Source organism: Rhodococcus sp. 320_ES (genome assembly GCF_059691855.1).
This window is the reverse complement of record NZ_JCAWAG010000004.1, coordinates 341702-399372: the sequence shown is the minus strand read 5'-3', so window position 1 is coordinate 399372 and position 57671 is coordinate 341702. Positions and strand designations below refer to the sequence as shown.

The following is a 57671-nucleotide window of genomic DNA, read 5'->3' as shown; positions in this document are numbered from 1 at the left end:
CGTGCAGGTGGCACCGTCGGTGGTCGCAGACCGGTACGTCCAGCTCGCCCCGGCGTACACCGGCGGAGAGAAGATGACCTCCGGGACAACGATTCCGCTCGAGAACACGGCCACGCCGGTCGAGGTCGATCAGCTCTACTCGAGCATCGATCAGCTCTCGGAAGCGTTGGGCCCCAACGGCGCCAACAAGAACGGTGCGGTGTCCGACCTCGTCACCACCGGTGCGGACAACCTCGCGGGCAACGGCGAGGCGCTCAACAACTCGATCACGCAGCTCTCCGGTGCGGTCGACACACTGAACTCCTACCGAGGCGACCTGTTCGACACGGTCAAGAACCTGCAGACCTTCGTGACCGCACTGGCTCAGAACGACGCACAGGTGCGTCAGTTCAACACTCAGCTGGCCGACCTCACGAGTTTCCTCGCCGGTGAGCGAGAAGACTTGAACCAGGCCGTCTCTCAGCTGTCGGTGACCTTGGGTGACGTCGCGACGTTCGTGCGTGACAATCGCGAGAAGCTGACGAGCGATCTCGACAATCTCGTCCCGACGAGCCAGACGCTCGCGGACAACAAGCAGAACCTCGTCGACACGTTGACGCTTCTTCCGTTGGCCATCTCCAACGTCGTCAACTCCTACAACGCCGAGACGGGCACCTTGGACTCGCGCGTCAACTTCAAGGAGTTCCAGGATCCGTCCCAGATCTTCTGCAGCTTGATCGACCTGCAGAAGCTGCGGCCGGGTGACCCGCAGTTCGAGGCGCTCGGGCGGCAGATGCAGCCCATCGTCGACAACTGCAAGTCCATCGTCGACCAGGCTGTCGCGGGCGTGAAGACGCCGACCCTCATCCTCCCGTTCGGTCTGCTGACTGCGGACAACGAGCAGCGCAACGTCGAGCCCGGAACGGTGCCCGGTGTTCCGTCCCCGCGGATCGACGGTGCGAATCTGCCCGGCCTCGAGCTGGGTCAGGGAGGCCAGTGATGAAGAAGAAAGCGATCGTCGCCGGCGCGGGCGCGTGTGTCGTGGCCCTGACCTTGACCTCGTGCGGCTCGCAGGGCATCTACGCGATTCCACTGCCGGGTGGTGCCAACGTCGGTGACAACCCCATGACGTTGACAATCCAGTTCGACGACGTGCTGGACCTGGTCCCGCAGTCGACGGTCAAGGTCGACGGCGTGCCGGTCGGTCGCGTCACCTCGGTGTCCGTCCCGCGGGACGGGTGGACCGCGGACGTGAACGTGACGGTCAACTCCGACGTCGACCTCCCCGCGAACGCGACCGCGTCGGTGGAACAGACCAACCTGCTCGGCGAGAAGTTCGTCTCGCTGGCCGCGCCGAAGGACAACCCGGATTCGGCTCGCCTGCAGAGCGGTGACACCGTCCCGCTCGAGCGGACGCGGCACGCTACCGACATCGAGCAGGTCCTCGGCGCACTGTCGATGCTGCTCAACGGCGGCGGAATCGCGCAGCTCGCACCGATCGTGAAGGAACTGAACACCGCGTTCTCCGGACGTGAGGACAAGGTGCGAAGCCTGCTCGACAACGCCAACACGCTGATCGCCGGTCTCGACGATCAGAAGAACGACATCACGCGCGCGCTGGACGGTCTCGACGTGCTCACCGGGACGGTGAACCAGCAGAACCAGCAGATCGAGCGCATCCTGAAGGACCTCCCCGTCGCGACGGGCGTCCTCGAGGAGCAGCGCCCGCAGCTGACCGCGCTGCTCGGACAGGTCGACCGGCTCGGTGCGGTGGGAACGGACGTGCTCAACCGGTCCCGCGACGACATCATCGCCGACCTCCGTGCGCTGCGCCCGACGCTGCAGGAACTGGCCAAGTCCGGTGACGACCTGATCACCGACCTCAAGTTCGTCCCGACGTTCCCGTTCCCGGACGGCGTCGAGAAGATCACCCAGGGCGGGTCCGTGAACCTCTTCCTGAGCGTGGACCTTCAGATCGGAAACCAGTTGTCCGCGTTCGGTGTCGGCGAAGGTGATCCGATTTACAGCCCGCCGAAGTACGGCACGCCGTTGCCGAAGGTCGATCCCGCCAATCCGTACTACAACGGAAACGGTGCTCGACCGGGTTGGCCCACGGTCTCGCTGCTGCCGCTGCCGCCGATCATCCCGAATCCCAATCCGGCTCCGGGCGTTCCCGGCAACGTGGCGGTTCCCGCCCCCGCCAACCCGCTCGACGGGATCCTCCAGCAGTTCGGTATCACCGCTCCTGCGCCCTCCGCACCGCAGAACGGAGGCTGACCATGAGATCGAAACTCGTTCGCACACAGCTGATCGCGTTCGTCGTCATTGCGATTCTCGGCCTGGTCTACGTCGGCGGAAAGTACGTCCGTCTCGACCAACTGCTCGGGTTCGGGCAGTACACGGTCAAGGCGAACTTCACCGACTCCGGCGGCATCTTCACCAACGCCGAGGTGACGTACCGCGGTGTGTCCGTCGGCCGCGTCGGCTCCCTGAACCTGACCGATCAGGGCGTCGAGGTCGACCTCCTGCTCACCAGCGGCGGCATCGACATCCCGGCTCAGGCCAAGGCCGTCGTGGCCAACCGGTCCGCGATCGGTGAGCAGTACGTCGACATTCAGCCGACCACCGATCAAGGCCCGTACCTGCAGGACGGTTCGGTCATCAGTGCCGACGACACCTCGATTCCGACCCCGGTCGAGAACCTGCTCGCCAACGTCGACACACTGGCGAAGTCGGTTCCGATCGACAAGCTCAACACCCTGGTGACCGAGCTCGGTACCGGGTTCGACGGCAAGGGTGACGATCTGCAGACCCTCGTGAAGTCCCTCGGCACCTTCTCCGAGGCCGGCCTCGAGGCACTGCCGCAGACGCTGACGTTGATCCGGGACAGCCGAACGGTTCTGGACACCCAGAGCGAGCAGTCGTCGTCGATTCAGCAGTTCAGCAACGATCTGAACCTGGTGACCGCGCAGATCCGTGCCAACGACCCCGACATCCGTCGTCTCATCGACAACGGAACGCCCGCGAGCAACGAGGTGGGCGCGTTGGTCGAACAGGCCGGTCCGTCGCTCACGTCCAACCTCACCAACCTCGCTGATCTGGGTCGCACCCTGAGTCCACGCGCGTTCGCTCTGCGGCCGCTGCTGCAGTTCCTTCCCGCCCTCGCATCGGGAGCCAAGTCGGTGTCGCCGGGCGACGGGACGATCCACCAGGGCATCCTCCTCGAGGTCAACAACCCGCCGCCGTGCACCATCGGCTACGAGGGAACGCAGGCGATCCTGGCCGAGGAGAAGGCCAAGAACCCGGACTTCGACGACACACAGCAGGATTTCCCGCTGAACCTCGACGCCAACTGCACCGTGCCGCACGGCTCCACCACGGGTGTTCGCGACGCGAACAGCGTCGCCTTCGCGGACCCCAACGTGCCGCAGCCGTGGGACGGCAAGCCGAAGGTTGCTCCGGAACCGTTGAACCTCAACCCGATTGCGACGCAGCTCGCGACGCTGCTGGGTGTGACCCCGAAGCGGTGATCGATCGTCGGGGTAGGGTCGCGGGCGTGACGACAACCACTCAGGGAGACGACAAGAGTGCGCGGCTCGCGATCGTGGGGCTGATCGTCTCGGTCGTCGCTCTCGTGGTCGCCCTCGTGTTCGCGATCGTGCTCGGTACGGGGTGGGCTCACGCCCGGACCGAATCGGCCACCGCGACCACTCGCGACGACGCACTGGCCGGGTCCCGGCAGGCAGCGATCAATCTGAACTCGGTCGACTCGAACAACCTCGATCAGACGTTCGCCGACATTCAGTCGTCCATCACGGGAGACGAACTTGTCAACGGGCTCAACGACACCAAAGACCAGTTCCGCGAGCAGTTCCAGTCCTCGAACGTCGTGACCACCGCGACGGTCGAGCACGCCGCACTGGTGTCGTTCGATCAGGACGAGAACACCGCGTCGTCGCTCATCGTGCTGAAGACCGACACCAAGCGGCCCGACGCGGCGGAGCAGCTGTTCCTGTCGACCCTGCGTCTGGACATGACGGTCGACGGCGGAGTGTGGAAGGCGACGAAGATCCAGCCGATCGGCCAGCGCATCCCGCTTTCCGGCCCGACGGACACGCAGGCGCCCACGGATACACCGGCGCCCACGGACACAGCGGCGCCCACGGACACACCGGCACCTGCCACACCTGCCCCCGCGACCGGCGGCCAGTAATTCTTTCGAAGGAGTAGGACCAGTGCCCCCACCCCGCCGCCAGAACCCGACCGGACCGTCGCGGCGCCCCCGCGTCGCCGGCCGTACCGGTGGGCCGGTGGGCGACGCGCCTGCCGCCGGCAAGAAGGCCCCCGAGAAGAAGGTGCCGGAGAAGAAGGTGCCGGAGAAGAAGGCGCCCGAGAAGAAGGTGCCTGAAAGCAAGGTCTCGGAAAAGAAGGTTTCTGAGAAGAAGGCGCCGGAGAAGGCGAAGTCGGCCGCGCCGGTGGACCTCGCGAAGCCTAAAGCCAAGCCTGTCGAGCCGAACAAGCCTGTCGAGCCGAACAAGCCTGTCGAGGCGAAGAAGAAGACCCCGGCGCCCTACCGGCTGTCCAAAACTCAGACGGATCGGCCGGAACCGGAGACGACAACTCCCGTCGATCGCCCGCACCGCCGCCGGATGAGGCGCGTCACCGCCGTGGTCGGAGGCCTCGCGGTGATTCTCGCGATCGTCGCCGTGGTGGCCGGACTGAAGCCCGGGACGACCGACGTGAGCAACCAGGCGTGGATCGACGACGCCGCCACGAACGAGGTCACCGCGGCGGCCACGACCGCGTTGCAGACGGTCTTCAGCTACAAGGCCGACACCATCGACCAGGACCAGGACGCGGCGCGTGCGGTTCTCGACGGCGACCGTCTGAAGGAATACAACGATACCGCCGAGGCCACCAAAGACGGTGTGCTGCAGACGAAGACGACGTCGGTCGCCGTCGTCACCGACATCGGTGTGTCGGTGCTTCAGGACGACAAGGCGGAGATCGTCGCGAGCCTGGACATCTCCGCGAACCAGGACGGCGTCGACCAGGGAACGGTCCAGACACCCGTCGTCGTCACGATGACGCGGGTGGACGGAAAGTGGCTGATCGCGCAGATCGACAACCGCTGACGGCAAATCGGGTAGCGAAACGCCGCGGCTCGGTCTTGACGCGGGGCGGTGCAAGGGTCCAATCTGTTCCTGCACGATCGAACGCTCGACGAGTGGAACGATCGGCAAGACGAAACGACGACGGCGCAAATGGAGGCACCGAAGTTGTCGAACTTGCCGGCGTGAACCGCGAGTAAGTAGTAGGTTGCATCTTTCCCCGTCTGGGGGTACTTTTGGACGTTGCGCTGGGTGCCTCCTGTCCACTTCCAGATCTCGAACCGTCTTCCGTGCTGAAGACTGTTCGCTGCCGAGGTCTTGTTCGGGCTGCTACCAGCGGCTTTGCCCCTAAGAACAGATTCAGCGACGGTCGCACCGTGTCCATCAGGCGCAGCTAGCGACCCGCGTGAGGTGCTGGAAGGAATGCATCTTGGCAGTCTCCACCCAGACCAAGGAAAACACCGGTACTCCCGGAGCCCCCAAGAGGGTGTCGTTCGCGAAAATTCGCGAGCCGCTCGAAGTACCGGGGCTACTTGATCTACAGACGGATTCGTTCGAGTGGCTCGTGGGCGCCCAGAGCTGGAAGGACCGTGCGGAAGCGCGCGGCGACAGCTCCGCGAGCGGAGGTCTGGAAGACATCCTGACCGAGCTCTCGCCCATCGAGGACTTCTCCGGTTCCATGTCCCTGTCGTTCTCCGACCCACGCTTCGACGAGGTCAAGGCCTCGATCGACGAGTGCAAGGACAAGGACATGACCTACGCGGCGCCGTTGTTCGTCACCGCGGAGTTCATCAACAACAACACCGGTGAAATCAAGAGCCAGACGGTCTTCATGGGTGATTTCCCCATGATGACCGACAAGGGCACCTTCATCATCAACGGCACCGAGCGCGTCGTCGTCTCGCAGCTCGTTCGTTCGCCGGGCGTCTACTTCGACCATTCGGTCGACAAGACCACCGAGAAGGACCTGCACAGCGTCAAGGTCATCCCGGGTCGCGGTGCGTGGCTCGAGTTCGACGTCGACAAGCGCGACACCGTCGGTGTGCGCATCGACCGCAAGCGTCGTCAGCCCGTCACCGTGCTGCTCAAGGCACTCGGCTGGACCACCGAGCAGATCACCGAGCGCTTCGGCTTCTCGGAGATCCTCATGGCCACGCTGGAGAAGGACAACACGGCCGGCACCGACGAGGCGCTGCTCGACATCTACCGCAAGCTCCGTCCGGGCGAGCCGCCCACCAAGGAGTCCGCGCAGACCCTGCTGGAGAACCTGTTCTTCAAGGAGAAGCGCTACGACCTCGCACGCGTGGGTCGCTACAAGATCAACAAGAAGCTCGGCCTGAACCTGGGCCAGCCGATCGTGGCCTCGACGCTGAGCGAAGAGGACATCGTCGCGACCATCGAGTACCTGGTGCGCCTGCACGCCGGTGAGACGGTCATGACCGCCCCCGGCGGCGAGGAAGTTCCCGTCGAGGTCGACGACATCGACCACTTCGGTAACCGTCGTCTGCGTACCGTCGGCGAGCTCATCCAGAACCAGATCCGCGTGGGCCTGTCCCGCATGGAGCGTGTGGTTCGCGAGCGCATGACGACTCAGGACGTCGAGGCCATCACGCCGCAGACGCTGATCAACATTCGTCCCGTGGTCGCCGCGATCAAGGAGTTCTTCGGAACGTCGCAGCTCTCGCAGTTCATGGACCAGAACAACCCGCTGTCGGGTCTGACGCACAAGCGTCGCCTCTCGGCACTGGGACCCGGCGGTCTCTCCCGTGAGCGCGCCGGCCTCGAGGTTCGTGACGTCCACCCGTCGCACTACGGCCGCATGTGCCCGATCGAGACCCCGGAAGGCCCGAACATCGGCCTGATCGGATCGCTGTCGGTGTACGCCCGCGTGAACCCGTTCGGGTTCATCGAGACGCCGTACCGCAAGGTCGTCGACGGCAAGGTCACCGACGAGGTCGACTACCTGACCGCCGACGAGGAGGACCGCCACGTCGTGGCGCAGGCCAACTCGTCCATCGACACCGCGGGCAAGTTCGTCGACGAGAAGATCCTCGTTCGCCGTAAGGGTGGCGAGGTCGAGTTCGTGTCGTCGATGGATGTCGACTACATGGACGTCTCGCCTCGTCAGATGGTCTCCGTCGCCACGGCGATGATTCCGTTCCTCGAGCACGACGACGCCAACCGTGCCCTCATGGGCGCGAACATGCAGCGTCAGGCCGTTCCCCTCGTGCGCAGCGAAGCTCCGCTCGTCGGCACCGGCATGGAGTTGCGTGCCGCGGTCGACGCGGGCGACGTCATCATCAACGAGAAGACCGGCGTGATCGAAGAGGTCTCGGCCGACTACGTCACCGTGATGGCCGACGACGGCTCGCGCAAGACCTACCGGATGCGCAAGTTCGCGCGCTCGAACCAGGGCACCTGCGCCAACCAGCGCCCGATCGTCGACGAGGGTGACCGCGTCGAGGCCGGCCAGGTTCTGGCGGACGGACCCTGCACCGAGAACGGTGAGATGGCGCTGGGCAAGAACTTGCTCCTCGCGATCATGCCGTGGGAGGGCCACAACTACGAGGACGCGATCATCCTGTCGCAGCGCCTCGTGGAAGAGGACGTCCTGACCTCGATCCACATCGAGGAGCACGAGATCGATGCTCGCGACACCAAGCTCGGTGCCGAGGAGATCACGCGTGACATCCCGAACGTCTCCGACGAGGTCCTCGCAGACCTCGACGAGCGCGGCATCATCCGTATCGGTGCCGAGGTTCGTGACGGCGACGTCCTCGTCGGAAAGGTCACGCCGAAGGGCGAGACCGAGCTGACCCCCGAAGAGCGCCTGCTGCGCGCCATCTTCGGTGAGAAGGCCCGCGAGGTTCGCGACACGTCTCTCAAGGTTCCGCACGGCGAGAACGGAAAGGTCATCGGCATTCGCGTGTTCTCGCGCGAGGACGACGACGATCTGCCTCCCGGCGTCAACGAGCTGGTCCGCGTCTACGTGGCTCAGAAGCGCAAGATCCAGGACGGCGACAAGCTCGCCGGCCGCCACGGCAACAAGGGCGTCATCGGCAAGATCCTTCCCGCCGAAGACATGCCCTTCCTGTCCGACGGCACCCCGGTCGACATCATCCTGAACACCCACGGTGTTCCGCGTCGTATGAACATCGGTCAGGTCCTCGAGACCCACCTCGGGTGGATCGGAAAGACCGGCTGGAACGTTCAGGTCGCCAGCGACGGGACGCGACCCGATTGGGCCGCAACCCTTCCCGAGGAGATGCTGGCGGCGGACGCCGACACCAACATCGCCACCCCGGTGTTCGACGGTGCGAAGGAGGACGAGCTCGCCGGCCTGCTGTCGAGCACGATCCCGAACCGCGACGGCGAGCAGATGGTGGGCGCCGACGGAAAGGCCACGTTGTTCGACGGCCGTTCCGGCGAGCCGTTCCCGTACCCGGTGTCGGTGGGCTATATGTACATCATCAAGCTGCACCACTTGGTCGACGACAAGATCCACGCTCGTTCGACCGGGCCGTACTCGATGATCACGCAGCAGCCTCTCGGCGGTAAGGCGCAGTTCGGTGGACAGCGTTTCGGCGAGATGGAGTGCTGGGCCATGCAGGCTTACGGCGCTGCGTACACGCTGCAGGAGCTTCTCACCATCAAGTCGGACGACGTCGTCGGCCGCGTGAAGGTGTACGAGGCAATCGTCAAGGGCGAGAACATCCCCGAGCCCGGCATCCCCGAGTCCTTCAAGGTGCTCCTCAAGGAGCTCCAGTCGCTGTGCCTCAACGTGGAGGTGCTGTCCTCGGACGGTGCAGCCATCGAGATGCGCGACGGTGACGACGAAGACCTCGAGCGCGCCGCGGCGAACCTGGGAATCAACCTCTCGCGCAACGAGTCCGCAACCGTCGACGATTTGGCTCAGTAGTTCGAAGGCAACACCTTCGAACCTGCAGTTCTCGAGAAAACTAACCCTGAGAAGGGGAAAGGAAGTAAGACGTGCTGGACGTCAACTTCTTCGATGAACTCCGTATCGGTCTCGCGACCGCGGACGACATCCGCAACTGGTCCTTCGGTGAAGTCAAGAAGCCGGAGACCATCAACTACCGCACGCTCAAGCCCGAGAAGGACGGCCTGTTCTGCGAGAAGATCTTCGGACCTACTCGCGACTGGGAGTGCTACTGCGGCAAGTACAAGCGTGTGCGCTTCAAGGGCATCATCTGTGAGCGCTGCGGCGTCGAGGTCACTCGCGCCAAGGTGCGTCGTGAGCGCATGGGTCACATCGAGCTCGCAGCTCCCGTGACGCACATCTGGTACTTCAAGGGCGTTCCGTCGCGCTTGGGCTACCTGCTGGACCTGGCGCCGAAGGATCTCGAGAAGATCATCTACTTCGCCGCCTACGTCATCACCTCGGTCGACGAGGAGCTGCGTCACAACGAGCTCTCCACGCTCGAAGCCGAGATGGAGGTCGAGAAGAAGGCCGTCGCCGATCAACGCGACGCCGACCTCGAGGCCCGTGCGCAGAAGCTCGAAGCCGACATCGCCGAGCTCGAGGCGGAGGGCGCCAAGTCCGACGTGCGTCGAAAGGTCAAGGACGGCGGCGAGCGCGAGATGCGTCAGCTGCGTGACCGCGCACAGCGTGAGCTCGATCGTCTCGAAGAGATCTGGACCACCTTCACCAAGCTCGCCAAGAAGCAGCTCATCGTCGACGAGCTGATCTACCGCGAGCTGGTCGACCGCTACGGCGAATACTTCACCGGCGCAATGGGTGCGGAGAGCATCCAGAAGCTGATGGAGACCTTCGACATCGAGGCCGAGGCCGAGAGCCTGCGCGAGACCATCCGCAGTGGCAAGGGCCAGAAGAAGCTTCGCGCGCTGAAGCGTCTGAAGGTCGTCGCCGCGTTCCAGTCCACCGGCAACTCGCCGATGGGCATGGTTCTCGACGCCGTCCCGGTCATCCCGCCGGAGCTTCGTCCCATGGTGCAGCTCGACGGCGGACGTTTCGCGACGTCCGACCTCAACGATCTGTACCGCCGCGTCATCAACCGCAACAACCGCCTCAAGCGACTGATCGACCTCGGTGCTCCCGAGATCATCGTCAACAACGAGAAGCGGATGCTGCAGGAGTCGGTCGACGCCCTGTTCGACAACGGTCGTCGTGGACGCCCCGTCACCGGACCGGGCAACCGCCCGCTGAAGTCGCTGTCCGACTTGCTCAAGGGCAAGCAGGGCCGCTTCCGTCAGAACCTCCTCGGCAAGCGCGTCGACTACTCGGGTCGTTCCGTGATCGTCGTCGGTCCTCAGCTCAAGCTGCACCAGTGCGGTCTGCCGAAGCTGATGGCACTCGAGCTGTTCAAGCCGTTCGTGATGAAGCGCCTGGTCGATCTCAACCACGCGCAGAACATCAAGTCGGCCAAGCGCATGGTCGAGCGCCAGCGCGCACAGGTGTGGGACGTCCTCGAAGAGGTCATCGCCGAGCACCCCGTGCTGCTGAACCGCGCACCCACCCTGCACCGCTTGGGCATCCAGGCATTCGAGCCGCAGCTGGTGGAGGGCAAGGCAATTCAGCTGCACCCGCTCGTGTGTGAGGCGTTCAACGCCGACTTCGACGGTGACCAGATGGCCGTGCACCTTCCGCTGTCCGCGGAGGCGCAGGCCGAGGCGCGCGTGCTGATGCTGAGCTCGAACAACATCCTGTCGCCGGCGTCGGGCCGCCCGCTCGCCATGCCGCGTCTGGACATGGTCACGGGTCTGTTCCACCTGACCCGTCTCGACGAGAACGCACTCGGTGAGCACGAAGCCGCGAGCAAGGACACCGCGGAGCTGGGCATCTACGCCAGCCCGGCCGAGGCTCAGATGGCCGTCGATCGTGGCGTCCTGACGGTCCAGTCCAAGATCAAGGTGCGTCTCACGCAGCAGCGCCCGTCCAAGGACGTCGAGGACGCACTGTTCCCCGACGGCTGGTCGTACGGGGATGCGTGGACCGCCGAGACGACTCTCGGCCGCGTGCTCTTCAACGAGCTGCTCCCGGCGAACTACCCGTTCGTCAACGAGCAGATGCCGAAGAAGCGGCAGGCGACCATCATCAACGATCTCGCCGAGCGGTACCCGATGATCGTGGTGGCGCAGACCGTCGACAAGCTCAAGGACGCCGGCTTCTACTGGGCCACGCGTTCGGGTGTCACGATCTCCATCTCCGACGTCCTCGTGCCGCCGGAGAAGCCGCAGATCATGGAAGAGTTCGAGGCGCAGGCCGACCGGATCGAAAAGCAGTACCAGCGTGGCGCTCTCGACCACACCGAGCGCAACTCGGCACTGGTCAAGATCTGGCAGGAAGCCACCGAAATGGTCGGTAAGGCCATGGAGGCGCACTTCCCCGACGACAACCCCATCCCGATGATCGTGAAGTCCGGCGCCGCCGGAAACATGACTCAGGTGCGGTCGCTCGCCGGCATGAAGGGCTTGGTGACCAACCCGAAGGGTGAGTTCATCCCGCGTCCCATCAAGTCCTCCTTCAAGGAGGGCCTGACGGTTCTCGAGTACTTCATCAACACGCACGGCGCTCGTAAGGGTCTGGCCGACACCGCACTTCGTACCGCGGACTCGGGCTACCTGACTCGTCGTCTGGTGGACGTCTCGCAGGACGTCATCGTTCGGGAAACCGACTGTGGCACCGAGCGCGGCATCACGACCACCATCGCCGAGAAGCTGGCCGACGGCACGCTCATCCGTGACGCGCACGTCGAGACCAGCACGTACGCACGCACGTTGGCGTCGGATGCGATCGACGCGGACGGCAACGTCATCGTCGAGCGCGGCCACGACCTCGGTGACCCGGCCATCGACGCACTGCTCGAAGCCGGCATCACCAAGGTCAAGGTGCGCTCCGTGCTCACCTGCACCACGGGCACCGGCGTCTGCGCCACCTGCTACGGCCGTTCCATGGCCACCGGCAAGCTCGTCGACATCGGCGAGGCCGTCGGTATCGTCGCGGCGCAGTCGATCGGTGAGCCCGGCACGCAGCTGACCATGCGTACCTTCCACCAGGGCGGTGTTGCCGGAGACGACATCACCGGCGGTCTGCCTCGCGTGCAGGAGCTGTTCGAGGCACGTGTGCCGAAGGGCATGGCTCCGATCGCGGACGTGTCGGGACGTATCCAGCTCGAGGACGGCGATCGTTTCTACAAGATCACCATCGTGCCGGACGACGGCGGCGAAGAGGTTGTCTACGACAAGCTCTCGAAGCGTCAGCGTCTGCGCGTCTTCAAGCACGACGACGGTTCCGAGCGTCTTCTGGCGGACGGTGACCACGTCGAGGTCGGCCAGCAGCTCATGGAAGGTGCAGCCAACCCGCACGAGGTCCTGCGCGTCATGGGACCCCGTCAGGTGCAGATCCACCTCGTCAACGAGGTTCAGGAGGTGTACCGGAGCCAGGGTGTGTCGATCCACGACAAGCACATCGAGACGATCGTTCGTCAGATGCTGCGCCGCGTGACGATCATCGACTCGGGTTCGACGGAATTCCTGCCCGGTTCCTTGACCGAGCGCAGCGAGTTCGAGTCGAGCAACCGTCGCGTCGTGTCCGAAGGTGGCGAGCCTGCCGCCGGACGTCCGGTGCTGATGGGTATCACGAAGGCGTCGCTCGCGACCGACTCGTGGCTCTCGGCAGCGTCGTTCCAGGAGACCACTCGTGTCCTGACCGACGCGGCGATCAACTGCCGCTCGGACAAGCTGATCGGTCTGAAGGAAAACGTGATCATCGGAAAGCTGATCCCCGCCGGAACCGGCATCAACCGGTACCGGAACATCACGGTTCAGCCCACCGAAGAGGCACGTGCTGCGGCTTACGCAGTGCCGTCGTACGACGACCAGTACTACAGCCCGGACGGCTTCGGCCAGAACACCGGTGCTGCGGTTCCGCTGGACGACTACGGCTTCACGGGCGAGTACCGCTAGCAAGGCGTGAAGGGCCCCGCATCTCCTTCGGGAGGTGCGGGGCCCTTTCGCTGTCCGCGATGAGTTTCCGCCCCTGCCCGAGTCGAACCGTCATGACCGAGCAGAAGAGCACCATCACGAACATCGGCGTCGCCATGTTCACCGTCACCGACCAGGACGCAGCACTCGACTTCTACACGCGCGTACTCGGATTCGAGGTGCGCGGCGACACCCGCTTCGGGCCCGAGCAGGAGTACCGCTGGCTGGAGGTGGCGCCTCCGGGATCGACGGCGCGACTGGCCCTGAACCCGCCGATGTTCGACGAGCCGGGCGGCGGCTCGATCGGCGTCGAGACCACCGACGTGCGCGCCGAACATGCACGTCTCACGGCCATCGGAGGATTCGAGATCGATCCGCTGGGGGACGACAACGACCCGAACGTCCCGCCGATGTTCATGATGCGCGACCCGGATCGCAACGTCATCACGGTCGTCCAGGTCTGACGGGTCACGAACCGTCGGCAATGACCTTCGCAATGTTGCGCTCCGCGAGCGCCGCGATGGTGAGCGACGGATTGGCCGCACCGGTGCTGCCGGGGATCAGCGCACCGTCCATCACGTACAGGCCGGGGTGGCCCTTCACGCGGCCGTAGTTGTCGGTGACGTCGCCGAGCACCGCGCCGCCGAGCGGGTGGGCGGTGAAGGTGTCGTCGACGTCGCGGGTGAACGGCTCGGCCGACGGCATCGTGCGGCCTGCCTGAGCCATCTTCGCCTGCACGGCGCGCAGCGCCTCGACGGTGTCGCGTGAACCGCCCTTGGGCCAGTTCAGCGTCAATTTGTTTGTCGCGCTGTCGAATCCGAAGCTGCCGCGCAGTGGGTCGATGGTCATGCCGAGCGAGCCGAGGAACCCGAGGTCCGTGGGTACACCCGGGACGTACCAGTTCTCGACGGTGAGCGGCAGGCCAGAGTCGTCGACGATCTTCGACGCGCAGGGCGCGCCTTGCGGTCCGGACGACATGGGTCCGAGCGAGCGGGTCATCGTCGCGTCGCCGTTGGTTCCCCACCCGGTGCCGACGAACTCGTTGAGGTTCGGCAGGGCGCCGGTGGACCGCGCGCGCATCAGCAGTTCGGTCGTTCCGATGGACCCGGCACCGAGGACCAGTCGGTCGCAGGTGAGTGTGCGTGATTCCAGTGCTGCGCCCTCGGGGCTGAGCCGGACGATCTCGACGCGGTAGCGGCCGCCCGGTTCCGCGCCGATGGCCGACACCTGGTGGCTGTGACAGACGACAGCGTTGCCGGTGGCTTCTGCTTGCGGAATGTAGTTCTGCGTCAGGTCGTGCTTGGCGCCGTTGGAGTTGCCGAAGGTGCTGGCGCCCACGGTGGCCGACGGCCGCGATCGGCCGGACAGCTCGTCGCGCAGGACGTCCCAGTTCCAGTTGCCGTCGACGCGCTGCGGGTCGTATCCCGCCTTGCGGGCGTGGTCGTCCCACGTGCGGGAGTGTGCGAATCCCGGGCTGTTGTAGATGTCGTCCGGCATCGTCGACGGGCGCAGCATGGACCGCACCTTCGGGTACCAGGTGGATGCCATGTCGTCGTACGAGAGCCGGCCGCCGAACGACAGGTCGAAGAACCGCTTCTCCGGCGCGATGGTGACGCCGGTGTAGACGATCGACCCGCCTCCGACGGCGGCGCCGCGCCAGACGGAGAGGTTGTCGAACCGGGTGGTGTCGAGGACGCCGCCGAAGTAGTCGACCGGGCCGACGGGAAGGCCGGTCAGGTTGGTGAAGGACTGCTGATGCCACAGTCCACGGCCGTCGGCGGTCATGTCGGCAGTGAAGATCTCCCGCCACGGGTCACGGGGCCAGCGCAGGCCGCGCTCGAGCACGGTGACTTGGCTGCCGGCCTGTGCGAGCCGTAGGGCGGCGGCGCTTGCGCCGAAGCCCGATCCGACGACGATGACCGACGAATGGTCGGGTGGACGAGGCGGTTCGGCGAACAGTTCGGGAACCATTCCACGTATGGAAGGGGTGCCGATCGGAATGGCGCCGGCCGTGCCGGCCCTCAGAAGCGGTTGGGCGGCCAGGCCGACGAGCCCGGCCCCTGCCAGTCGAAGCAGTTGCCTGCGGTCCACGTGCTGCACCTCGGAGTTCGAATCGATGAGTTGTCATTCTCCCGTCCCGACCGGTCCTGAAACTACCAAACACCCTTTTTCCGTGACCAATCCCAACATTTGGTCTGTTCATTCGTCTGTTACCTCGGCGAAGGGCTCCGGCCACCAGGCGCCAGCACAGTGGTCCGATGCCTACACCGCATATCGGCTCCGACATCTCCCTGCGCGCCGGCACGACGCGTCGCCAGTTCCTGACGTGGAGCGCGCTGGTCGGCGCGCTCGCGTTCACCCCGGAACTGGCTGTTGCAGGCTCGGCCCGCGCACAGTCATCGGCGCCTCGGGACTACCCGTTCACACTCGGCGTGGCATCGGGTGACCCTCTGCCCGACTCGGTGATCCTGTGGACCCGTCTGGCCGTCGACCCGCTGGCGCCGCTCGGCGGGATGCTGCCGGGCGTCGTCCCGGTCGGATGGGAGATCGCCACCGACGATCGCTTCGGCACCGTCGTGCAGCGCGGCGCCACGATCGCGACCGAGCCCGACGGGTTCTCCGTCCATGTCGACGTTCGCGGCCTCGCCCCGGCCCGCGACTACTTCTACCGCTTCCTCGTCGGGCCCCACGCGAGTCCGGTCGGTCGTACCCGGACCGCGCCTGCGTACGGAAGTCCGGTGAGCGAGGTGAGCTTCGCGTGGGCGTCGTGCCAGAAATGGGAAGACGGCTTCTACCCCGCGTACGCCGACATGGCGGCCGCTCGGCACGACGTGATCTTCTTCCTCGGCGACTACATCTACGAATACGCGCTGCCCACCGCCGGGGTGCGCGGCAGCACCCCGTACCCGGAGTCGATGAAGCACGAGGCGGGGGTGCTCGCCGACTATCGCGACCGGTACGCGCTGTACAAGTCCGACCCGAATCTCGCTGCGGCACATGCCAGTGCGCCGTGGATCTCCACGTTCGACGATCACGAGGTCGACAACAACTGGGCGAGCGCGATCAGCCAGGACGACGACGATCCCCGGCAGTTCCTGCTGCGCCGAGCGGACGCGTTCAAGGCGTGGTGGGAGAACACCCCGGTGCGCGGCGATCTGCGCCCGACGGGCCCGGACATGAAGGTGTACCGCCGCTTCACCTTCGGTGATCTGGTGGACTTCTCGGTCCTCGACACGCGGCAGTACCGGAGCGATCAGGCGAACGGTGACGGCGAACATCCGCAAGACGCTGCTACCGCCGATCCGAGCCGCACGATCACCGGCGCGGAGCAGGAGCGGTGGATTCTCGACGGTTTCGACCGTCCTCAGAAATGGAAGTTCCTGGCGCACCAGACGGTGATTGCTGATCTGGCGCAGATCGAGGACGGCCAACGCAAGGTCGGCATGGATCCGTGGAGCGGCTACGAGGCGTCCCGTCACCGAATTCTCGACGGCGCCCGCGACCGAGGAACCCAGAATCTGGTGTCCATCGTGGGAGACATCCACCGCAGCATCGTCTCCGAGCTGCGACGCGACTATCGAGACCCGTCGACGCCGGTGGTCGGGGTCGAGTTCGCGGGCACGTCCATCGCGTCGGGCAAGAACGGTGCGGCGGTCGACGACACGGGGCGCGGCATCCTCGCGGCGTCGCCGCACGTGAAGTACGGCAACGCTTTACGAGGTCATGTCCGCGGGCGGCTGACGCACGACGAGTGGACGGCGGAACTGCGCACGGTCGAGAGGGTGTCGGAGCCCGGTGGAGCTTCGAAAACTGCTGTGACGGTGACGGTTCCGAGCGGTCGCCCGGACATTCAGCTGTAGTAACCCTCCAGCTGCTGGACGGCCCACTTGTTGCCGTCCGGGTCGGCGAAGTAGGTGAACCAGCCCCACCCCTCGTCCTTGACCTCGGTGGCGTCGACACCGGCGTCGATCAGCTGTGCTCGGGCGGCTTCGGCGTCCGGGACCACCATTTGCATGCCGACGACCGACCCCGGCTCGGCCGGGGTGATGCCGGTGCCGATGGCAATGGAGCAGCCCGATCCGGGCGGGGTGAGTTGGACATATCGAATGCCGTCGTACGGGCTGGCGTCGTGGTCGGCGTTGAACCCGATCTTCTCGTAGAACGCCTTCGCGCGGTCGACGTCGGTGACGGGGATGGTGACGAGTTCGATTTTCCAGTCCATGGCACTGCCTTTCGGTTGGGTGCGATCACCGTCTCAGCCAATGCGGACATCTACAGTCCGCAATTGGCGGGCTCGCAGCAAACTCTCGAGGTTCACGCAGGGTGTGCACATGCCGGCCGTTCACTGTGGCAGTCGTGACCACGCTTCTGACGTCCGAGCCGACGCCCACGCCCGCCGCACCCAAGACCCGCCCGAGGCTGTTGCTGGTTCTTCTCCTCGTGGGCACCGCAGCGGTGTATCTGACGAACCTCAGCTCCCAGAAGTGGGGCAACGCCTTCTACGCAGCGGCGGTGCAGGCGGGATCGGTCAGTTGGAAAGCCTTCCTGTTCGGGTCGTCGGACGCCGCGAACTCCATCACGGTCGACAAGCCGCCGGCCTCCCTGTGGGTCATGGAGATCTCGGTCCGCATCTTCGGCCTCAATTCGTGGTCGGTGCTGGCTCCGCAGGTGTTGCTCGGTGTGCTGAGCGTGGGGATCCTGTACGCGACGGTGGCGCGCAAGTTCGGCTACGGCGCAGGACTTCTCGCCGGACTGGTGCTGGCGCTGACGCCCACGGTCGCCCTGATGTTCCGGTACGACAACCCCGACGCGTTGCTGACCCTTCTGATGGTGTGTGCCGCGTGGTCGATGGTCCGCGCCTTGGACGACGGCCGGACGCGCTGGCTGGTGCTCACGGGAGTGTTCGTGGGATTCGGGTTCATCGCCAAGCAGCTCGAGGTGTTCCTCCCGCTACCCGGTATCGCCGTGGCGTACCTGTTGTTCGGACCGCCCAGGTTCGGCCGACGCATCGTGCAGCTGCTCGCTGCGCTGGCCGCTCTCGTCGTGTCGGCGGGGTGGTGGGTGGCGATCGTGCAGTTCACGCCGGCGGCGGACCGACCCTGGGTCGGCGGCTCGAAGACGAACAGCATTCTGGATCTGACGCTGGGCTACAACGGTTTCGGACGCCTGACCGGCAACGAGGGCCGCGGCGGCGGGCGGCAGATGCCGTCCCAGCAGGACCTCGAGAAGATGTTCCCCGAGGGTCTCCCTGGCGGATTCTCCGGATTCGGCGGCAAGACGGGCATCACCCGGTTGTTCGCCGACGCTCAGGGCGGTCAGATCGCGTGGCTGATTCCCGCCGCGCTGGTTCTCGCCGTGGTCGGAATCGTGTTGCGCGGCAGAGCGCCCCGCTCCGATTTCCGTCGAGCCTGGTACGTGATGTGGGGAGTGTGGCTGGTCGGCGCGGGCGTCGTCTTCAGCTTCATGTCGGGGACGTTCCACCCGTACTACACGATGACGCTCGCCCCGGCGATCGCCGCGATCGTCGCGGCGGGATGCGTCGACCTGTGGGATCGCCGCGGCACGCGCGGGCCTCGAATCGTTCTCGCTGTCACGCTGTTGCTCACGGCAGCAACGTCGTTCGCCTTCCTGAACCGGACGCCGGACTTCGCGCCGTGGCTTCGGTGGGCAGTGGTGGTCGCCGGTGTCGTCGCCGCTCTCGGTCTCGTGGTAAAACCCACGAAAATCGTTGCGACACTTGCGATTGCGGCGGCACTGGGCGGACCCGTCGCGTACGTCGCCCAGACCGTCGCCACGTCGCACACCGGCGGCGGACCTACTGCGGGACCGTCGATCCACCGTGAGCAGAGCCAGCCGCGAGGCGGCGGCCAGCCTTCCGGGTCGAACACCCCGAGTTCGAACTTCTCCGGCTTCCAGGCGGCCGAGCCCACCGCGGACGTGACGAACCTGCTCGAGAAGAACGCGTCGTCGTACACGTGGGTGGCGGCGACCGTCGGGTCGAACGCAGCGGCGGGTTATCAGCTGGCGACGCAGGATCCGGTCATGCCGATCGGCGGGTTCTCGGGCGGTGACCCGTCGCCGACGCTCGCGCAGTTCCAGGACTTCGTGCGCGACGGGCGAATCCACTACTTCATCGGCGGCACGCAGGGTTCGAAGGGCAGGCCGTCGGACATCGCCACGTGGGTCGACCAGACCTACAACTCCACCACCGTCGGAGGCGTCACGCTGTACGACCTGACAGCTGCGCCGAAGTAGTCTCGCGGTGTGAGCGCATCGGAGAACGGACGATTCGAGCCGCCGTACGACTGTGACGAAACCACGATGCTCGTCGGATGGCTCGACTATCACCGGGCGACCCTGTTGTGGAAATGTGCCGATCTCACCGAGCAGCAGCTGAAAGAGCGGTCGGTGGGGCCGTCGTCCATGTCGCTGCTGGGTCTCGTGCGGCACATGACCGATGTGGAACGCAGTTGGTTCGGTCGCACCTTCTCCGGTCGTGACCGTCCGCCGCTGTACTGGTCCGATGCGGACCCGGACGGCGACTTCGACTCCCTCGACGACGATTCGGTAGCGGAGGTGTTCGCGGCTTTCGACCGCGAGGTCGCGGAGAGCCGCGCCGCCGTCGACGGGAAGACGCCGGACGATCTGTCGGTGGCGGAGCATCACGGTGGAGGCCGCCCGTCTCTGCGCTGGATCTACACGCACATGATCGAGGAGTACGCCCGCCACAACGGGCACGCGGACTTTCTTCGCGAGCGAATCGACGGAGCAACGGGGGACTGAAACAGCCGCCCCTCGTCAGCGCTCGATCGACGGGGGTGTGGTGGTCGCGAGGAAGTCGGAGACGATCTCGACGACCTGATCTGGAGCCTCGGCGTGCGGGTAGTGGCCGACGCGCGGGATCACCGTGAGCCGGCTGTGCGGCATCGCCTCGTGCGCCGAGCGGCCGTGAGCGACCGGGATGATCTTGTCGTCCTCGCCCCAGATGAGTTGCGTGGGCAGGCCGGCGTTGACGTACAGGCGGCTGACCGCGCTGACGGCCTGCCCGCGGTAGTCGACGACCGACCGCAGCGTGCGGAGGAACGCCTCGCGCGTGGCTCCGTCGGACAGCGAGGCGTACGCGTGCCACGACTGCTCGGCACGGGCCGATTCGTATCCCGTCGTCGCCAACAGCCGCCGGACCCGGCCACCGATCGCCACCGCCCACCGCGGTGCGATGAGGGGAAGCAGCAGTTCTCCGCCCGGCGCGGCGAGCAGGCGCAGCGTCCAGTTGACCTCGCTGCCGAGGCCGCCGCTGCCGATCAGGATCAGGCGGGAGCAGCGCTCGGGGTGTTGGTAGGTGAACTGCATGGCGATGCCGCCGCCGAGGGACTGACCGACGATGGTCGCGCGGTCGATGTCGAGATGGTTCAGCAGGTCACGAAGAAAAGCCGCGAACGCACCCAGCGAGTAATCGCCCCGCGGCTTCGACGAGGCGCCGTGTCCGGGGAGGTCCGGTGCGACGACGCGATGCTCGCGCGACAACGGCCCGATCACCGCGTCCCACGTCTTGGAACTGCCGGCTATTCCGTGGATGAGAAGGAGGGCGGGGCCCGTGCCCTCGTCGCGGTAGGCGATGTCCTCGCCGTGCAGTTCGGTGTGCAGCATGGCTGTCACCCGTTCACCTTGCCGATCACCCCGTCGGCGAACGCGCGGAGGTTGTCGACCTTGGTCTTCGGCGGCTCGGTGTCGTTGCCCATGATGTACGGGATGCGGAAGCCGACGATCACGTCGGTGACACCCTTGTCCTCGAGGCGCTTGCAACCGTCCGGGGTGTAGGCGTCGAGCGAGATCACGTGGACCTCGAAGGGCTTGTCCTGCAGACCTTCTGCCTTCTTGATCTCGTCGATGCGTGCGAGCAGTGCGTCGAGCTCCTCCGGCTGCCCACCGCCGTGCATCCACCCGTCGCCGCGGATCACGGCGCGCTTCAGGGCGGCGTCGGCGTGACCGCCGACGAGCAGAGGGACGGGCTCGGTCGGTGCGGGGGTCATCTTGATCTTCGCGATGTCGTAGAACTCGCCGTGGAACTCGAAGTACTCGCCGGTGGTGAGTCCGCGGATGATGTCCATGCACTCGTTCATGCGACGACCGCGGCGGGCGAAGTCGACGCCCATGATGTCGTAGTCCTCCGGCCACGGACTGCTGCCGACGCCGAGGGCGAGGCGATTGTCGGTGAGGTAGGCGACCGAACTTGCCTGCTTGGCGACGAGCACCGGCGGCCGGATCGGCAGTTTCAGCACGAACGGCGTGAGGCGGATCCGGCTGGTGACCGCACCCATCGCCATCGCTTGGACGAACGTCTCGATGAACGGCTTGCCGTCGAGGAACTCGCGGTTGCCGTCCTCGGTGTACGGATAGGTCGAGTCGGACTCCTCCGGGTACGCGATCGAGTCCGGGATGGTGAACCCGTCGTAGCCCGCCTCTTCCGCTGCGACCGCGAGGCCGCTGTAGTACCGCGGGTCGGTCATCGCCTCGGCGTAGGTGAATCGCATGGGTTCTCCCTCGTCCGGTTGCCCATGAAGTAGAACACGTTACCGTTTCGAGGGGCGGTTCGGCATCCTTAGGTAACATCCGCCCATGACGAACTCTCTGAACGGATCGGTCGCGTTCATCCAGGCGACGTGGCACCGCAGCATCGTCGACCGCGCCCGAGAGGGCTTCCTCGCCGAGTTCTCGTCACTCGGCTACGACCCGGCAGCGGTCGACCAGTTCGAGGTTCCGGGCGCATTCGAGATCCCGCTGCACGCCCAGCGACTGGCTCGCACCGGCAAGTACGCCGCCATCGTGGCCGCGGCGCTCGTGGTGGACGGCGGCATCTATCGGCACGAGTTCGTCGCGACGGCGGTGATCGACGGATTGATGAAGGTGCAGCTCGACAACGACGTGCCGGTGTTCTCGGTCGTCCTCACCCCGCACCACTTCCACGAGCACTCCGAGCACGTGAAGTACTTCACCGACCACTTCGTGACGAAGGGCGCCGAAGCGGCGCGCGCATTGGCGACGACGACGACGTCACTGAGCAAGATTTCAGGACCGGACAGGATGTCGGGCCAGTCGTGACCCGGCGACGGTCGTCGCCGCAAGGGTGACGAGCGCGCCCAGAACGATCGCCGGTGCCTCACCGGGCGCGAACAGGTTCGATTGCGTTCCCAGGGTGACGGCCGATACCGGTACGCCGAGCTGAGCCGCGGCCAGCACTGCGACGGTCAGCGGCTGACCCGTCACCCGCATGGCGGCGTGCGAGACGACGGCGCCGAGTCCGAGCGCAACGCCGAGTCCGATCATGGCCGGGTGGCTGCCGAGGTCGCGGAGGTCCAGCGACGCACCCAGCCAGACGAAGTACACGGGTCCGAGAAATCCCTCGGTGATCGCGAACATCTGCTTCGTCAGCCGGCGCGGCGGGCCGATGGCTGCGATGGCCAAGCCGAAGCTGAAGCCCGCCAACATGATCGACACGTGCGTGTAGACCGCCACCGCCGCCAGTCCGAACAGGATCGCGAGGTTGATCCGCAGCTCCAATGCGAACTGCCGACGCTCCGAGAGGCGGTGCACCCGCCGCCGGACACCGGATGCCTCCAGGTAGCGGAAGACCAGGAAAAGCGCCACCGCGCAGGCGATCACGACCGCCGAACCGACTGCGGCTCGGAGGGCGCGCGACGGGTCGATCACCAGCGGCAGTGCGACGATGCACGCGGCGTCGGCGATCGCGATCTGCGGAAGCATCTGCAGCACAGCCGGTCCGGTGAGCTTCTCCGAGTTCACGATGGGCATGATGACGGCCGCGGACGACGACGCCATCAACACCGCGTAGAGCCCGAGGTGCCCGGTGTCGAAGACCGTGGTGACGATCCACGCGATACCCGTCGCCACCACACCGATCGCGGCGGCCCGCCCGGCTCCGCGCTTGATCCCGGCCATCAGGTGCGGGTCGCGGATCGGCACGTGGGTGCCGGCCACGAACATCACGAGCGCGAAGCCGATGTCGGCGAGGAACGTCGCTGTCGTGTCGCTCGCATCGAAGATCTGGAAACCGCTGCGGCCGATGACGACGCCGGCGAGGAGCTCGCCGACGACCACCGGTATTCGCAGCTTGGCCGGCAGGGCCAGAAGCGGCCCGATCAATCCGAGCGCTGCGACGAGCGCCAGAACCTCGAAGGTCATCTCATGCAGACGGTTCGGCCCGCAGCGCCGCAGTCAGAGTCGCGCGTCCCGCGGACAGTTCGGCCCAGGTGAACTCCGTCGTCAACACCGCGAGACCCGACGTCGGAAACCGAGACCGTATCCACTGGGCCTCGTCCGACTCGGGGTTGTCGGCCAGTTCCAGTGCCGTCCAGGGTGTTCCGGGAGCGTGGCCGACGACGAGCAGGGTTCCGATCGCCGGATCGGTGAGAGTGATCTCGCCCAGGATGTCCTCGGGCGAACCTCCGTACACGGCACTCTCGAAGCGGACGGGGGCATCGATCCCCGTGGCGTCCAACGTCTCTCGGGTGCGCAAGGCTGTCGAGCAGATCACGGCGTCGACGGTCCCGACGTTGGCCCGTATCCACTCACCGGCGAGACCCGCCTGATACTGCCCGCGGGCGGCCAAGGGGCGCTCGTGGTCGTCGACACCGTCCGGGTAACCGGATTTGCCGTGACGCATCAAAATCAAGGTGCGAGCCATGTAGCCAGTTTATTGCCCGGCCGGCCTCCGGCCTACCCGCTGACGAGCGGGGAGAACCGCGCCACCGTCCGCACCTTCTCGTCGACGACGAACCAGATGGTGATCGTCGATCCCTCCCGACGTTGCCGGATGATCACGTGTTCGCGCGCGAGGATCGGGCTCATGTACTCGATCACCGCGCGGTGGGGGACCGAGGTGATGTCGTCGGCGTCGGCGACCACCTCTTCGACCGCCTGCCAGTACGCGGCGTTGTTGACGTGGTTGAACGCGTCGATGTCCGTGACTCGGAGCGGGAATTCGAAATCAGTGCTCGACGGCGCCGGCAGCGGCTCGGTCAACCACGCCTTCCACTTGAGCCGATGTTCGTCGGTGGTGCGCTGCAGAAATCCGATGCCCTCGTCGCTGATGCGGGTCGGCATACCCGTCGTCGGGCTGATGTTGATCCAGAACGCTTCGGTCTCGATCAAGGCGCCCTTGGGGCTGGAGATGTCCACGCGCATGTTGGACCACCGCGTCGACAGCCCGGAACACCAGCGGTGCAACGCGATTCGGTCCGGCCACACCGCAGGCCGACGGACGTCGATCACCGTTCGGCGCACGATCCACAACGGGTCGGTGCCGTCGAGTCCGGACGCGTCGAGGTTGTCCGATCCGATGTCCTGGAGGTAGCGCGCAACGGAGTCGTACCGCAGCCGATTGTCGGTGTCGACGTCACCGGCACGCAGCGGTCGCTCGGTGCGGAACCCGTCGCCGTCGGCGGGTGGGGCGGACAGCTCGTGTTCGAGCGCGGTGTCCCTCATGCCAGGGTCACTCATGCCAGCGTCACTCATGTCAGGCTGCACAGACGCTCGACGGCATATCCGTATCCCGCGATCCCCAGCCCCGCGATCACGCCCACCGCGACGGGCGAGACGTAGCTGTGATGCCGGAAGTCCTCGCGGGCGTGGACGTTGCTGATGTGGACCTCGATGACCGGAATCTCGGGAATCACCAACGCGTCCCGCAGCGCGACGGACGTGTGCGTCAGTCCGCCCGGGTTGATGACGATTCCCGACGCCGTTCCTCTGGCCTCGTGGATCCAGTCGATCAGCGCACCTTCGTGGTTCGACTGTTCCGCCCGGACCGAGCGTCCGAACTTCGCGGCCGTGTCGGTGCACAACGTCACGACGTCGGCGAGGGTGTCGCGTCCGTAGACCTCGGGCTGGCGCGTGCCCAGCATGTTCAGGTTCGGTCCGTTCAGGACCAGGATGTGACCAGCGGTCGTCATGCGTTTGCACATTACCGGCCCCCTCACGGCACACTGAACGGCGTGCGTGCGTGGGTTGTGTGGATCTCCGGCGTCCTCGCATACATCGTGGGGGTGCTGCACCGTACGTCGTTCGGTGTGTCCGGCCTCGACGCTGCGGACCGCTTCGGCGCCAACCCGAGCCTTCTCTCGTCCTTCGTCGTCCTGCAGGTCGTCGTCTACGCAGCCATGCAGATTCCGGCCGGCGTGTTGCTGGACCGTGTCGGCCCCCGGGTGATGATCGCGACGGGCGCGGCCACCATGGTCGCCGGCCAGCTCACTCTCGCGTTGACGGAATCCCTCCCGCTCGCCATTGCCGCGCGCGCCGTCGTCGGAATCGGCGACGCCATCACCTTCATCTCGGTCCTGCGATTGGTGCCGGCCTGGTTCCCACCCAGGCGGGTGCCGTTGGTGTCGCAGTTGACCGGCATCTGCGGTCAGATCGGACAGGTGCTGTCGGCGGTGCCGTTCCTCGCGATCCTCCACGGTCCCGGTTGGACCGCGGCGTTCGTCTCGGCTGCCGCCCTCGGTGTGGTGGTGTTCGTGCTGTCTCTGACCGTGATTCGTGACGTGCCGCCGGGAACGGAGCGTCAGACGCAGAAGGTGACGCTCGCGGAGTCCGGACGGCAGGTGGTCCGCGTCTGGCGTCGTCCCGGCACCCGGCTGGGGTTCTTCAGCCACATGGGTACGCAGTTCTCCATCACGGTGTTCACGCTCATCTGGGGAGTGCCCTATCTGTCGTCAGCTCAGGGCGTGTCGTCGGGCGTCGTCGGGATCATGCTGACCACGTCGGTGGTGGCGGCGATCGCGTCGGGGATCGTCGTCGGCCTGCTCACCGGGCGCTACCCGAACCGCCGGTCGTGGATGGTGCTGTCCATCATGGTCAGCAACGCGCTCATGTGGGGGATAGTGCTGGCGCTTCCCGGCCGCGCTCCCGTGTGGTTGCTCTTCGTGCTGATCGTCGTCATCTCGGTCGGTGGCCCCGGTTCGGCGATCGGTTTCGACTACGCCCGAACCTTCAATCCGAGCGTCGCCCTGGGAACGGCTCAGGGAATGGTGAACATCGGCGGATTCCTCGCGTCGTTGTTGGTGATGCAGGCGATGGGTCTCATCCTGAACGCCCTCGGCGGGTACACGCTCGACGCCTTCCGGGTCGCGTGGCTCACGCAGTACGTGATCTGGGCGGTGGCGATCACCGGGGTGGTGGTGAGCCGACGCACCGCGCGACGTGATGCGGGTGTGGTCCCTCGAACGATGCGCGAAGTTGTGTATCGGCACCAATCCCGGAAATGACCGGCGACCCGGCTGCTGCGCGGACTAGGTTCGCATCATGAGTGAGTCTGCGGATCAAGCTGCCCGCACCGCGGCGGCGGCCCGGGTGGCGATGAAGGACAAGCGTGACAAGGAGTCCGGTGGGCTGAGCGGGTTCGTCGCCTCCCGCGCCGGCGACTGGGACCTCGAAGACCAGGATTTCGAAAGCATGCGTCGGCAGGAGCGTCTCTGGAATCCGCTCGTGGACAAGTACTTCCGCATGGAGATCGACGGTTGGGACAACATTCCCGACGCCCCGGTGCTGCTCGTCGGAGTCCACACCGGCGCCCCCTTCGTTTGGGATGCGTGGACCGTCGGCGCCCAGTGGTGGCGCCGCTTCGGTGAGTCGCGTCCGCTTCACGGAACCGCGCACGACGCTTTGATGGCGTTCCCGCTCATCGGCCAGGTCTTCCGCTCGATGGGCGTTCTGCCCGCTGCGCCCGATTCGATGGCGACCGCTCTGGCGGAGGGCCGCGACGTCATCGTCTGGCCGGGCGGAGAGAAGGATTCCCTGCGGCCGTGGAAGGAGCGCGACGTCGCGACGCTCGCCGGCCGTACCGGCTTCGTCAAACTCGCGATTCGCGCCGGTGTGCCGATCGTCCCCATCGCCACCGTGGGCGGCGCCGACGCGATGCCGGTACTCATCCGCGGAGACCGACTCTCTCGGGCGCTGCGTCTGGACAAGATCGCGCGGCTCAAGGTGTTCCCGATCGCCGTGTCGCTCCCCTGGGGAATCGCGCCCGCCGCGCTTCCCCAACTTCCGCTGCCGGCCAAGATTCGTACCCGGTTCATGCCCGCCGTGACCGTCGACGCGGATCTCTCCCTCGTCGACGACGACGAGTACGTGCAGGCCAAGTACGACGAGGTGCGCGACGCGATTCAGGTCGGCATGAATCAGCTGGCCCGTAAGCGCAAGTTCCCGGTGTTCGGTTAGCCGACCGGCACCGCGTCGTGCGCCGTATCGGCTGTGAATGCCTTCCGGCTCATGCTCACGACCACGAGGCCGGCGATCATGAGCGCCAGCGCGGTCACCACGAGGGCGGACAGTCCGGCGCTGTCGATGATGCCGCCGCCCAGTAGTGCGCCCGACGCGATTCCGACCTGGAACACGACGACGTAGATCGCCGACGCCCGGTCGGCGTCCTGCGGCGCGCTCCGCATGACGGCGGACTGCAGGCATACCGGAATGGTGGTGAACGCCAGTCCCCAGAGGGCGGTGGCGACGATTGCCGCCACGCCGAGTCCTGGTGCGGGACCTGCGGTCACGCCGATCAGGAGCAGGGCGAGCGCGGTCGAGACGGTCGCGAGCACCACCACCGTCGAGCGCCACGGCCACCGGTCGTAGGTGCGGCCGATGGCCCAGATTCCGACGACTCCGGCGAGGCCGTAGACGAAGAGCATCAGTGACAGCGTCGTCCCACCGCCGCCCATGGTGGCGCCCACTAGAAGCGAGAAGTAGGTGTACCCGGTGAACTGACCGAGGACCACGAGAAAGGTTGCGCCGCACAGCACCAAGAGAATGGGGCCGACGGTGCCCTTCTTCGATTCCCGAGTCGACACGGCGGCCGGAAGCGACGGCAGTGTCTTCATGAGCGCCACCGTCGTCACCACCCCGACCACGCCGAGAGTGGCTGCCGCGGTGCGCCATCCGAGCCACTGGCCGAGCGCAGCGGTCAGCGGGTTGCCCGCCACGAGCGCCAGCGATGTCCCGGCGTAGACGGTGGCGATCGCCTTGCCCTTCTGGCCGGGGAGGGCGAGCGACGCCGCGACCGGCGCGACGACCGCCCAGAACACGCCGTGCGTTGCGGCGCAGACCATTCGGGCCACGACGAGCATCCAGTAGTCGAACGACAACGCCGACACCAATTGCGAGACGGCCAGGGCCGCGGCCGTGATGACCACAACGGTGCGGCGATTCCAGGTGGTGACGGCGCGGATGAGCGGCATCGTGACGATCGCGACGGCGTATGCGTAGAACGTGAGCAGCAGTCCGACGCGTGATTCGCTCACGTCGAGACCGGCCGAGATCTCGGGCAGCAGTCCGACCGGCAGGGTCTCGGCCGTCACGTAGACGAACGCGGTCGCGGCGAGAGTGATCAGCGGAAGCGTGCGGGCACGCAGGTCTGTCGTAGTCACGTTGTGTATCGTTACACGCCGTGTAAGGTTACACAAGTGGCGACGATGGCAGAGGTCGCGAAGGCGGCCGGTGTATCGGTGATGAGCGTGTCCTACGCGTTCGGTCAGCCCGACCGTGTCTCCGAGGCCACCCTGCGCAAGGTCCGCGAGGCGGCTGACACCCTCGGCTATACCGGACCGCACCGCGGCGCGCAGTCTCTGCGCCGCGGCCTGAGCAACAACCTCGGCGTCGTCCTCACCGAGAAGCTGTCGTACGCCTTCGACGACGCCCAGGCCCGTCACTACCTCTCCGGAGTGGCCGACGCGTGCCTCGACACCGACACCGGCCTCGTCCTGCTGCCGAACTCGCGGATCGGACGCGACGTCGAGCGGATCCGTGACGCCCACGTCGACGGATTCGTTCTGTGGACGACGGTGTCCGACGATCCCGTTCTCGACGCCGTCGTCGGCACAGGTAAGCGGGTCTGCATCCAGGGCGGCCCACGTCATCCCGGTACCGCGTTCGTCGGAATCGACGACGAACTCGCCGCCGCCGAGATCGGCGCGATCGGCCTCGTCGGGTCCTCGCGTCCGTCGGTCCTCAGCTTCGCGATGGACCACCGCCGGGAGATCGGCGTCGTCCACGGACCCGATCCGCAGGACGCCACCTTCCCCGTCACCCGTCATCGACTCGCCGGGTATCGGCGCGCCGTCACGGCGGCCGGGTTGTCGTGGGACGACACTCCGGTTGCGTTCGTGCGCAGCAACATCCGAGAGGAAGGTGCCGACGCCGCCCGCAGCATCCTCGGCGACACCGATGCGGTCCTCGCCATGAGCGACGAGTTGGCGTTCGGCGCCACCGACGTCGCCGCCGAACTGTCCCTTCACGTTCCGGTGGACTTCTCCCTCACCGGATGGGACGACTCGGCCGCCGCCTCCGCCGCCGGACTCACCACGGTCTCGCAGTCCCTCTACCAGCAGGGGCAGGCCGCGGCCCGGTTCGTCCTGGGCCTCACCACCGACATCGACGAGGCGGAGTGGACGGTCGAGGTGCGGTCCAGTACGCGCTGAGAAGCTTGGACCATCTGCCCGGGTTGGGACTAGCTTCGGTCGAGCCGCCGCCGGGAGAGTCGTTCGAGACATCACTGTGGGTCATGGGCCTCTCGGGTCGCCAGATCCAGCAGTGGGTAACCGCCAACTTCACCGCGACGACGGTCGGCACGTCGACCGTCTACGACGTGAGCGGCTACGCCGGAGGCCTGAAGTAATCGTGGCCCAGCGAATCTCGTGCGTGGATCGTCCCGTCGGGCAGTACCTCGTAGTCCCAGTGCTTGTCGGTTTTCATGTTGTGGTGCCGTCGGCACAGGGGCCGCAGGTTCGATCCGATCGTCCAGCCGCCCCGATGGGGGTCGGCGTGGTCGAACTCGACGACATGGTCCAGATCGCAGCGCGCCGAAGGGACCCGGCAGCCCGGCTGGACGCAGTTGTGATGGTGCAGGCGAACGTAATCCGCGAGTGCCGCGCCCGGCTTGTACGTCAACGCGCCCGGTGGTGGCGTGACGAAACCACCGTGCCCGTCGGGGTACTCGGCATGGCATGTGTCGGGCTCGGCTCGGAAGCGCCGGGTCCAGTACTCGACGATTCTGTTCGCCGGATCGATCGGCACCGGATCTCGATCGTCGCGAATGCGGGGTAGGTGACCGGGCCGAAGTCGCCGGCTGCGTCCCAGGACGAGTGCGTCGGATTATGCGCGGTTCTCGGCGTCGGTGTTCTCGTGGTCATCCGCGCGGAAGACGATGTCGCGCAAACGCTTTTGATCCTCGCTCATGCAATCGTTCGAATGGGACTCGTCCTGCGCACGGCCGGGATGTTCGCCGTAGTAGGCGTCACCGCCGGTGAGCGTGTCGAGGAATCTGCGGCCGGCAAGGAAGATCGCCTGCCAGGTCCCGTCGCTCATCAGTCGGTCTGCGGTGTCGGGGTCGAGTGGCCCGTATCCATGAAGGTAGGGCTCGGCCGATCCGAGGCCGAGAACCGTATCGAGGTCGACGGTGATGTGGGTCAGGTTGGTCGACTGCGTCGGTGCAACCGAATCGCGATGCGGGCAATCGTCGTCGTCGCACTGGCAGGCAACAGTTTCGCCGCGCATCACGGCGACGAAACTGGCGGACAGCTTCTCTCCGGCGGTTCGCGAATCGGAGTGGCAGAGTGTTGTTCTCGCGTTGGTCATGCGAGTGCCGAGCTCTGCGCCTTCGGCCGCGTCCACGACGGCGATGATCTTATTCAGCCCGTCGTCGATCTCGTCCATGATTGCGGCCGGCACGCCCGTCAGATGGGTGCCGATGACCCGCACTTTGGTCAGTGGAATGTCGCCGGCAAGGAACGCGTCGTGCACGGCCGGCCGCATGCGCCACCGCAGGTTCAGCAGTCCTTCGATGACGGGGCAGGTGGACGCCAGCTGCGCGGAGATCTCGGCAACCACGCTGTTGTGCAGATACGTGGTGTCGGCCGCGTCCACTGTGCGCTCGGGCCACCGGGTGCGGGCTTCGTAGTAGTCGGCAATGGAGTCGATGCGCACTGCGTCGGCGATGTTTGCGGCTCGGACGCTGTCGACAACGTCGGCGAGCATGGCGCGCGCAGATTCGATGCTCACCCCGGTCACCCCCCAATGACGTCATTATCGAACATATGTTCGATACAGGGAGGTTAGCGGAGGGGTCCGACAATTCCTGCTACGTGTTGACGAGCCCGAACCCTGGTATGCCGATGGCCCCGACCGCGCTGACGGAAATGCCCACCGGCCCTCGTCCGGTCGTGACGACGGACGGGTTGGACCCGGCCTCGGTGGTACCGCTCGCTCCGGTCGCAAAGTTGAACCACTGCACGGTAAGGCCGCTGCTGTAGCCCGCGCAGCGCGGACCGAGCTGGTTGCACAGCTCGCCGGCCGTCAGTCGAACCACGCCTGTGCCGTTGGTTGCCACGTCGAGGATCTCGTAGGCGAACGGGAACGGGGAACCGACCAGGTAATTGGTGCGGACGAAGTGCGAGTCGTAGGCCGGTTCTGCCGACGCGGACGCGGAGCCGGCGACGACGGCCGCCGTCAGCGCGCACGCAACGGTCGCGGATCGGAAGACGAGTGTTCGCGTTGGTGTCATGCGGCGCGACGCTATCCGACCGAGTGGACTGTTTCGGCAAACGAACGATCACGATCGGATGACGTCTGGACTCGCTCACGCTGCCTCCACCGGCATCACCAGCATCGTCAGGTCGCCGTCGTCCGCCGACCGCACGACGAGGGGAAGCTGCGGCCCGAGGAAGTCCAGCATGACTTCCGAGCTCACCGCGCTGTGAAGCGCGGCCAGCAACCGAACAGAATCGAACGTCATGTCCACGCCGAGTTCGGCCGTGGAGAATCTCTCGGAGCCTTCGACCTGCGCGACGAGCTCGGTCCGGTCGACCATCTTTCGAGTCCGGACGGGACCGAGGTCGCGCATCATTCCTCCAACGTCGGGGAATGTCTCCTCGATCGTCTCGCAGCGGATGTCGTCGACGAAGAAGCCGTCGCGCACACGGAGGTGCGACCGACTGCCCGCTGAGCCGAGCGCCCGCAACAACGAGCTCGCCTCCACCACGCACGACCACGACGAGTCCGACTCCACCGGCAGGCTGCGGGTCGCCAGTCGGAATCGATCCGAGCCCGTGAGGGTGATCGAGGATTCGCCGACCTCGACGAGCACGCCGTTCAGCACCCGAATGTCGCCGTCGACCGCTGCCGCTGAACACACCTGCTCGGCCGCTCTGGCGAACAACGGGCCCGGCACCACCACGGTGCCGACTCTCAGTGAGTCCACGACTTCGGCCGCTGCAGCCGCTTTGCGACGGAGAGAGTCGACGTGCGAGTCGAGCAGTGCTTCGCCGGCCGCACGGTCACCGTCGAGGATCGAGGACACGACCGCCAGCGGCACGTCGATCTCTCGCAGCCGGCGGATCAGTGACGCTCGCGTGACCTGCGATGCCTCGTAGAACCGGTATCCGGTGGTGGTGTCCACCTCGGCGGGCACCAACAGACCGCAATCGTCGTAGAAGCGCAACGCGCTGGTGGTGAGACCGCACGCGCGGGCCAGGGCGCCGATGGTGATGAGTTCTGCCATGACCCGATCATCGCGGCTGAACCAACATGAAGGTCAAGCGTGCGAGTAGAACTGAAATCATGACTCTCGCAACGCGCACCCTCGGCATTCAGTCCCCGCTGACCGTCTCCGCTCTCGGCCTCGGCTGTATGGGCATGTCCGAGTTCTACGGCGACACCGACCGAGAATCCGGCATCGCCACCATCCGTCGAGCACTCGATCTCGGGGTGTCCTTCCTCGACACGGCGGACATGTACGGACCGTTCGTCAACGAGGAACTGGTCGGCGAGGCAATTCGGGGCCGACGGGACGAGGTCGTTCTCGCCACGAAGTTCGGCAACGAGCGTCTCGCCGACGGCACGCGCCTCGGAATCAACGGCACCCCGGAGTACGTCCGCTCGGCGTGCGACGCGTCGCTGCGTCGGCTCGGTGTCGATCACATCGACCTCTACTACCAGCATCGCGTCGACAAGTCGGTTCCGATCGAGGACACCCTGGGCGCGATGGCCGAACTGGTGCAGGCCGGAAAGGTTCGTCACCTCGGGATGTCGGAGGCGTCGGCGTCGACCATCAGGCGTGCCCATGCGGTGCACCCGATCACGGCGGTGCAGACCGAGTACTCACTGTTCACCCGCGATCTGGAGGAGTCGGTCCTGCCGACCCTGCGCGAGCTGGGGATCGGGCTGGTGCCGTATTCGCCGCTGGGGCGCGGTCTGCTGACGGGTGCCATCACGTCGGAGTCGGCTCTGGCGGAGCAGGATTCGCGCCGCACCGCATACTTCCCGCGTTTCCAGGGCGACGCACTGGAGAACAACCTGGCCCTGGTCGCCAAGATCAAGGACATTGCCGACCGACTCGGCTGCACACCGGGCCAACTCGCCCTGGCCTGGGTTCTTGCTCAGGGCGACGACGTCGCGCCCATTCCGGGAACCAAGCGCGTGCGGTACCTGGAGGAGAACGTCGCGGCCCTCGACGTGGTCGTCTCGCAGAGCGATCTGGACGAACTCGAAGCGGCGGTTCCGTCGACCGCGGTGGCCGGGGCCCGCTACGGAGACATGTCCAGCATCGACGAGTGAGCGTCTAGGACTGGTCCAACCGCACGGCCCGCACGAAGGTGTACAGCAGCGCGGGGATGGCCAGGACGAGCGACATCACCGGCGCCCAGACGACGAGTGCGCCGAGCGGCGGGACGTCCTGGAACAGCATGTTGTAGCCGATGATTCCGGTCACCGATGCGCTGACCAAGGCAACATGTGCGACCAGCATCCAGCGGTCCAGGAAGATGCCGGCGACCAATCCGAGAACGACGAAGAACGACGTCTTTCCGACGGCGTATGCCGGGGGCATGTTCGCGCTGAGGTTGGCCGCGAGGATGCCGACGTCGGCCAGCATGATGAAGACGAACAGGGTGCGCAGTCGGGGCCACGAGATGATCAGCCACCAGAGCGCGGCGGCGAAGGCGAACGCCGCCGCGCCGACCTGGATGCCCAGCCCGATCGTCGACGTCGACCCGAAGCCGAACATGATCTCGAGCGTCGCGCAGACGCCCATCGATGCGGTGAAGAACGCGATGATCCAGCGCACGATGCGTTCGTCGGTGAAGGACGACATCAGGCCGACGATCCACTCGTATCGACCTTCGAGTTCGCCCAGCGGCTCGTCGTCGGGCTCGGGCATCAGGACGTCGTCGACCGCGCGGGTGTCCGGGGTGTATTCCGTGCGCGACTCCGCGCCGGGATCGAATGCCGTGGTGAACGGTCGCGACGCACCGTAGGCCCGTCGCGGCGCCGGAAACCCGTCTTGTGTCACCATCGCGATCACGCTCCCTCCGATGCGGGCGACCGCACACGATCTCGTCTCGTGCAGCGTGTCGCGAATCAATAGTCGGCCGGGTGCGGTATTGGGACTGCACCCATTCGGATCACCGTAAACCAGGGATCGGTTTCGAAAACGGGGATGAATGGCTTTTCCGACTGTTTTGGGAGTTCTCACAAAATCGTTAAACAAGCAAGCGTGCTTGCTTTTTTGTCGCCATGGTGCGACGGTTACCCGCATGGCGCCCCTGACTGCGATCCTGGCGGACCTCCGTGCGGAGGGAGACGCGCTCGACGCGATGGTGTCCGACGCGGACAGCTCCGGCTGGCAGGCCGACACACCCGCTGCCGGATGGACGGTGGCGCACCAGATCGCCCACCTGCACTGGACCGATCACGCGTCCGCGCTGACCGCAGCGGGGGCAGCCGGTGACGAGGACGCCGGTGCGGCATTCGACGCGGTGATCGCCGACGCGATGGCGGCGCCCGACACCTTCGTCGACACGGAGTGCGAGAAGCTCGCCACCGAACCGGTGACAACCCTTCTGGCGATGTGGCGGCTCGGACGCTCACAACTGCTCGACGTTCTGCCGCGCGTACCGGACGGAACGAAGATTCGATGGTTCGGTCCGCCCATGAGCCCGGCGTCCATGGCGACGGCCCGGATCATGGAGACTTGGGCGCACGGGCAGGACGTTGCCGACGCCCTCGGTGTCGAGCGAACCCCGACGGCCAGATTGAAGCACGTCGCGCACATCGGCGTCCGGACCCGCGACTTCGCGTACGCGGTCCACGGGCTGCCCGCGCCGGCCGAGCCGTTCCGCATCGAGCTGACCGCTCCCGACGGCGACCTCTGGACGTGGGGACCCGAGGACGCACCGCAGCGCGTCACCGGACCCGCAGCGGACTTCTGCCTCCTCGTCACCCAGCGCGTCCACCGAGACGACGTCGACATCACCGCAACCGGCGACGACGCGACACACTGGCTCACCATCGCGCAGGCGTTCGCGGGGACGCCCGGTGCCGGACGATCGAAAAGAGAATCATGATCCGCGTCGGCAACTGCTCCGGCTTCTACGGCGACCGGCTCTCCGCCATGCGCGAGATGCTCACCGACGGCGAACTCGACTACCTGACGGGCGACTACCTCGCCGAGCTCACCATGCTCATCCTCGGCCGAGACCGGATGAAGGATCCGGGGCGCGGCTACGCCAAGACGTTCCTGCGCCAGCTCGAGGAGTGCCTCGGTCTCGCGAGCGACAAGAACGTCACGATCGTCGCGAACGCGGGCGGCCTCAACCCGGCCGGCCTGGCCGACGCCATCCGCGAGCTGGCCGAGAAGCTCGGTGTGGCAACCACTGTCGCGCACGTGGAGGGTGACGATCTGCTGCCCCGCGCAGCCGAACTCGATCTCGGATCGCCCCTGACCGCCAACGCCTACCTCGGCGCGTTCGGCATCGCCCGCTGCCTCGACGCCGGTGCGCAGGTGGTGGTCACCGGACGGGTGACCGATGCATCAGTCGTGGTCGCTCCGGCCATCTCCAGGTTCGGTTGGGGCAGAACCGATTACGACAAGCTGGCCGGCGCCGTCGTTGCCGGACACGTCATCGAATGCGGAACGCAGGCGACGGGCGGCAACTACTCGTTCTTCACCGAGATCGCGGACATGTCGCGCCCCGGCTTCCCGATCGCCGAGATCTACGACGACGGCACCTCCGTCATCACAAAGCACGACGGCACGTCCGGCGCCGTGTCCGTCGGCACCGTGACGGCGCAGCTGATGTACGAGATCACCGGTGCCCGCTACCTCGGCCCCGACGTCACCGCCCGCATGGACTCGGTGTCCCTGGCGCAGGAGGGGCCCGATCGCGTGCGTATCTCGGGCGCCGTCGGTGAACCGCCGCCCGCCACACTCAAGGTCTCGCGCAACCTGTTGGGCGGGTTCAGGAACGAGATGACGTTCGTTCTCACCGGTCTCGACATCGAGGCCAAGGCCGATCTCGCGAAGAGCCAGATGATCGCCGCGTTGCAGCCGGCCCCGCGTGAGATCGACTGGACCCTCGCCCGCACCGATCATCCCGACGCCGACAGCGAGGAAGCGGCCAGCGCTCTGCTGCGGGTCGTCGTGCGGGACGACGACGCCAACAAGGTCGGCCGTGTGTTCTCCTCTGCTGCAGTCGAACTCGCGTTGGCGAGTTACCCCGGCTTCCATGTCACGGCTCCACCGTCCGCGGCCAGCCCGTACGGCGTGTTCGAGCCCGGGTACGTCGACCAGAAGGCCCCGGAGCACGTGGCAGTGCTTCCCGACGGGGAGCGAGTCGAGATCGAGCCCCCCGCCGACACGGCCCCGGCTGAATCGGAACCCGAACAGCACCTTCCGGAACCACTCCCGGCCGAGCCGACGGTGCGCGCACCGCTCGGTACCGTCGCCGCGGCGCGAAGCGGCGACAAGGGCGGCAACGCCAACGTGGGGGTGTGGGTTCGCACCGATGTCGAGTGGGCCTGGCTCGCACACGAACTGACCGCCCAGAAGATCACCGAGCTGCTGCCCGAGACGGCCGGGCTGACGGTGTCCCGCTACCTCTTCCCCAACATCAAGGCCGTCAATTTCGTCGTCGACGGCATCCTCGGGCAGGGCGTCGCGTCGCAGGCTCGTTTCGATCCGCAGGCGAAAGGCCTGGGGGAGTGGCTGCGATCGCGGCACGTCGACATCCCCGAATCCGTTGCGTTCTCGAAAGGCGTCGAGTGAACATCTGGACCACATCCGAGCGGGAGCAGCTGCGCAAGACCGTGCGCAGCTTCGTCGAGCAGGACATCGCTCCCCATCTGAACCAGTGGGAGCGCGACGGCGAGATCCCGCGTGAACTGCACGTGCGCGCAGCCTCTCTGGGCCTTCTCGGCGCGGGATTCCCCGAGTGGGCGGGCGGCGAGGGCGGCGATCTGGCCGACGCTCTGACCATCTGCGAGTCGATGCACGAGGCGGGTGCGTCGGGCGGTTTGTTCGCCTCGCTGTTCACCTGCGGAATTGCCCTGCCGCACTTGATCGGTGCGCACGACGCCGAGCAGATCGAACGCTGGGTGGCGCCGACGCTGCGCGGGGAGCTGATCGGGTCGCTGGCCATCACCGAGCCGGGCGGCGGCTCCGACGTCGGCCACCTGCGCACCACCGCGGTCAAGGACGGAGATCACTACGTGGTCAACGGATCCAAGACCTACATCACCTCGGGGTGCCGAGCCGACTTCGTCGTCACCGCCGTCCGCACCGGCGGTGAGGGTGCCGGCGGCGTGTCTCTGCTCGTGATCGAGAAGGGCACACCCGGGTTCGAGGTCTCGCGCAAACTGGACAAGATGGGATGGCGGGCCTCCGACACCGCGGAGTTGTCGTTCCAGGACGCGCGCGTCCCGGTGAAGAACCTGGTCGGTGCGGAGAACACCGGTTTCGCGCAGATCGCGAAAGCGTTCGTCACCGAACGCGCAGCGCTTGCCGCGCAGGCCTATTCGAGCGCCCAGCGCTGCCTCGATCTGGCGGTCCAGTGGACCCGAGACCGGGACACGTTCGGCAAACCGCTGATCGCACGGCAGTCCGTGCAGAACACCCTCACCGAGATGCACCGGAAGATCGACGTCGCCCGCATCTACACCCGCGCCCTCGTCGAACGGGCCATCACCACGGACGACGATTGCATTGCCGAGGTGTGCTTCGCCAAGAACACCGCCGTCGAAGCCGGCGAGTGGGTTGCCTCGCAGGCCGTACAACTGTTCGGCGGCCTCGGCTACATGAGCGAGAGCGAAGTCGAGCGGCAGTACCGCGACATGCGCATCCTCGGTATCGGTGGCGGGACCACCGAAATCCTCACCGGCCTCGCCGCGAAGCGATTGGGGTACATGAAGTGACAACACTGAAGTCCTTGTTGGACAACACCAGTGAACAATTCGCGTCCGCAGCGGAGACCATGACGACCAAGCTCGCCGAGATCGACGCCGAGCACGCCAAGGCCATCGCGGGCGGCGGCGAGAAGTACACCGAGCGACATCACAAGCGCGGCAAACTTCTCGCACGCGAGCGCATCGAACTTCTCGTCGACGAGGATTCGCCCTTCCTCGAACTGTGCCCCCTCGCGGCATGGGGAACCGACTTCCCGGTCGGCGCCAGCACCGTCGTCGGGATCGGCGTGGTCAGCGGCGTCGAATGCCTGATCGTGGCGAACGATCCGACCGTCCGCGGCGGAACCAGCAACCCCTGGACGCTGCGCAAAGGGTTTCGCGCCAACGACATTGCGGTGCAGAACCGTCTCCCGGTGATCTCGCTGGTGGAGTCGGGCGGCGCCGACCTGCCCACGCAGAAGGAAGTGTTCATCCCCGGCGGGCGCATGTTCCGCGATCTGACGCAGTTGTCCGCCCAGGGCATCCCCACCATCGCGTTGGTGTTCGGCAACTCCACCGCCGGCGGTGCGTACATCCCCGGCATGTCGGACCACGTGGTGATGATCAAGGAGCAGTCCAAGGTGTTCCTGGCCGGACCTCCGCTGGTCAAGATGGCCACCGGTGAGGAGTCCGACGACGAATCGCTCGGCGGTGCCGAGATGCACGCTCGCACATCGGGTCTGGCCGACTACTTCGCTGTGGACGAGCGGGACGCCATCCGCATCGGCCGCTCCATCGTCAAGCGGTTGAACTGGAAGAAGAAGGGGCCGGCGCCGCGTGAGACCGTTCTCCCGCCGCTCTACGACGAGGAGGATCTGCTCGGCATCGTCCCGGCCGATTTGAAGACCCCGTTCGATCCGCGCGAGGTGATCGCCCGCATCGTCGACGGCTCCGACTTCGACGAGTTCAAGCCGATGTACGGCGGCAGCCTCGTGACCGGCTGGGCCGAGCTGCACGGCTACCCCATCGGCATTCTGGCGAACGCCCGCGGCGTGCTCTTCAGCGAGGAATCGCAGAAGGCGACGCAATTCATCCAGCTGGCCAACCGCTCGAACACCCCACTGTTGTTCCTGCACAACACGACCGGGTACATGGTCGGCCGAGAGTACGAGGAGGGCGGGATGATCAAGCACGGGTCGATGATGATCAACGCCGTCTCGAACTCCACGGTGCCGCACATCTCGATCCTGCTCGGCGCGTCCTACGGGGCCGGTCACTACGGCATGTGCGGTCGCGCATTCGATCCCCGCTTCCTCTTCGCCTGGCCCAGTGCGAAATCCGCGGTCATGGGCGGCGCGCAACTTGCCGGGGTCATCTCCATCGTCAGCCGGGCGTCCGCCGAGGCGCGCGGCCAGGCCTTCGATCCCGAGGCCGACGCCGGCATGCGCGCGATGATCGAAGGCCAGATCGAGGCCGAGTCGCTACCCATGTTCCTCTCCGGGCGCCTGTACGACGACGGCGTCATCGACCCCCGAGACACCCGCACGGTGGTGGGAATGTGCCTGTCGGCCATCGCCACCGCCCCGATCGAAGGCACCGCCAACTTCGGTGTCTTCCGGATGTGACGCCATGATCACTGGAATTGCAGTCGCCAACCGCGGCGAAATCGCCCGCCGCGTCTTCGCGACGGCCCGGCGAAACGGGCTCGGGACCGTCGCGGTGTTCTCCGACCCCGACGCCGAGAGCCCCCATGTCCGGGAAGCGGACGCGGCCGTGCGGTTGCCCGGCTCCAAGCCCTCGGACACCTATCTGCGCGGCGACCTCGTCATCGCGGCAGCGAAAGCGGCCGGAGCCGACGCCGTTCATCCCGGGTACGGATTCCTTTCGGAGAACGCCGAATTCGCGCAGGCCGTGCAGAACGCCGGCCTCACGTGGATCGGCCCACCCACCAAGTCCATCGAGCTGATGGGCTCGAAGGTCGAGTCGAAGAAGATCATGCGCGACGCCGGTGTCCCGGTGCTCGAGCAGAAGGACCCGGCCGACATCACGCAGAGCGACCTTCCGGTGCTCGTCAAGGCGTCCGCCGGAGGCGGTGGCCGCGGCATGCGCGTGGTCCGCGAGATCGAGCGACTTGCCGACGAGATCGAGGCGGCGCAGCGAGAAGCGCTGTCCGCCTTCGGTGATGCCACCGTCTTCTGCGAGAGGTACCTCGAAACCGGACGGCACATCGAAGTGCAGGTGATGGCCGACAAGTTCGGTACCGTTTGGGCCGTCGGGGAGCGCGAATGCTCCATTCAGCGTCGTCATCAGAAGGTGATCGAAGAGGCGCCGTCGCCTCTGGTCGAGAGAACTCCGGGGATGCGCGAGCGTCTGTTCGAGGCCTCACGGCTTGCGGCGAACGCCATCGGCTACGAGGGCGCCGGCACCGTCGAGTTCCTGAGCGACGAGGACGGCCACTTCTTCTTCCTGGAGATGAACACCCGTCTGCAGGTGGAACATCCGGTCACCGAGTGCACCACCGGGCTGGACCTCGTCGACCTTCAACTTCGCGTCGCCGACGGTGAGCGCCTGCCGGCGGAGCCTCCGGCGGCCCGCGGCCACTCCATCGAGGTGCGCCTGTACGCCGAGGACCCGGCGCAGAACTGGCAGCCGCAGAGCGGGCCGGTACACCGCTTCCACATCCCCGGTGTGCGCGAGGAATTCGACGTCCTCACCGCCCCGGGCATCAGGCTCGACTCCGGAATCGTCGACGGCGGTGTGGTCGGTGTCGACTACGACCCCATGCTCGCCAAGGTCATCTCGTTCGCGGACACCCGGGCGCGCGCAGCACATCTCCTCGCGAAAGCGCTGCACGACGCGGCAATTCACGGTCTGAGGACCAACCGCGATCTGCTCGTCACGGTGTTGCGACACCCGGCGTTCCTGGCGGGGGACACCGACACGGCGTTCTTCGCAACTCACGACCTGCAGGTGCTGAGCGCGCCGGTGGCCGGTGAGCAGACTCAGCGACTGTCCGCGCTCGCCGCCGCGTTGACGGATTCGGCGAACAACCGGGCCGCGACCGGCACTCTGCGGAACGTGGGTGCGGCGTGGCGCAACATGGCGTCGGCCCCGCAGCGCAAGGAGTACGAGGCCGAGTGCGGAACCATCGCCGTCGACTACCTCCGAGTGCGGGGCGCGATCACCGCCCCGGACTTCCCGGAGGTCGTCGTCGAGAACGCCACTCCCAGCGAGGCCGTGCTGGTGGTCGACGGAATCCGCCGCATGTTCCGGGTAGCCCGCTACGGACGTGAGGTGTACGTCGATTCCGCGCTCGGTCCAGTGACTCTCGCATCGGTTCCGCGATTCGTCGACCCGTCGGAGCAGGTCGCGGCAGGATCGTTGGTGGCGCCCATGCCGGGTGTGGTGGTGCGGGTCGGCGCTGCGGTGGGGGACACCGTCGCGGTCGGAACGCCGATTCTGTGGCTGGAAGCAATGAAGATGGAACACACGATCGTCGCACCCGCGGCGGGCGTCCTCACCCACCTCGGCGTGAGCGTCGGCGAGCAGGTCGACGTGGGCTCGGTACTGGCAGTGATAGAAGGAGAAGCACAATGAGTTTCGGATTCATCGAGTCGGACGAGCAGAAGGAACTGCGCGCGTCGGTATCGGCCCTCGGTCAGCGCTTCAACTACAAGGACTACGTGCTGCCCAAGGCCCGCCGCGGCGAGCCCCTGACCGAGCTGTGGACCGAAGCCGGCAAGCTCGGCTTCCTCGGCGTCAACATCTCCGAGGAATACGGCGGCGGCGGTGCGGGCATCTACGAGCTCGCGCTCGTGCAGGAGGAGATGGCCGCGCACGGCGCCGGACTGCTCCTCGTGGTCGTGTCCCCGGCCATCTGCGGCACCATCATCGGCAAGTACGGCACCGCGGATCAGAAGCAGGAGTGGCTGACCGGCCTCGCCGACGGGTCCAAGATCATGGCCTTCGGTATCACCGAGGCCGACGCCGGCTCGAACTCCCACCAGATCACGACGACCGCCCGGCGCGACGGCGACGACTGGATCCTGACCGGAAACAAGATCTACATCTCCGGTGTCGATCAGGCCGACGCGGTGCTCGTCGTGGCGCGCACCGAGGACTCGAAGACCGGCAAGCTCAAGCCGGCGCTGTTCATCGTCCCCACCAGCTCGGACGGCATGACCAAGACCGCGATGGACATGGACATCATCGAGCCCGATCACCAGTTCATGCTGTTCCTCGATCAGGTGCGGTTGCCTGCCGCCTCGCTGGTCGGCGAACCGGATGCAGCGCTGATGCAGCTGTTCGCGGGCCTGAACCCCGAGCGCATTCTCGGCGCGGCCATGGCCATCGGGATGGGCCGCTACGCACTCGACGCCGCCGTGAAGTTCGCCAACGAACGCACCGTGTGGAAGTCGACCATCGGGGCGCACCAAGGCATCGCGCACCCGCTGGCGCAGGTGAAGATCGAGCTGGAGCTGGCCCGGTTGATGATGCAGAAGGCTGCCGCTCTGTACGACAGCGGCGACGACTTCGGCGCGGCGGAAGCGGCCAACATGGCCAAATACGCTGCGGCAGAGGCGAGTATCAAGGCTCTCGATCAGGCGATCCAGACCCACGGCGGCGCGGGCCTGACCGCCGAGTACGGCCTTGCGTCCATGTTGGGTGCGGCACGAATCGCCCGCGTGGCACCGGTGAGCCGCGAGATGATCCTGAACTTCGTCTCGCAGCACTCGCTGGGCCTCGCTCGGTCCTACTGATGGAACCGACCGGCCTCCGGCCTACCCGCATGGCCGTCGAATACACGAAAGAGAACGCCGTCGCGACCCTCACCCTGAACTCGCCGCAGAACCGCAACGCGCTCTCGAGCGTGCTGGTGGAGGAATTGACGCAGGGCCTCAGCGATGCGGCCGGGGACAGCGACATCCGTGCGGTCGTGCTCACGCACACCGGTGGAACGTTCTGTGCCGGTGCGGATCTGACGGAAGCGGGTAGCTCGCCGGAGACGCGGACGCAGCAGATGGTCGACCTGCTTCGCGCCATCGTCGAGTGCCCCAAACCGGTAGTCGGCGTTATCGACGGCCACGTGCGCGCCGGCGGGATGGGTCTCGTCGGCGCGTGCGACATCGTCGTCAGCGGACCCGAGAGCACTTTCGCGCTCACCGAGGCACGCCTCGGCCTCGCCGCGTCGATCGTGTCGCTGACCCTCCTACCTCGTCTCACCTCGCGCAGCGCCGGCCGGTACTTTCTCACCGGAGAGAAGTTCGGACCGGACGAGGCGGAGGCGATCGGGTTGATCAGTGGCACCGCAGCGGATCCGCACGCTGCCGCTCAGGAGATCCTCGACTCGCTCCGCAAGGCGTCACCGCAGGGACTCGCGGAGTCCAAGGCGCTGACGACGCGCTCGATGCTGGCCGATTTCGACTCTCTCGCAGACGATCTCGCGGCGACGTCCGCCCGGCTGTTCGCGTCGGAGGAGGCCCGTGAGGGCATGATGTCGTTCCTCGAGAAGAGGCCGCCGCGATGGTCACGGTGACGCGCACACCCAAACAGGACCGCAGTCGGGTCACCCGTCGGCGACTGCTCGAGGCGACCATCGAATCGCTCGCAGAAGCGGGATGGAACGCCACGACCGTCGGTGTGGTCGCCGAACGTGCCGGGGTCTCGCGCGGCGCCACCCAACACCACTTTCCGACGCGTGAAGACCTCATCACCGCGGCCCTCGAGTACATGTTCGACGAGCGCACCGACGTCGCGCGACGCGAAGCGGAGATGATTCCGCCCGGACCCGGGCGCACCAAGATCGTCGTGGAACGGCTGGTCGAGTACTACACCGGCCCGATGTTCAAGGCAGCCCTGCAGGTGTGGACCGCGGCGGCCGCCGACCCCGAGTTGCGCGACCGGATCGTCCCGCTCGAAGAGAAGTTCGGCCGCCGCGCGCACCAGATGGCCGTAGACAACCTCGGTGTCGACGACTCCGACCCCACCGTGCACCGGCTGGTGCAGGCGACGCTCGACCTGGCCCGCGGCCTCGGGCTCGCCGACCTCCTCACCGACGACACCCGACGACGCAGCGAGGTCGTGCGCGCCTGGGCCGACGTCCTCGACGTGGCGATGCAGAAAGACTGACCGGCCCGAACACTGATCGGCCGCGCTGCACACCGGCCGCACCTGTGCTTGGCTCGGCGCGTGACGTCCGAGACCGCACGCGTTCACCGCGGCCACGTGTTCCACATCGCCGGGTCGCCGACAGTCGGTGAGTGCGACGCCGCCCTCGTCGAACACGAGGACGGCGCTCTGGTGGTGGACGAGGGCCGCATCGTCTATTCGGGCGAGTTCGCGGACCTCCCTGCCGAATTCGCCGACGCCCCCACCGACGATCACCGCCCCGGGTTCCTGATCCCGGGATTCGTCGACACCCATGTGCACTTCCCACAGACCTTTACCGGCGACGCCTACGGCGGCGGCCAGTTGCTCGAATGGCTCGAGCGGTGCGTGTTTCCGTCCGAGGCGCGGCTGAGCGACCCCGGTTTCGCCGCACTTGCCGCAGAACAATTCTGCGACAGGCGAATTGCCGCGGGCACGACGGCGGCCATGGTGTTCGGGTCAGCGTTCCCGCACGCGCAGGACGCACTGTTCGAGGAAACCGCGCGCCGGGGTCTGCGGATCGTGAGCGGCCGCGGCATCCAGACCCGCGGCCCGTCGTCGGCCGCCCCGCTGATCACGAGCGAGGCCGACGCAATTCGGCTCACCCGCGCGGAGATCGAGACGTGGCACGGCGGCGCGGACTCCTTGCTGCACGTGGCCGTCGTTCCCCGGTTCTCGCTGTCGGTCACGGCGGAGACCTTCGCCGCTCTGGGCGACCTCTACGACGACGTCCGAGAACGGGGCGTCTATTTCCACACCCACCTGAACGAGAACGACCGTCCCGGAACCGGTGAGGTGTCGGCGACGAAGCAGGTGTTCGGCACCCACACCTACCTCGACACCTACGACGGCAAGTTCCTGCCCGGATCGAAGGTCGGTGGCTCGACGCTGCTCGGCCGCCGCAGCATCCTCGCCCACGCCGTCCACTGTGAGGACAGCGAACTGGCGCGGATGGCCGAGACCGGAACGTCGATTTCGCACTGCCCGACGTCGCAGCAGTTCCTCGGTTCCGGGACCATGCCGTGGAAACGCACGATCGCGTCGGGGGTGACCGTGTCGATGGGCTCCGATCACGGCGGCGGCGACGAGTTCTGCATTGCCCGCGTCCTCAACGACTCGTTCAAGGTGCACATCTCCGAGCCCGGCACGGACGGACTTTCGCTGCACCCCGCCGAGCTGTTGTTCAGCGGCACGCTCGCGGGCGCTCGGGCGCTCGACATGGAGGAGCGTTTCGGAAACCTGGACGCGGGCAAGGATGCCGACTTCCTGGTCGTGGACCCCTCGGCGTGGCGACCCCTGCACGACGCACTCACCTACGGGCACTTCTCTGACGATCCTGTCCTGGCCCGCGACCAGCGGCTGTTCACTTTGTTGATGACGATGCGCGAGCCCGCCATCGCACAGGTATTCGTGCGGGGCCGACGGCTATCCTCGTCCCCATGCGCACCGTCCGGATCCTCGTGACTCTGGCCGCCGTGCTCACCGCGGCGGCCTGTGGATCCGGCGGCTCGGACTCCTCCGACGCCGGTGCCGCGACCACCACCGTCGCTCCGGCTCTCGGTCCCGATTTCGGTGTGTGTGGCTCGCTCACCGACGACGAGGTGCGGTCCGCGTTCGCCGTCCCGTCGTTCGCCGTCGTGAATCGCAATTCCGTCGGGTGCGTCTGGGAAACAACGGGTCCGACGGGTCCCAGCGTGAGCTTCTCCTGGTATCGCGGATCACCGATCGGGCGCGAGCGTGCCAGTTCCGAGCTCATCGGACGCCCGGCGGAGGACATCGAGATCGACGGCAAGCAGGGCTTTCAGGCGCGGTACACCAACGCGAGGGGGCAGGTGACGCTGTGCGAATCGGCACTGCAGTACGGGCCGGACTTCATTCACATGTCGGTCACGTACTCCGACACGACGCCGACCGCGGACGCGTGCACCGTCTCGACCGATCTGCTCGAACTCGTGGCATCGAGGGCCCGGTGACACTCATGGGGACGGGGAGAAAACTGGCGCCGCTGGCTGCAGTGTTACTGCTTGCCGGCTGCGGCAGCACCATCGAGGGAACGCCGACGGCGGCGCGCGTCGACCTCGGGGACGAGAACTTCACCAACCTTCTCGAGGAATGCAACGCCGTCACCGAGGACCAGATCGCTCAGGTCGTCGGCGGCAACCAGATCGAGAGGGGCTTCCTCGGGGCGATCTGTCGGTGGGACGTCGCCGGCGCGACCGGCGCGGTGCACGTGACGTTCGACTGGTTCGAGAACGGGACGCTCGACAACGAGAAGACGGCCAATCAGAGGCTCGGCTGGAACGTCACCGACGTCACCGTGTCCTCGCGCAAGGCGATCGAGATCCGCCAGCCGACCGATCCGGCGTCGTGTGGGGTGTCGGCCGGTGCGCCTGGCAGCGGTGTTTTCGGGTGGTGGGTTCAGTATCGGCCCGGTAGTTCGGCGGATTCGTGCGCTGCGGCCACCAAATTGATGCAGTTGGCCCTCAATCTGAGTGCCTGAGCGCTATGAAATCCGAGCGCCTGCGCGCTAGCACGCGGGGCGCGTTTTGACCGTCGACCACGCCGACGGGTAACGTGGTAAATCGGGTCCGGCTCGTCCGGGCCGTTTGTGTGCCTATGCGAGGTACAGCTGTCACTGACGGCTGCACGTGTGGGGGTACGCGACACACCCGACCGCGGGGTAACAGACCGCGGTAGCGCCATGGGTGAGGAGCAGCAGCTCTCTTGCTCCAACTGCTGGATCCCTGAGTCTCGGTCCGTCGAGGCTCGCGACACGAAGAAAGCCGGTTACATTGCCAACCATCAATCAGCTGGTCCGTAAGGGCCGCACCGACAAGGTCAACAAGCTGAAGACCGCTGCCCTGAAGGGCAGCCCGCAGCGCCGTGGCGTGTGCACTCGCGTGTACACCACCACTCCGAAGAAGCCGAACTCCGCTCTTCGTAAGGTCGCGCGTGTTCGCTTGACCACCGCTGTCGAGGTCACCGCCTACATCCCCGGTGAGGGACACAACCTGCAGGAGCACTCGATGGTGCTCGTCCGCGGCGGTCGCGTGAAGGACCTCCCCGGTGTTCGGTACAAGATCATCCGTGGCTCGCTCGACACGCAGGGCGTCAAGAACCGCAAGCAGGCTCGAAGCAAGTACGGCGCCAAGAAGGAGAAGAGCTGATATGCCACGCAAGGGCCCCGCACCCAAGCGTCCGTTGATCAACGACCCGGTCTACGGGTCGCCGTTGGTCACGCAGCTTGTGAACAAGATTCTGCTCGACGGCAAGAAGTCGACCGCAGAACGCATCGTCTACCAGGCACTCGAGCAGGCACGCGAGAAGACCGGCACCGATCCGGTCGTCACCCTCAAGCGCGCGCTCGACAACGTCAAGCCTGCCCTCGAGGTGCGCAGCCGCCGTGTCGGTGGCGCCACCTACCAGGTTCCCGTCGAGGTCCGTCCGGGCCGCTCCACCACACTGGCCCTGCGCTGGTTGGTCTCGTTCTCTCGCGCACGTCGTGAGAAGACCATGGTCGAGCGTCTCGCCAACGAGCTCCTCGACGCCAGCAACGGTCTCGGCGCAGCAGTCAAGCGTCGCGAGGACACGCACAAGATGGCAGAAGCCAACAAGGCTTTCGCGCACTACCGCTGGTGAAACTTCGTCGCGTTCTGCGACGTTGTAACTCCAGTACCGAGCAGTTTTCCTCAACACCAAGGCGGATGATTTCGTGGCACAGGACGTGCTGACCGACCTGAACAAGGTCCGAAACATCGGCATCATGGCTCACATCGATGCCGGCAAGACCACCACTACCGAGCGCATCCTCTTCTACACCGGTATCTCGTACAAGATCGGTGAGGTCCACGACGGCGCAGCCACCATGGACTGGATGGAGCAGGAGCAGGAGCGTGGCATCACGATCACTTCTGCAGCTACCACGTGCTTCTGGAAAGACAACCAGATCAACATCATCGACACCCCGGGTCACGTCGACTTCACGGTCGAGGTGGAGCGTTCGCTCCGCGTCCTCGACGGTGCCGTTGCCGTGTTCGACGGCAAAGAGGGCGTCGAGCCGCAGTCGGAGCAGGTCTGGCGTCAGGCCGACAAGTACGACGTGCCGCGTGTCTGCTTCGTCAACAAGATGGACAAGCTCGGTGCGGACTTCTTCTTCACCGTGCAGACCATCAAGGACCGCCTCGGCGCCAAGCCGTTGGTCATCCAGCTGCCGATCGGCGCAGAGGACAGCTTCGAGGGCATCGTCGACCTGGTCGAGATGAAGGCGAAGGTCTGGCGCGGCGAGACGAAGCTCGGCGAGACCTACGAGACCGTCGAGATCCCGGCCGATCTGCAGGAGCAGGCGGAGCAGTACCGCCAGGAGCTCATGGAGACCGTCGCCGAGTCCGACGAGGCGCTGCTCGAGAAGTTCTTCGGCGGTGAAGAGCTCACGATCGAGGAGATCAAGGGCGCCATCCGCAAGATGACGGTCAACTCCGAGCTGTACCCGATCATGTGTGGCTCCGCGTTCAAGAACAAGGGCGTTCAGCCCATGCTCGACGCGGTCATCGACTACCTCCCGTCCCCGCTCGACGTCGCCGAGACCGTCGGACACGCCGTGGGCGACGAGGAGAAGCAGCTCACGCGCAAGCCGAGCGCCGACGAGCCGTTCGCGGCTCTGGCGTTCAAGATCGCCACGCACCCGTTCTTCGGCAAGCTGACCTACGTCCGCGTGTACTCGGGCAAGGTCGACTCCGGCGCTCAGGTCATCAACTCGACCAAGGGCAAGAAGGAGCGTCTGGGCAAGCTCTTCCAGATGCACTCCAACAAGGAGAACCCGGTTGCCACCGCGAGCGCCGGTCACATCTACGCCGTGATCGGTCTCAAGGACACGACGACGGGTGACACGCTCTGCGATCCGCAGAACCAGATCATCCTGGAGTCGATGAGCTTCCCGGACCCGGTCATCCAGGTCTCGATCGAGCCCAAGACCAAGTCCGACCAGGAGAAGCTCGGCACCGCGATCCAGAAGCTGGCCGAAGAGGACCCCACGTTCTCGGTCAAGCAGGACGAGGAGACCGGCCAGACCGTCATCGGCGGCATGGGCGAGCTCCACCTCGACATCCTCGTCGACCGCATGCGTCGCGAGTTCAAGGTCGAGGCCAACGTCGGCAAGCCGCAGGTGGCCTACCGCGAGACCATTACCAAGACGGTCGAGAAGCACGAGTTCACCCACAAGAAGCAGACGGGTGGATCGGGCCAGTTCGCGAAGGTCATCATCGGCCTCGCGCCCTTCGTCGGCGAAGACGGCGCGACCTACGAGTTCGAGAACAAGGTTTCCGGCGGACGTGTCCCGCGCGAGTACATCCCGTCGGTCGACGCCGGTGCACAGGACGCCATGCAGTACGGCGTGCTCGCCGGCTACCCGCTGGTGAACCTGAAGCTGACGCTTCTCGACGGTGCGTACCACGATGTGGACTCGTCGGAAATGGCGTTCAAGATCGCCGGTTCGCAGGCACTCAAGGAAGCGGCCCGCAAGGCCGGTCCCGTGATCCTCGAACCGCTCATGGCTGTCGAGGTGATCACGCCCGAGGAGTACATGGGCGACGTGATCGGCGACGTCAACTCCCGCCGTGGCCAGATTCAGGCCATGGAGGAACGCAGTGGTGCCCGTGTCGTCAAGGCATTGGTTCCGCTCTCGGAGATGTTCGGTTACATCGGTGACCTGCGGTCTCGTACCCAGGGTCGCGCGAACTACTCCATGGTGTTCGATTCCTACGCAGAGGTTCCCGCGAACGTCTCGAAGGAAATCATCGCGAAGGCCACTGGGGAATAACGCCCCCGAGCTGGACCAAAGCACGACCGCACCAAATGCCCAAGAAAACCCGTAATTCTGCATGACGCAGGCACACAACAGTCCAGGAGGACACAGTGGCGAAGGCGAAGTTCGATCGGACGAAGCCGCACGTCAACATCGGCACCATTGGTCACGTTGACCACGGTAAGACGACGCTGACGGCTGCAATCACCAAGGTTCTGCACGACAAGTTCCCGGACCTGAACGAGGCCTCGGCCTTCGATCAGATCGACAAGGCGCCGGAGGAGAAGGCTCGTGGTATCACGATCAACATCTCCCACGTCGAGTACCAGACGGAGAAGCGCCACTACGCACACGTCGATGCTCCGGGCCACGCGGACTACATCAAGAACATGATCACCGGCGCGGCTCAGATGGACGGCGCAATCCTCGTCGTCGCAGCCACCGACGGCCCGATGCCCCAGACGCGTGAGCACGTGCTGCTCGCCCGCCAGGTCGGCGTGCCGTACATCCTCGTCGCGCTGAACAAGGCCGACATGGTCGACGACGACGAGATCATCGAGCTCGTCGAGATGGAGGTGCGCGAGCTCCTCGCCGCACAGGAGTTCGACGAGGACGCTCCCGTCGTCAAGGTCTCCGCGCTCAAGGCCCTCGAGGGCGACGAGAAGTGGGCAGAGTCCGTTCTCGAGCTCATGCAGGCCGTCGACGACTCGGTTCCGGACCCCGTCCGTGAGACCGACAAGCCGTTCCTCATGCCCGTCGAGGACGTCTTCACGATCACCGGTCGTGGCACCGTCGTCACCGGTCGTATCGAGCGCGGCTCGGTCAACGTCAACGAAGATGTCGAGATCGTGGGCATCAAGGAGAAGTCGACCAAGACCACCGTCACCGGCATCGAAATGTTCCGCAAGCTGCTCGACTCGGGCCAGGCAGGCGACAACGTCGGCCTCCTCGTGCGTGGCATCAAGCGCGAAGACGTCGAGCGTGGACAGGTTGTCGTCAAGCCCGGCACCACGACTCCCCACACGGAGTTCGAGGGCCAGGCCTACATCCTGTCGAAGGACGAGGGTGGCCGCCACACCCCGTTCTTCAACAACTACCGCCCGCAGTTCTACTTCCGCACCACCGACGTCACCGGCGTCGTGACGTTGCCGGAAGGAACCGAGATGGTCATGCCCGGTGACAACACCGAGATGTCCGTCGTGCTGATCCAGCCGGTCGCCATGGACGAGGGCCTGCGCTTCGCGATCCGCGAGGGTGGCCGCACCGTCGGCGCCGGTCGCGTCACGAAGATCAACAAGTAACACCAGCTACACCGCCGACGGCGCTCATCCTCCGGGATGTGCGCCGTTCGGCGTTTCCAGCCGGGATTGGGCGCCGCGAAACCGTACGCTGCTCGGGGTGACGGTCAAGCTGGCGTTCGTGTCGCACGCCGCAACGGAGGCGACGCGCAGCGTGCGTTTCCCGGCCGACGAGGGGCTCAACGCGACCGGCCTGCGCGACGTGGAGAAGGTCGACGGCCGGGCCCTGGTACGCGGTGGCGCGGTCCTGAGCGCACCCGAGCGCCGCACCGTGGAAACGGCTGCCCACCTGGGACTTTCGGAGGTTCGAGTCGAGGACGCTCTGCGCGACGTCGACTACGGACGATGGACCGGCAGAGCCATGACCGACCTCGGCGACGACGAACTGCACGCCTGGCTCACCGACCCCCGCGCGGCGCCGCACGGAGGCGAATCGGTCTCCGACGTCGTGACGAGGGTGGCCGGCTGGCTGCGCACCCTCGACGAAGGGTCGCGCACCCTCACCGTCACCCACCCGGCCGTCGTTCGCGCCGCCGTCGTGATCGCGCTGGGCGCTCCGCTGCAGGCGTTCTGGCGCATCGACGTGATGCCGCTCAGCCTGACCTCGATGCACCGGCGCGGGAACCACTGGACCCTCAGGTGCGCGTCGTCGAGGCTCTGACAGGTAGATTTGCTGCGTGATCGCTGCGCTCATCGACTCCGGCCTCGGCATGCTGCCGACCGCCGCGTGGCTCAAGCGTCTGCGACCCGACCTCGATCAGCTGCTCTTCACCGATCCCGACAACGCGCCGTGGGGGCCGAAACCCGAAGCGTGGACCATCGACAAGGTGGTCACCACCGCGCGCCGGGCCGTCGAGATGGGCGCCGACGTCGTGGTCCTTCCGTGCAACACCGCGTCGGTGACGGCGCTGAGCCACACCCGCGTCGCCCTCGGTCCGTCCGTTCCCGTGGTCGGCACCGTCCCGGCCATCAAACCCGCTGCGGCGAAGCATGATTCGATCGCGATCTGGGCCACCGCGGCGACCACGGCCAGCCGATACCAAGCCGACCTGATCGAGCAGTTCGCCCACGGAAAACAGGTCACCGCCGTCGCCTGCCACGGACTCGCCGACGCGATCGACCGTGGAGACTCCCCGGCGGTCTCTGCGGCTATTGCATCGGCAGCCGCCCGTACGCCGGGTGGTACCCGCGCGTTGGTGCTGGGGTGCACCCACTACCCGCTGGTGGCCCCGGAGATCGTCGCGGCTCTGCCGCCGGGTGTGGAGTTGTTCGACAGTGCCGAGGCGGTGGCGCGTCAGACGCTCAAGCGGCTGGACGAGGTGGGTGGTCAGCCCGGTTCGGGCGCCGTGCAGGTGTTCCTGAGTGGTCGGCCGGGTGCGCTTCCGGTCGGGGCGCTGGCGTTCGAGGCGGGTCGTCTGCTCGCCGGCGAGGGAATGGTCGGCACTCACAAATTGCTGTAAGCCACATGCAGACCGACCTGATGCCCGGTGCCCGGCAGTCCCGCATTTCGCGAACCGCAGCATTCTGGATCGTCGGCGTGGTGTTCTTCACGCTGATGGCGTCGTCGGCCGCGCCGTCGCCGCTGTATCCCGTGTATCAGCAGGCCTGGGGATTCTCGTCGACGACGCTCACGTTCGTCTTCGCCGTCTACGCCTTCGCCCTGCTCGCCGCGATTCTGACCGTCGGGTCGTTGTCGGACCATGTGGGTCGTAAGCCGATCGTGCTGGGCTCGCTGCTCGTGCTGATCGTGAGTCTCGCGGTGTTCGCGTTGGCCGACAGCGTCACCTGGCTCATCGTGGCGCGCATTCTGCAGGGCGCGGCGGCGGGTGCTGCGACCGGTGCGCTCACCGCGTCGATCGTGGATCTGCAGCCGACCGCGGCGCACGGGCCGGTGGTCAACAGCGTCGCCCCGTCCATCGGTCTCGGTCTCGGAGCGCTGGGCGCGGGCACTCTGGTTCAGTTCGCACCGTTCCCACGGGTGCTGGTTTTCGTGCTGCTGATCGCGGTCCTGGTCGTCCTCGCGGCTGTCGTAGTGGCGATCCCGGAGTCGACCGAGCCGCGCGGATTCACCTCGAAACGACATGTGGCGCAGACTCTTTTGCCCAGGATGTCCATTCCGGCGTCCATGCGTTCCGAGTTTCTCGTGGTGCTTCCGTGCCTTGTCGCCGTCTGGGCACTCGGCGGGTTCCACCTGTCGCTGGGACCGTCGATCATCGTGTCCGTGTTCGGCCTGCACGGCGCGGTACTCAGCGGTTTCGACATCTTCACCCTCTTCACCGCCGGCGCCCTGGGTGCTGCGCTGATGCGCAACGTCGATCCGCGGCGGGTGATGACGATCGGTACGGTCGTGCTGGCGTCCGGCCTCGCCGCGAACGTGATCGGCCTGTCCTGCGGTGTCGCCTGGATCTACTTCGTCGGGTCTGCGGTGTCCGGTTTCGGTTGGGGTGCGGCGTTTCTCGGCTCGATGCGGGTGGTCGGCGATGTCACGCCGGCCGATCAGCGGGGCAGCGTGTTCGCGACGATGTTCGTCGTCAACTACGTGGCGTTCAGCGTGCCCGCGATCGTGGGCGGGATTGCGGTGCACAGCATCGGCCTGGTGTCGACGGGGATCGTCTACGGCAGTGTCGTCATGAGTCTGGCCCTGTGGTCGGCGGCCGGGTTGGCGCGAATTGCAGGCCGCACCGGCCAGTAACGGCACCTGCCCGATCGGACGGTTCACCTGCCGCAACCGGACGGTTCGTCCGCGGAGCACTGTGTGGTGGCGCTCACACGTCCTACCGTCGGTTCAGTCATTCGAACCGTCGCGCAAAGGACAATCACATGAAGGTCGACGACCTACTGAAGCCGTTCCCCATCAAAGAGTTTCACCCGTTCCCGCGCGCCATGATGGGCCCCGGCGCGCACGAGATGATCGGCCCCGAAGCGCTGAAGCTCGGGTTCAAGAAGACTCTCGTGATGACGTCGGGTCTCCGCGGAACCGACACCGTCCACAACATCGTGGAGTCGATGCGCTACCACGGTCTCGAGGTGGTCGTGTACGACCAGGTGGAGTCGAATCCCAAGGACTACAACGTGATGGACGCCGTCGCGATGTACTCCGAAGCCAAGTGTGACAGCTTCGTCTCCATCGGCGGCGGCTCGTCCCACGACGCGTGCAAGGGCGCCCGTATCGCCGTCGCGCACGACGGCCGCAACGTCAACGAGTTCGAGGGTTTCAACAAGAGCGAGAATCCGAAGAACCCGCCCCACATCGCCGTATCGACCACGGCGGGAACGGGTTCGGAGACATCGTGGGCGTACGTCATCACCGACACCACGACGGATCCGGACAACCCGCACAAGTACGTGGCCTTCGACGACGCCAGCGTCACCACGCTCGCGATCGACGATCCGGTGCTCTACTACACCTGCCCCACCGACTACACCGCTCAGTGCGGATTCGACGTTCTCGCGCACGCCAGCGAGCCGTACGTCTCGCGCCTGAACTTCGAGCCGTCCAAGGGCAATGCGCTGCACGCCATCAAGATGACCGTCGAGAACCTCAGGGCCGCAACGTGGAACGGTGAGGACCTGCCGGGTCGCGAGGGAATGATGTACGCGCAGTACATCGCCGCGCAGGCCTTCAACTCCGGTGGTCTCGGCATCGTCCACTCCATCAGCCACGCGATCAGCGCGTTCTACGACACGCACCACGGCCTCAACAACGCCATCGCGTTGCCGCGGGTGTGGGCGTTCAACATGACGGCCGACTACCGCAAATTCGCGGACATCGCCGTCGCCATGGGAATCGACACCCACGGCATGTCCGACACCCGCGCGGCGCACGCCGCACTCGAAGCGGCGATCCAGCTGCTGCGTGACGTGGGCATCGCGGAGAAGTTCACCGACGTGCACTCGGACACCTACAGCAAGAACCGCCTGGGCACCGGGCCGACCAAGTTCTACCAGAACTCGCCGGTCATCAACGGTGACGACAAGGACATCGACCGCATCACGCACCACGTGCTCGGCGACGCCTGCACCCCGGGCAACCTCAAGGAATGCACCTTCGAGACGGTTCGGCCCGTCGTGGAGCACTGCATGACAGGCGATCTCGACGACCTGATCGGTTAGAACCGCCCCGGCCTCAGGCCTGCCCGCCCCTCCTCGATAGGACTCCCAGTGCCCGACTTCAGCTCCGTCGACGACGTCGTCACCCGCTTCGGGGACGTCGGCTACATCACCGACGACCGCCTCGCCACCACAGTCTTCCTGCAGACCCGACTGGACAAGCCGGTCCTGCTGGAGGGACCGGCGGGCGTCGGAAAGACCGAGCTGGCAAAGACGTTGGCGGAGGTCACCGGCCGGCGCCTGCTGCGCTTGCAGTGCTACGAGGGCCAGGACGAGACCAAGGCGCTCTACGAGTGGGACTACGGCAAGCAGCTCCTCTACACCCAGGTGCTGAAGGAGAAGATCGGGCAGCTCGTGGCCGACGCCGACACTCTCGGCGACGCGGTCGATCGCATCTCGGCGCAGGAGAGCGTCTTCTTCTCCGAGCGGTTCCTCGCACCGCGGCCGCTCCTCGAGGCCATTCGGTCCGAGGAGCCGGTCGTGCTGCTGATCGACGAGGTCGACCGCGCCGACGAGGCACTCGAGGCGGTTCTGCTCGAGCTGCTCGGTGAGAACCAGGTGTCGGTGCCGGAGCTGGGCACGTTCGTCGCGAAGGTCAAACCGTATGTCGTGTTGACCTCCAACAACACTCGCGACCTGTCGGCCGCACTCAAGCGGCGCTGTCTGCACAGTTTCCTCGACTACCCGACCGCGAAACGTGAGCTGGAGATCGTGAACTCCAAGGGCACCGGGCTCTCGGAATCGCTTGCCGAGCAACTGGTCCAGGTGGTCCGCGGGTTGCGTGATCTGGACCTGCGCAAGTCGCCGTCCATCTCCGAGACCGTCGACTGGGCGCGCACCCTGGCCGTGCTGGGTGCGAGCGACCTGACCGCAAAGCTGTTGTCCGACACGGTGTCCGTCGTCGTCAAGTACGACAAGGACGTGCGTAAGGCGCTCGACGCACTTCCGCGACTGATCGACCCCAATGCGGTGATCGAGGAGAACCACGGTCACGGGCACGCCCATGGGCATGGTCACGGCCACGATGATCACAGTCACGACGATGCCGGCCCCAGCGGGAAGGAGATCCGGGCCGCGAAGGACGATCCCGGTCGGCACGACGACAACTACTACGGCGGCGCGACCACGGCAGTGGCCACTGCCAAGAAGGCCGTTCCCTCCAGTCAGGGCGCCAAGTCCTTCGCCCGCGGATTCGGTCCGAAGAAGCCGAAGAGCCGCTGACCATGGAGCAGAGCCTGCACCGTTTCGTGCGGTTGCTTCGATTGCGCGGGATGCGGATCTCGGTGCCGGAGATTCTGGACGCGATGAACGCGGCGGCGCTGCCGGGCGTTCTCCGGGACAAGGCTCTGCTGAAGGAGGCGTTACGCGTCGCGCTCGTGAAGGATCGCGACGCCGATCCCGTGTTCGACGCGGTGTTCGACCTCTACTTCGCCCTGGTTCGGGTGCAACCGGAGGACACCGGGCACGGTCATGGGCACGGTCACGACGACCTGTCCGACTCGGGCGAGCTCGACAACTTCACCCTCTCGGAGGAACCCGGGCAGCTGCCGCAGCAAGGTCACGAGCACGGCAAGCCGTCGGACATCCGTGAGTACTTCGACCCCGACGACCTTGCGACGCAGTACAACCTGCACCAGGAGGCGAACAAGATCGACCTCGCGTCGATGACGGACGAGATCGTGTTCAGCCAGGACGCCACGGCCGTTCTCGGCGAGGGCAACCGGGTGCAGATCGAGACCGACCACCTGCACGGCGGCGCCGCACCGGGAGAAATCTCCACGGCCACCGGAACTCGCGTCGACGCGGACCTGTCGATCGCGGATCTGTCGAAGGCCCAGCAGGACGCGCTGTTCGGGTGGCTCGACGACCTGCCCGACGACGTGCAGACGGACGTCACCGACGACGCAGCAGATCTACGCCGTCGCCTGGCCGGTGTTCTGGCGAACCTGCCGGCGGCCCTGAAGAAGCACCTCGAGTCGCTGCTCGCGCTGGAGAACCGGGTGGTCGAGGGTCGCGAGGAGTCCGTCGCCAAGGTCGACCACG

General features: G+C 66.2%; 51 protein-coding genes (2 of these 51 running past the window's edge). 37 read left to right on the top strand and 14 right to left on the bottom strand.

Annotated elements, in window-relative coordinates; genetic code table 11:
• From AC59JP_RS16175 to AC59JP_RS16145, 7 genes are all read left to right on the top strand, one after another.
• Positions 1-979, top strand: the 3' portion of a protein-coding gene (locus tag AC59JP_RS16175; protein ID WP_497326817.1) for an MCE family protein. It extends 278 nt beyond the left edge of the window; the window shows 979 of its 1257 coding nt (coding positions 279-1257); its start codon lies beyond the left edge, outside the window; its stop codon occupies positions 977-979.
• Entirely contained in the window at positions 979-2256 is a 1278-nt protein-coding gene (locus AC59JP_RS16170; RefSeq protein ID WP_497326816.1) for an MCE family protein, read from the top strand. Before AC59JP_RS16175 ends, AC59JP_RS16170 begins: the two co-directional genes overlap by 1 nt.
• Before the next feature lie 2 nt (positions 2257-2258).
• On the top strand, positions 2259-3509 hold the full coding sequence (locus AC59JP_RS16165) for an MCE family protein (protein WP_497326815.1): 1251 nt from the start codon (positions 2259-2261) through the stop codon (positions 3507-3509).
• Between the two features lie 26 nt (positions 3510-3535).
• On the top strand, positions 3536-4192 hold the full coding sequence (locus AC59JP_RS16160) for an Rv1363c family protein (RefSeq protein ID WP_497326814.1): 657 nt from the start codon (positions 3536-3538) through the stop codon (positions 4190-4192).
• A 1304-nt stretch (positions 4193-5496) separates the two neighbouring features.
• Positions 5497-9009 carry a DNA-directed RNA polymerase subunit beta gene (gene rpoB, locus AC59JP_RS16155; protein ID WP_497326813.1) on the top strand — a complete coding sequence of 1171 codons (3513 nt, stop codon included), beginning with the start codon at positions 5497-5499 and terminating at the stop codon, positions 9007-9009.
• Positions 9010-9080: 71 nt separating this feature from the next.
• On the top strand, positions 9081-13037 hold the full coding sequence (locus AC59JP_RS16150; RefSeq protein WP_497326812.1) for a DNA-directed RNA polymerase subunit beta': 3957 nt from the start codon (positions 9081-9083) through the stop codon (positions 13035-13037).
• A 92-nt stretch (positions 13038-13129) separates the two neighbouring features.
• On the top strand, positions 13130-13519 hold the full coding sequence (locus AC59JP_RS16145) for a VOC family protein (RefSeq protein ID WP_497326811.1): 390 nt from the start codon (positions 13130-13132) through the stop codon (positions 13517-13519).
• A gap of 4 nt (positions 13520-13523) precedes the next feature.
• Here the strand turns inward: AC59JP_RS16145 and AC59JP_RS16140 are convergent, their stop codons facing one another.
• On the bottom strand, positions 13524-15146 hold the full coding sequence (locus tag AC59JP_RS16140) for a GMC oxidoreductase (RefSeq protein WP_497326810.1): 1623 nt from the start codon (positions 15144-15146) through the stop codon (positions 13524-13526).
• A gap of 167 nt (positions 15147-15313) precedes the next feature.
• Between AC59JP_RS16140 and AC59JP_RS16135 the strand changes: the two genes are divergently transcribed.
• Positions 15314-16915, top strand: coding sequence for an alkaline phosphatase D family protein (locus AC59JP_RS16135; protein WP_497326809.1), 1602 nt, complete (start codon positions 15314-15316; stop codon positions 16913-16915).
• Here AC59JP_RS16135 and AC59JP_RS16130 read toward each other — a convergent pair.
• Positions 16906-17277 (bottom strand): VOC family protein, encoded by a 372-nt coding sequence (locus tag AC59JP_RS16130; protein WP_497326808.1) that lies wholly within the window; start codon positions 17275-17277, stop codon positions 16906-16908. The genes AC59JP_RS16135 and AC59JP_RS16130 overlap by 10 nt on opposite strands.
• A gap of 134 nt (positions 17278-17411) precedes the next feature.
• Between AC59JP_RS16130 and AC59JP_RS16125 the strand changes: the two genes are divergently transcribed.
• Positions 17412-19310 (top strand): ArnT family glycosyltransferase, encoded by a 1899-nt coding sequence (locus AC59JP_RS16125; RefSeq protein ID WP_497326807.1) that lies wholly within the window; start codon positions 17412-17414, stop codon positions 19308-19310.
• A 9-nt stretch (positions 19311-19319) separates the two neighbouring features.
• Positions 19320-19838 carry a DinB family protein gene (locus AC59JP_RS16120; RefSeq protein ID WP_497326806.1) on the top strand — a complete coding sequence of 173 codons (519 nt, stop codon included), beginning with the start codon at positions 19320-19322 and terminating at the stop codon, positions 19836-19838.
• Between the two features lie 15 nt (positions 19839-19853).
• Here the strand turns inward: AC59JP_RS16120 and AC59JP_RS16115 are convergent, their stop codons facing one another.
• Together AC59JP_RS16115 and AC59JP_RS16110 are read right to left on the bottom strand one after the other, a co-directional pair.
• Positions 19854-20702, bottom strand: a complete 849-nt coding sequence (locus AC59JP_RS16115; protein ID WP_497327092.1) for an alpha/beta fold hydrolase — start codon at positions 20700-20702, stop codon at positions 19854-19856.
• Positions 20703-20707: 5 nt separating this feature from the next.
• Positions 20708-21586 carry a TIGR03619 family F420-dependent LLM class oxidoreductase gene (locus AC59JP_RS16110; RefSeq protein ID WP_497326805.1) on the bottom strand — a complete coding sequence of 293 codons (879 nt, stop codon included), beginning with the start codon at positions 21584-21586 and terminating at the stop codon, positions 20708-20710.
• Positions 21587-21671: 85 nt separating this feature from the next.
• Here AC59JP_RS16110 and AC59JP_RS16105 point away from each other — a divergent pair, with 85 nt between their 5' ends.
• The gene (locus tag AC59JP_RS16105) at positions 21672-22154 is read left to right on the top strand and encodes a 6,7-dimethyl-8-ribityllumazine synthase (protein WP_497326804.1); all 483 of its coding nucleotides are present in this window, start codon (positions 21672-21674) and stop codon (positions 22152-22154) included.
• Here AC59JP_RS16105 and AC59JP_RS16100 read toward each other — a convergent pair.
• Genes AC59JP_RS16100 through aroQ form a run of 4 tightly spaced genes read right to left on the bottom strand, consistent with a single transcriptional unit; the run spans position 22122 to position 25024 of the window.
• Complete coding sequence (locus AC59JP_RS16100; protein ID WP_497326803.1) at positions 22122-23255, bottom strand: cation:proton antiporter; 1134 nt, start codon at positions 23253-23255, stop codon at positions 22122-22124. The genes AC59JP_RS16105 and AC59JP_RS16100 overlap by 33 nt on opposite strands.
• Before the next feature lies 1 nt (position 23256).
• Positions 23257-23757 (bottom strand): SixA phosphatase family protein, encoded by a 501-nt coding sequence (locus AC59JP_RS16095; RefSeq protein WP_497326802.1) that lies wholly within the window; start codon positions 23755-23757, stop codon positions 23257-23259.
• Between the two features lie 32 nt (positions 23758-23789).
• Positions 23790-24557: an acyl-[acyl-carrier-protein] thioesterase gene (locus AC59JP_RS16090; protein ID WP_497326801.1), complete on the bottom strand. Its 768-nt coding sequence runs from the start codon at positions 24555-24557 to the stop codon at positions 23790-23792.
• 26 nt (positions 24558-24583) lie between these two features.
• The gene (gene aroQ / locus AC59JP_RS16085) at positions 24584-25024 is read right to left on the bottom strand and encodes a type II 3-dehydroquinate dehydratase (RefSeq protein WP_497326800.1); all 441 of its coding nucleotides are present in this window, start codon (positions 25022-25024) and stop codon (positions 24584-24586) included.
• Positions 25025-25066: 42 nt separating this feature from the next.
• On the opposite strand from aroQ, the gene AC59JP_RS16080 reads away from it, so the two are divergent.
• Positions 25067-26335, top strand: coding sequence for an MFS transporter (locus AC59JP_RS16080; protein ID WP_497326799.1), 1269 nt, complete (start codon positions 25067-25069; stop codon positions 26333-26335).
• Positions 26336-26372: 37 nt separating this feature from the next.
• The gene (locus AC59JP_RS16075) at positions 26373-27287 is read left to right on the top strand and encodes a lysophospholipid acyltransferase family protein (RefSeq protein WP_497326798.1); all 915 of its coding nucleotides are present in this window, start codon (positions 26373-26375) and stop codon (positions 27285-27287) included.
• On the opposite strand, the gene AC59JP_RS16070 is transcribed toward AC59JP_RS16075, so the two are convergent.
• Complete coding sequence (locus AC59JP_RS16070) at positions 27284-28489, bottom strand: MFS transporter (protein ID WP_497326797.1); 1206 nt, start codon at positions 28487-28489, stop codon at positions 27284-27286. The genes AC59JP_RS16075 and AC59JP_RS16070 overlap by 4 nt on opposite strands.
• A 45-nt stretch (positions 28490-28534) precedes the next feature.
• Here AC59JP_RS16070 and AC59JP_RS16065 point away from each other — a divergent pair, with 45 nt between their 5' ends.
• Together AC59JP_RS16065 and AC59JP_RS16060 are read left to right on the top strand one after the other, a co-directional pair.
• Positions 28535-29539, top strand: a complete 1005-nt coding sequence (locus tag AC59JP_RS16065; RefSeq protein ID WP_497327091.1) for a LacI family DNA-binding transcriptional regulator — start codon at positions 28535-28537, stop codon at positions 29537-29539.
• A complete protein-coding gene (locus AC59JP_RS16060) occupies positions 29506-29736 on the top strand; it encodes a hypothetical protein (protein WP_497327107.1) in 231 nt (76 codons plus the stop codon). The genes AC59JP_RS16065 and AC59JP_RS16060 overlap by 34 nt, the downstream gene beginning before the upstream one ends.
• On the opposite strand, the gene AC59JP_RS16055 is transcribed toward AC59JP_RS16060, so the two are convergent.
• The 4 genes from AC59JP_RS16055 to AC59JP_RS16040 form a co-directional block, all read right to left on the bottom strand.
• Positions 29715-30134 (bottom strand): HNH endonuclease signature motif containing protein, encoded by a 420-nt coding sequence (locus tag AC59JP_RS16055; protein ID WP_497326796.1) that lies wholly within the window; start codon positions 30132-30134, stop codon positions 29715-29717. The genes AC59JP_RS16060 and AC59JP_RS16055 overlap by 22 nt on opposite strands.
• A 78-nt stretch (positions 30135-30212) precedes the next feature.
• Complete coding sequence (locus tag AC59JP_RS16050; protein ID WP_497326795.1) at positions 30213-31118, bottom strand: hypothetical protein; 906 nt, start codon at positions 31116-31118, stop codon at positions 30213-30215.
• A gap of 79 nt (positions 31119-31197) precedes the next feature.
• Positions 31198-31620: a hypothetical protein gene (locus tag AC59JP_RS16045; RefSeq protein WP_497326794.1), complete on the bottom strand. Its 423-nt coding sequence runs from the start codon at positions 31618-31620 to the stop codon at positions 31198-31200.
• 75 nt (positions 31621-31695) lie between these two features.
• Entirely contained in the window at positions 31696-32616 is a 921-nt protein-coding gene (locus tag AC59JP_RS16040; protein ID WP_497326793.1) for a DNA polymerase III subunit beta family protein, read from the bottom strand.
• Between the two features lie 59 nt (positions 32617-32675).
• On the opposite strand from AC59JP_RS16040, the gene AC59JP_RS16035 reads away from it, so the two are divergent.
• Complete coding sequence (locus AC59JP_RS16035; RefSeq protein ID WP_497326792.1) at positions 32676-33671, top strand: aldo/keto reductase; 996 nt, start codon at positions 32676-32678, stop codon at positions 33669-33671.
• A gap of 4 nt (positions 33672-33675) precedes the next feature.
• Here AC59JP_RS16035 and AC59JP_RS16030 read toward each other — a convergent pair whose 3' ends face one another.
• On the bottom strand, positions 33676-34407 hold the full coding sequence (locus tag AC59JP_RS16030) for a hypothetical protein (protein ID WP_497326791.1): 732 nt from the start codon (positions 34405-34407) through the stop codon (positions 33676-33678).
• 241 nt (positions 34408-34648) lie between these two features.
• On the opposite strand from AC59JP_RS16030, the gene AC59JP_RS16025 reads away from it, so the two are divergent.
• The 21 genes from AC59JP_RS16025 to AC59JP_RS15925 all read left to right on the top strand — a co-directional run.
• Complete coding sequence (locus tag AC59JP_RS16025) at positions 34649-35458, top strand: TIGR03084 family metal-binding protein (RefSeq protein WP_497326790.1); 810 nt, start codon at positions 34649-34651, stop codon at positions 35456-35458.
• Positions 35455-37158, top strand: a complete 1704-nt coding sequence (locus tag AC59JP_RS16020; protein ID WP_497326789.1) for an acyclic terpene utilization AtuA family protein — start codon at positions 35455-35457, stop codon at positions 37156-37158. The genes AC59JP_RS16025 and AC59JP_RS16020 overlap by 4 nt, the downstream gene beginning before the upstream one ends.
• On the top strand, positions 37155-38303 hold the full coding sequence (locus AC59JP_RS16015) for an acyl-CoA dehydrogenase family protein (RefSeq protein WP_497326788.1): 1149 nt from the start codon (positions 37155-37157) through the stop codon (positions 38301-38303). The genes AC59JP_RS16020 and AC59JP_RS16015 overlap by 4 nt, the downstream gene beginning before the upstream one ends.
• Complete coding sequence (locus AC59JP_RS16010; protein ID WP_497326787.1) at positions 38300-39898, top strand: acyl-CoA carboxylase subunit beta; 1599 nt, start codon at positions 38300-38302, stop codon at positions 39896-39898. The genes AC59JP_RS16015 and AC59JP_RS16010 overlap by 4 nt, the downstream gene beginning before the upstream one ends.
• 4 nt (positions 39899-39902) lie before the next feature.
• Positions 39903-41870: an acetyl/propionyl/methylcrotonyl-CoA carboxylase subunit alpha gene (locus AC59JP_RS16005; protein ID WP_497326786.1), complete on the top strand. Its 1968-nt coding sequence runs from the start codon at positions 39903-39905 to the stop codon at positions 41868-41870.
• Positions 41867-43033, top strand: coding sequence for an acyl-CoA dehydrogenase family protein (locus tag AC59JP_RS16000; protein WP_497326785.1), 1167 nt, complete (start codon positions 41867-41869; stop codon positions 43031-43033). The genes AC59JP_RS16005 and AC59JP_RS16000 overlap by 4 nt, the downstream gene beginning before the upstream one ends.
• A gap of 29 nt (positions 43034-43062) precedes the next feature.
• Entirely contained in the window at positions 43063-43809 is a 747-nt protein-coding gene (locus AC59JP_RS15995; RefSeq protein ID WP_497326784.1) for an enoyl-CoA hydratase family protein, read from the top strand.
• Positions 43806-44402 (top strand): TetR/AcrR family transcriptional regulator, encoded by a 597-nt coding sequence (locus AC59JP_RS15990; RefSeq protein WP_497327090.1) that lies wholly within the window; start codon positions 43806-43808, stop codon positions 44400-44402. The genes AC59JP_RS15995 and AC59JP_RS15990 overlap by 4 nt, the downstream gene beginning before the upstream one ends.
• 60 nt (positions 44403-44462) lie before the next feature.
• Entirely contained in the window at positions 44463-45884 is a 1422-nt protein-coding gene (locus AC59JP_RS15985; protein WP_497326783.1) for a guanine deaminase, read from the top strand.
• Positions 45860-46393 (top strand): DUF3558 domain-containing protein, encoded by a 534-nt coding sequence (locus tag AC59JP_RS15980; RefSeq protein ID WP_497326782.1) that lies wholly within the window; start codon positions 45860-45862, stop codon positions 46391-46393. The genes AC59JP_RS15985 and AC59JP_RS15980 overlap by 25 nt, the downstream gene beginning before the upstream one ends.
• Positions 46394-46398: 5 nt before the next feature.
• Positions 46399-46920 carry a DUF3558 domain-containing protein gene (locus AC59JP_RS15975; protein ID WP_497327089.1) on the top strand — a complete coding sequence of 174 codons (522 nt, stop codon included), beginning with the start codon at positions 46399-46401 and terminating at the stop codon, positions 46918-46920.
• A 292-nt stretch (positions 46921-47212) separates the two neighbouring features.
• Positions 47213-47587 (top strand): 30S ribosomal protein S12, encoded by a 375-nt coding sequence (gene rpsL, locus AC59JP_RS15970; protein ID WP_497326781.1) that lies wholly within the window; start codon positions 47213-47215, stop codon positions 47585-47587.
• Position 47588: 1 nt separating this feature from the next.
• Positions 47589-48059 (top strand): 30S ribosomal protein S7, encoded by a 471-nt coding sequence (gene rpsG, locus AC59JP_RS15965; protein ID WP_027504615.1) that lies wholly within the window; start codon positions 47589-47591, stop codon positions 48057-48059.
• Positions 48060-48132: 73 nt separating this feature from the next.
• On the top strand, positions 48133-50235 hold the full coding sequence (gene fusA / locus AC59JP_RS15960) for an elongation factor G (protein WP_497326780.1): 2103 nt from the start codon (positions 48133-48135) through the stop codon (positions 50233-50235).
• 95 nt (positions 50236-50330) lie between these two features.
• Entirely contained in the window at positions 50331-51521 is a 1191-nt protein-coding gene (gene tuf / locus AC59JP_RS15955) for an elongation factor Tu (RefSeq protein ID WP_497326779.1), read from the top strand.
• A 97-nt stretch (positions 51522-51618) separates the two neighbouring features.
• Entirely contained in the window at positions 51619-52179 is a 561-nt protein-coding gene (locus AC59JP_RS15950) for a histidine phosphatase family protein (RefSeq protein WP_497326778.1), read from the top strand.
• A gap of 16 nt (positions 52180-52195) precedes the next feature.
• Positions 52196-52978, top strand: coding sequence for a glutamate racemase (locus AC59JP_RS15945; protein WP_497326777.1), 783 nt, complete (start codon positions 52196-52198; stop codon positions 52976-52978).
• Between the two features lie 5 nt (positions 52979-52983).
• Positions 52984-54210: an MFS transporter gene (locus AC59JP_RS15940; RefSeq protein ID WP_497326776.1), complete on the top strand. Its 1227-nt coding sequence runs from the start codon at positions 52984-52986 to the stop codon at positions 54208-54210.
• A gap of 128 nt (positions 54211-54338) precedes the next feature.
• Positions 54339-55631, top strand: coding sequence for an NDMA-dependent methanol dehydrogenase (gene mdo, locus AC59JP_RS15935; protein WP_497326775.1), 1293 nt, complete (start codon positions 54339-54341; stop codon positions 55629-55631).
• 48 nt (positions 55632-55679) lie between these two features.
• Positions 55680-56849, top strand: a complete 1170-nt coding sequence (locus tag AC59JP_RS15930) for an AAA family ATPase (RefSeq protein WP_497326774.1) — start codon at positions 55680-55682, stop codon at positions 56847-56849.
• 2 nt (positions 56850-56851) lie between these two features.
• Positions 56852-57671, top strand: the 5' portion of a protein-coding gene (locus AC59JP_RS15925; protein WP_497326773.1) for a VWA domain-containing protein. The gene runs 722 nt beyond the window's last position; only the first 820 of its 1542 coding nucleotides appear in the window; the start codon lies at positions 56852-56854; the stop codon falls past the right edge of the window.

Excerpts from the sequence above, each read along its gene's own strand:
- AC59JP_RS16170 (WP_497326816.1), top strand. The coding sequence starts at position 979 with ATGAAGAAGAAAGCGATCGTCGCCGGCGCGGGCGCGTGTGTCGTGGCC.
- AC59JP_RS16165 (WP_497326815.1), top strand. The coding sequence starts at position 2,259 with ATGAGATCGAAACTCGTTCGCACACAGCTGATCGCGTTCGTCGTCATT.
- AC59JP_RS16145 (WP_497326811.1), top strand. The coding sequence starts at position 13,130 with ATGACCGAGCAGAAGAGCACCATCACGAACATCGGCGTCGCCATGTTC.
- AC59JP_RS16135 (WP_497326809.1), top strand. The coding sequence starts at position 15,314 with ATGCCTACACCGCATATCGGCTCCGACATCTCCCTGCGCGCCGGCACG.
- AC59JP_RS16130 (WP_497326808.1), bottom strand. The coding sequence starts at position 17,277 with ATGGACTGGAAAATCGAACTCGTCACCATCCCCGTCACCGACGTCGAC.
- AC59JP_RS16115 (WP_497327092.1), bottom strand. The coding sequence starts at position 20,702 with ATGCTGCACACCGAACTGCACGGCGAGGACATCGCCTACCGCGACGAG.
- AC59JP_RS16110 (WP_497326805.1), bottom strand. The coding sequence starts at position 21,586 with ATGCGATTCACCTACGCCGAGGCGATGACCGACCCGCGGTACTACAGC.
- AC59JP_RS16105 (WP_497326804.1), top strand. The coding sequence starts at position 21,672 with ATGACGAACTCTCTGAACGGATCGGTCGCGTTCATCCAGGCGACGTGG.
- AC59JP_RS16100 (WP_497326803.1), bottom strand. The coding sequence starts at position 23,255 with ATGACCTTCGAGGTTCTGGCGCTCGTCGCAGCGCTCGGATTGATCGGG.
- AC59JP_RS16095 (WP_497326802.1), bottom strand. The coding sequence starts at position 23,757 with ATGGCTCGCACCTTGATTTTGATGCGTCACGGCAAATCCGGTTACCCG.
- AC59JP_RS16090 (WP_497326801.1), bottom strand. The coding sequence starts at position 24,557 with ATGAGGGACACCGCGCTCGAACACGAGCTGTCCGCCCCACCCGCCGAC.
- aroQ (WP_497326800.1), bottom strand. The coding sequence starts at position 25,024 with ATGACGACCGCTGGTCACATCCTGGTCCTGAACGGACCGAACCTGAAC.
- AC59JP_RS16075 (WP_497326798.1), top strand. The coding sequence starts at position 26,373 with ATGAGTGAGTCTGCGGATCAAGCTGCCCGCACCGCGGCGGCGGCCCGG.
- AC59JP_RS16065 (WP_497327091.1), top strand. The coding sequence starts at position 28,535 with ATGGCAGAGGTCGCGAAGGCGGCCGGTGTATCGGTGATGAGCGTGTCC.
- AC59JP_RS16045 (WP_497326794.1), bottom strand. The coding sequence starts at position 31,620 with ATGACACCAACGCGAACACTCGTCTTCCGATCCGCGACCGTTGCGTGC.
- AC59JP_RS16040 (WP_497326793.1), bottom strand. The coding sequence starts at position 32,616 with ATGGCAGAACTCATCACCATCGGCGCCCTGGCCCGCGCGTGCGGTCTC.
- AC59JP_RS16035 (WP_497326792.1), top strand. The coding sequence starts at position 32,676 with ATGACTCTCGCAACGCGCACCCTCGGCATTCAGTCCCCGCTGACCGTC.
- AC59JP_RS16030 (WP_497326791.1), bottom strand. The coding sequence starts at position 34,407 with ATGGTGACACAAGACGGGTTTCCGGCGCCGCGACGGGCCTACGGTGCG.
- AC59JP_RS16025 (WP_497326790.1), top strand. The coding sequence starts at position 34,649 with ATGGCGCCCCTGACTGCGATCCTGGCGGACCTCCGTGCGGAGGGAGAC.
- AC59JP_RS16020 (WP_497326789.1), top strand. The coding sequence starts at position 35,455 with ATGATCCGCGTCGGCAACTGCTCCGGCTTCTACGGCGACCGGCTCTCC.
- AC59JP_RS16005 (WP_497326786.1), top strand. The coding sequence starts at position 39,903 with ATGATCACTGGAATTGCAGTCGCCAACCGCGGCGAAATCGCCCGCCGC.
- AC59JP_RS16000 (WP_497326785.1), top strand. The coding sequence starts at position 41,867 with ATGAGTTTCGGATTCATCGAGTCGGACGAGCAGAAGGAACTGCGCGCG.
- AC59JP_RS15995 (WP_497326784.1), top strand. The coding sequence starts at position 43,063 with ATGGCCGTCGAATACACGAAAGAGAACGCCGTCGCGACCCTCACCCTG.
- AC59JP_RS15980 (WP_497326782.1), top strand. The coding sequence starts at position 45,860 with ATGCGCACCGTCCGGATCCTCGTGACTCTGGCCGCCGTGCTCACCGCG.
- AC59JP_RS15975 (WP_497327089.1), top strand. The coding sequence starts at position 46,399 with ATGGGGACGGGGAGAAAACTGGCGCCGCTGGCTGCAGTGTTACTGCTT.
- rpsG (WP_027504615.1), top strand. The coding sequence starts at position 47,589 with ATGCCACGCAAGGGCCCCGCACCCAAGCGTCCGTTGATCAACGACCCG.
- AC59JP_RS15940 (WP_497326776.1), top strand. The coding sequence starts at position 52,984 with ATGCAGACCGACCTGATGCCCGGTGCCCGGCAGTCCCGCATTTCGCGA.
- mdo (WP_497326775.1), top strand. The coding sequence starts at position 54,339 with ATGAAGGTCGACGACCTACTGAAGCCGTTCCCCATCAAAGAGTTTCAC.